Annotated in this window: 42 protein-coding genes, 3 tRNA genes and 1 pseudogene; 23 read left to right on the top strand and 23 right to left on the bottom strand. The window is 52.8% G+C overall.

Annotation, left to right across the window (positions count from 1 at the left end; all coding sequences use genetic code 11):
* The coding region (locus FD737_RS22310) for an ImcF-related family protein (RefSeq protein WP_237448853.1) at window positions 1-1465 on the bottom strand (1465 nt) is incomplete at its 3' end.
* Entirely contained in the window at window positions 1462-2580 is a 1119-nt protein-coding gene (locus tag FD737_RS22305; protein ID WP_160834610.1) for a hypothetical protein, read from the bottom strand. The genes FD737_RS22310 and FD737_RS22305, both read right to left, overlap by 4 nt.
* Window positions 2581-2974: 394 nt before the next feature.
* Between FD737_RS22305 and FD737_RS22300 the strand changes: the two genes are divergently transcribed.
* Complete coding sequence (locus FD737_RS22300; protein WP_176505797.1) at window positions 2975-3934, top strand: zinc-dependent alcohol dehydrogenase family protein; 960 nt, start codon at window positions 2975-2977, stop codon at window positions 3932-3934.
* Between the two features lie 32 nt (window positions 3935-3966).
* On the opposite strand, the gene FD737_RS22295 is transcribed toward FD737_RS22300, so the two are convergent.
* Window positions 3967-4656, bottom strand: a complete 690-nt coding sequence (locus FD737_RS22295; protein WP_097119289.1) for a CTP synthase — start codon at window positions 4654-4656, stop codon at window positions 3967-3969.
* 652 nt (window positions 4657-5308) lie between these two features.
* On the opposite strand from FD737_RS22295, the gene dtpA reads away from it, so the two are divergent.
* The 3 genes from dtpA to gstA all read left to right on the top strand — a co-directional run bounded on the left by dtpA (window position 5309) and on the right by gstA (window position 8562).
* Window positions 5309-6817 (top strand): dipeptide/tripeptide permease DtpA, encoded by a 1509-nt coding sequence (gene dtpA, locus FD737_RS22290; protein WP_160834609.1) that lies wholly within the window; start codon window positions 5309-5311, stop codon window positions 6815-6817.
* Between the two features lie 156 nt (window positions 6818-6973).
* Complete coding sequence (locus FD737_RS22285) at window positions 6974-7882, top strand: LysR family transcriptional regulator (protein WP_160834608.1); 909 nt, start codon at window positions 6974-6976, stop codon at window positions 7880-7882.
* Window positions 7883-7956: 74 nt separating this feature from the next.
* The gene (gene gstA, locus FD737_RS22280; protein WP_202403713.1) at window positions 7957-8562 is read left to right on the top strand and encodes a glutathione transferase GstA; all 606 of its coding nucleotides are present in this window, start codon (window positions 7957-7959) and stop codon (window positions 8560-8562) included.
* Between the two features lie 81 nt (window positions 8563-8643).
* On the opposite strand, the gene pdxY is transcribed toward gstA, so the two are convergent.
* The 5 genes from pdxY to anmK form a co-directional block, all read right to left on the bottom strand.
* Window positions 8644-9504 (bottom strand): pyridoxal kinase PdxY, encoded by an 861-nt coding sequence (pdxY, locus tag FD737_RS22275; RefSeq protein ID WP_097119285.1) that lies wholly within the window; start codon window positions 9502-9504, stop codon window positions 8644-8646.
* A gap of 54 nt (window positions 9505-9558) precedes the next feature.
* On the bottom strand, window positions 9559-10833 hold the full coding sequence (gene tyrS, locus FD737_RS22270; RefSeq protein WP_160834606.1) for a tyrosine--tRNA ligase: 1275 nt from the start codon (window positions 10831-10833) through the stop codon (window positions 9559-9561).
* A 139-nt stretch (window positions 10834-10972) separates the two neighbouring features.
* Complete coding sequence (gene pdxH / locus FD737_RS22265; protein ID WP_045834198.1) at window positions 10973-11629, bottom strand: pyridoxamine 5'-phosphate oxidase; 657 nt, start codon at window positions 11627-11629, stop codon at window positions 10973-10975.
* 14 nt (window positions 11630-11643) lie between these two features.
* Window positions 11644-11973 (bottom strand): MliC family protein, encoded by a 330-nt coding sequence (locus FD737_RS22260; protein WP_058959764.1) that lies wholly within the window; start codon window positions 11971-11973, stop codon window positions 11644-11646.
* Between the two features lie 10 nt (window positions 11974-11983).
* Complete coding sequence (gene anmK / locus FD737_RS22255) at window positions 11984-13105, bottom strand: anhydro-N-acetylmuramic acid kinase (protein ID WP_160834605.1); 1122 nt, start codon at window positions 13103-13105, stop codon at window positions 11984-11986.
* 285 nt (window positions 13106-13390) lie between these two features.
* On the opposite strand from anmK, the gene slyB reads away from it, so the two are divergent.
* Window positions 13391-13858, top strand: coding sequence for an outer membrane lipoprotein SlyB (gene slyB / locus FD737_RS22250; protein WP_034821586.1), 468 nt, complete (start codon window positions 13391-13393; stop codon window positions 13856-13858).
* Window positions 13859-13899: 41 nt separating this feature from the next.
* Here slyB and slyA read toward each other — a convergent pair whose 3' ends face one another.
* The gene (gene slyA, locus FD737_RS22245) at window positions 13900-14337 is read right to left on the bottom strand and encodes a transcriptional regulator SlyA (RefSeq protein WP_034821588.1); all 438 of its coding nucleotides are present in this window, start codon (window positions 14335-14337) and stop codon (window positions 13900-13902) included.
* A gap of 152 nt (window positions 14338-14489) precedes the next feature.
* On the opposite strand from slyA, the gene FD737_RS22240 reads away from it, so the two are divergent.
* From FD737_RS22240 to FD737_RS22230, 3 genes are read left to right on the top strand one after another with little or no spacing between them, the layout of a single operon-like run.
* Window positions 14490-14726 carry a DUF1656 domain-containing protein gene (locus FD737_RS22240; RefSeq protein WP_038647264.1) on the top strand — a complete coding sequence of 79 codons (237 nt, stop codon included), beginning with the start codon at window positions 14490-14492 and terminating at the stop codon, window positions 14724-14726.
* A 6-nt stretch (window positions 14727-14732) separates the two neighbouring features.
* Window positions 14733-15590 (top strand): HlyD family secretion protein, encoded by an 858-nt coding sequence (locus tag FD737_RS22235; RefSeq protein ID WP_058959762.1) that lies wholly within the window; start codon window positions 14733-14735, stop codon window positions 15588-15590.
* Between the two features lie 7 nt (window positions 15591-15597).
* Window positions 15598-17598: an FUSC family protein gene (locus FD737_RS22230; RefSeq protein WP_160834604.1), complete on the top strand. Its 2001-nt coding sequence runs from the start codon at window positions 15598-15600 to the stop codon at window positions 17596-17598.
* Here FD737_RS22230 and FD737_RS22225 read toward each other — a convergent pair whose 3' ends face one another.
* The 4 genes from FD737_RS22225 to FD737_RS22210 form a co-directional block, all read right to left on the bottom strand.
* Window positions 17599-18066 carry a hypothetical protein gene (locus tag FD737_RS22225; RefSeq protein ID WP_034821596.1) on the bottom strand — a complete coding sequence of 156 codons (468 nt, stop codon included), beginning with the start codon at window positions 18064-18066 and terminating at the stop codon, window positions 17599-17601.
* 134 nt (window positions 18067-18200) lie between these two features.
* On the bottom strand, window positions 18201-18719 hold the full coding sequence (sodC, locus tag FD737_RS22220) for a superoxide dismutase family protein (RefSeq protein ID WP_058959760.1): 519 nt from the start codon (window positions 18717-18719) through the stop codon (window positions 18201-18203).
* 81 nt (window positions 18720-18800) lie between these two features.
* On the bottom strand, window positions 18801-19697 hold the full coding sequence (locus FD737_RS22215) for an aldo/keto reductase family oxidoreductase (protein WP_160834603.1): 897 nt from the start codon (window positions 19695-19697) through the stop codon (window positions 18801-18803).
* A gap of 72 nt (window positions 19698-19769) precedes the next feature.
* Entirely contained in the window at window positions 19770-20009 is a 240-nt protein-coding gene (locus FD737_RS22210) for a DUF1289 domain-containing protein (RefSeq protein WP_034821614.1), read from the bottom strand.
* A gap of 227 nt (window positions 20010-20236) precedes the next feature.
* Between FD737_RS22210 and eptA the strand changes: the two genes are divergently transcribed.
* From eptA to rnt, 5 genes are all read left to right on the top strand, one after another.
* Entirely contained in the window at window positions 20237-21874 is a 1638-nt protein-coding gene (gene eptA / locus FD737_RS22205) for a phosphoethanolamine transferase EptA (RefSeq protein WP_097119281.1), read from the top strand.
* 39 nt (window positions 21875-21913) lie between these two features.
* Window positions 21914-22510, top strand: coding sequence for a TetR/AcrR family transcriptional regulator (locus FD737_RS22200; protein WP_160834602.1), 597 nt, complete (start codon window positions 21914-21916; stop codon window positions 22508-22510).
* A gap of 50 nt (window positions 22511-22560) precedes the next feature.
* Window positions 22561-23658 carry an alkene reductase gene (locus FD737_RS22195; RefSeq protein ID WP_058959756.1) on the top strand — a complete coding sequence of 366 codons (1098 nt, stop codon included), beginning with the start codon at window positions 22561-22563 and terminating at the stop codon, window positions 23656-23658.
* 109 nt (window positions 23659-23767) lie between these two features.
* Window positions 23768-24175 carry a lactoylglutathione lyase gene (gloA, locus tag FD737_RS22190; protein WP_034821634.1) on the top strand — a complete coding sequence of 136 codons (408 nt, stop codon included), beginning with the start codon at window positions 23768-23770 and terminating at the stop codon, window positions 24173-24175.
* A 108-nt stretch (window positions 24176-24283) separates the two neighbouring features.
* Window positions 24284-24952: a ribonuclease T gene (rnt, locus tag FD737_RS22185; protein ID WP_160834601.1), complete on the top strand. Its 669-nt coding sequence runs from the start codon at window positions 24284-24286 to the stop codon at window positions 24950-24952.
* 74 nt (window positions 24953-25026) lie between these two features.
* Here rnt and FD737_RS22180 read toward each other — a convergent pair whose 3' ends face one another.
* Window positions 25027-25362, bottom strand: a complete 336-nt coding sequence (locus FD737_RS22180; RefSeq protein WP_176505800.1) for a Grx4 family monothiol glutaredoxin — start codon at window positions 25360-25362, stop codon at window positions 25027-25029.
* 364 nt (window positions 25363-25726) lie between these two features.
* Here FD737_RS22180 and FD737_RS22175 point away from each other — a divergent pair, with 364 nt between their 5' ends.
* Entirely contained in the window at window positions 25727-26512 is a 786-nt protein-coding gene (locus FD737_RS22175) for a C40 family peptidase (protein WP_045834204.1), read from the top strand.
* A gap of 85 nt (window positions 26513-26597) precedes the next feature.
* Here FD737_RS22175 and FD737_RS22170 read toward each other — a convergent pair whose 3' ends face one another.
* Window positions 26598-26687, bottom strand: coding sequence for a YnhF family membrane protein (locus tag FD737_RS22170; RefSeq protein ID WP_097119278.1), 90 nt, complete (start codon window positions 26685-26687; stop codon window positions 26598-26600).
* 274 nt (window positions 26688-26961) lie between these two features.
* Between FD737_RS22170 and purR the strand changes: the two genes are divergently transcribed.
* Window positions 26962-27987 (top strand): HTH-type transcriptional repressor PurR, encoded by a 1026-nt coding sequence (purR, locus tag FD737_RS22165; protein ID WP_034821643.1) that lies wholly within the window; start codon window positions 26962-26964, stop codon window positions 27985-27987.
* Here the strand turns inward: purR and punR are convergent.
* Window positions 27984-28895, bottom strand: coding sequence for a DNA-binding transcriptional activator PunR (gene punR / locus FD737_RS22160; RefSeq protein WP_160834600.1), 912 nt, complete (start codon window positions 28893-28895; stop codon window positions 27984-27986). The genes purR and punR overlap by 4 nt on opposite strands.
* A gap of 107 nt (window positions 28896-29002) precedes the next feature.
* On the opposite strand from punR, the gene punC reads away from it, so the two are divergent.
* Together punC and cfa are read left to right on the top strand one after the other, a co-directional pair.
* Window positions 29003-30205, top strand: coding sequence for a purine nucleoside transporter PunC (punC, locus tag FD737_RS22155; protein ID WP_160834599.1), 1203 nt, complete (start codon window positions 29003-29005; stop codon window positions 30203-30205).
* A gap of 309 nt (window positions 30206-30514) precedes the next feature.
* Window positions 30515-31663: pseudogene (gene cfa / locus FD737_RS22150) on the top strand (cyclopropane fatty acyl phospholipid synthase).
* Between the two features lie 48 nt (window positions 31664-31711).
* On the opposite strand, the gene FD737_RS22145 reads toward cfa, so the two are convergent.
* A complete protein-coding gene (locus tag FD737_RS22145; RefSeq protein WP_034821656.1) occupies window positions 31712-32362 on the bottom strand; it encodes a riboflavin synthase in 651 nt (216 codons plus the stop codon).
* Between the two features lie 198 nt (window positions 32363-32560).
* On the opposite strand from FD737_RS22145, the gene FD737_RS22140 reads away from it, so the two are divergent.
* The 6 genes from FD737_RS22140 (at window position 32561) to FD737_RS22115 (ending at window position 36633) form a co-directional block, all read left to right on the top strand.
* Entirely contained in the window at window positions 32561-33934 is a 1374-nt protein-coding gene (locus tag FD737_RS22140) for an MATE family efflux transporter (RefSeq protein WP_058959751.1), read from the top strand.
* A gap of 154 nt (window positions 33935-34088) precedes the next feature.
* Window positions 34089-34165: transfer RNA gene (locus FD737_RS22135), tRNA-Val, on the top strand.
* A 3-nt stretch (window positions 34166-34168) separates the two neighbouring features.
* A tRNA-Val gene (locus FD737_RS22130) sits at window positions 34169-34245 on the top strand.
* 12 nt (window positions 34246-34257) lie between these two features.
* Window positions 34258-34334: transfer RNA gene (locus FD737_RS22125), tRNA-Val, on the top strand.
* 344 nt (window positions 34335-34678) lie between these two features.
* Window positions 34679-36091, top strand: a complete 1413-nt coding sequence (gene pykF / locus FD737_RS22120; RefSeq protein WP_160834598.1) for a pyruvate kinase PykF — start codon at window positions 34679-34681, stop codon at window positions 36089-36091.
* 305 nt (window positions 36092-36396) lie between these two features.
* Window positions 36397-36633 carry a major outer membrane lipoprotein gene (locus FD737_RS22115; RefSeq protein WP_007374746.1) on the top strand — a complete coding sequence of 79 codons (237 nt, stop codon included), beginning with the start codon at window positions 36397-36399 and terminating at the stop codon, window positions 36631-36633.
* Window positions 36634-36702: 69 nt separating this feature from the next.
* Here FD737_RS22115 and FD737_RS22110 read toward each other — a convergent pair whose 3' ends face one another.
* The 6 genes from FD737_RS22110 to FD737_RS22085 all read right to left on the bottom strand — a co-directional run.
* A complete protein-coding gene (locus tag FD737_RS22110) occupies window positions 36703-37734 on the bottom strand; it encodes a L,D-transpeptidase family protein (protein WP_097119273.1) in 1032 nt (343 codons plus the stop codon).
* Window positions 37735-37795: 61 nt separating this feature from the next.
* Window positions 37796-38212 carry a cysteine desulfuration protein SufE gene (gene sufE / locus FD737_RS22105; RefSeq protein WP_038647304.1) on the bottom strand — a complete coding sequence of 139 codons (417 nt, stop codon included), beginning with the start codon at window positions 38210-38212 and terminating at the stop codon, window positions 37796-37798.
* A gap of 20 nt (window positions 38213-38232) precedes the next feature.
* Window positions 38233-39456, bottom strand: coding sequence for a cysteine desulfurase SufS (gene sufS / locus FD737_RS22100; RefSeq protein ID WP_160834597.1), 1224 nt, complete (start codon window positions 39454-39456; stop codon window positions 38233-38235).
* The gene (gene sufD, locus FD737_RS22095; protein WP_038647308.1) at window positions 39453-40730 is read right to left on the bottom strand and encodes a Fe-S cluster assembly protein SufD; all 1278 of its coding nucleotides are present in this window, start codon (window positions 40728-40730) and stop codon (window positions 39453-39455) included. Before sufD ends, sufS begins: the two co-directional genes overlap by 4 nt.
* Window positions 40705-41451 carry a Fe-S cluster assembly ATPase SufC gene (sufC, locus tag FD737_RS22090; protein WP_034821684.1) on the bottom strand — a complete coding sequence of 249 codons (747 nt, stop codon included), beginning with the start codon at window positions 41449-41451 and terminating at the stop codon, window positions 40705-40707. Before sufC ends, sufD begins: the two co-directional genes overlap by 26 nt.
* 39 nt (window positions 41452-41490) lie before the next feature.
* Window positions 41491-41986, bottom strand: a 496-nt coding sequence (locus FD737_RS22085) for a SufD family Fe-S cluster assembly protein (protein WP_202404634.1), incomplete at its 5' end; no start/stop codon positions are given.

The following is a 41986-nucleotide window of genomic DNA, read 5'->3' as shown; positions in this document are numbered from 1 at the left end:
CTTTCAGCGCGTCAGTAAGCTGCAAGGCTGCGGCGTCGCGTAGCAGGGGCAGCGCCGCCTGACGGTAACGAGGCCACAGGGCAGACAGCAGTTCTTCGTTCTGATTCAGTCCGAGGCGGCTGTACCAGGGCGTACCATGCTCCTGGCGATACTGTAATTGCCCGATCGTATCCTGAAGCACGCCCATCGCAGCAAGCCGTTGTTTTAAAGACTGACTGCTGTCAGAAGCGTTTTCAGTCACCTGTACGGCATCACCGATAATGCTGCGATTGGCGGCGAAAGAGACCAGCATTCCTGCTCCCCACAGTACCACCAACACACAGGCGGCTGCGGCGAGAATGCGATTCCACTGCATGCCATAGCGAGACGGGCGAAGATGAGCAGGGAGTTCATTTGAAGACGCAGGCAGCGCATCCCAGCGGTTATCGCGTATCCAATGGTGTGGCACCGTAAGTGCCGTACCTTCCGATTGCGGGCTGAACACCATCCCCGCCAGCGGCAGAGAGCGTTGAACACTCTGCAGCGGAGAAAGCAGCGTAGTTATCGATTCAGGCACACGCGCCAGCTGGTCCGCGAGGCTCAGCAAAAAGTGATGCTGCGGCGAGCCCGCCACCTGCTGGGTCCCCTGCGCGATGAGATCCGCCGCCAGTGCCGCGAGCAATGCATCGTGATTATTGGTTGTGGAAGTCGGGAACCCAACGGCCTGAGTTATACGGCCAGATTGCTTTCCAGCCCGTGTATGCAATGACCAGACGAACAGCGGCAGTCGCCAGCCGAGCATATTGCAACGAGCCGATAAGGCATGTGCGGTGGCATCCATCGCGGCACTGGAAGGTTGCGCAGTAGTGGGCAACCCGCCAATGTCGTTAAGCTGGTCAGCAGCAGAAGTCACCCAAATTATCGCGTCTGCAGGACGGCGACGCAGACGCTTTAAAGCAATCAGCCAGTTTTCATCAGTTTGAGAGGCGGGATCGCCGCCCCACAACAACAGCGTACCACTGACCTCTTGCCAGAGTTGATTGGTCAGGCCAGGTGCCAAGCGTTCAACGTCTGACACGCTGCCCGTGATGAGAAGGATGTGAACTTTGAAATTCCAAAGACGGCCGTGTTGTTGGCGGAGAGCATAATGGAGATGCTGAAGAATAATCCGGTGATTTTCAGTTGAAGTGGTTTTTTTCTTATCTAATTGCTTGTCGTGCCCAATTATTTTTTGAGGTAAATATTGCTCTTGCTTTTCGCCAATTGACTTTCTCTGAGAAAAATGAAGAGTAAAGATAGCTATTATTAAAGCTATTACACACACCCCCCAGATTAACCAAAAATATTCAACATTTACGCCTAAGATATCCATACCACTTCTGAAAGTAGTGATCAGGAATGCACTTACGCATGCAAGCGCCACGACTAATATTGAATATCCTGTTACACTAAAACGCCGAATGACCGGCGAAGCTGTTGATGTCATAAAAACAACTTCCTTGTAATCAGACAAAATGAATAGGCTTTATCCTTGCCACCTGATATTAATAATTGAGTTTCTCCCGTTCTAATTGCAGCATCAACTAATAATGAAATAGAAACAGGAAAGGATAGTGGTCCTGGCGGGCCAAATGAATGATTAACAACCAAAAATGGATATCGAGAAGGAAGTGCCCATTTTTTTTCTTCAGCATAGCGTACGATTGTAATCTTATCAGCCTCCTCAACTCCCGAAAGCCATACATGCTTCATTTCTGAAGCCTCCAACCTGTTATACTCTGTGAGAATATCAAGTGATTTCGTCAGAGAGTTTGAATGCAAAAATCTCCCTACACCTGCTTTGACAAGAAATGAATCACTCTTGATCATTTCTGATGAACATATAAGACTTGCGTTAATGAATTCACTATATCCACATTCAACAGAGTTAGGCCAATCCTGCAAGGTAATAATCAGTGCCATTTCTTTAATCGAACAGAATTCAGAACCTGAAAAGTATTGGTCAGTCACAGACACAATATTAGGGACAATATCCCATTGTTTAAATACAGCCTCAGAAATGTGAGATGCATCATGCTTTTCTGTTTTGAGTAAAATGATGTCATAAAGACTATTTCGATAACCAGGGCATTGTCTTTCCAGATTTTCATCTAAAAAAATAAACTTAGAGCTTAAATTTAAAAAATCGTGGTGTAGATGCCTGCATTTAACCGGATATGCTGGAATATTAGAAGGATCTCCAATTAAAGCTTCGCTTCCATTTTTTTCAGGACACAAGATTATATTTGCTATAATCGGCCTTTGCCACATAGCCCAACGCTGCCAATGAGATTTGGTAAGTTGAGTCTGAATACCCCATAATATAGCGGCATTGGAAGATTGATCATAGCGAAACCAAATAATTCCCACGAGACATAGCCATATCAACCCTGAAGGTAGCAAACCATTGATTATTATATCTCTGTAATCATGAACTTTCAGCAGAAAAATTAAAGTTAATGCACCTAAGCAAATCAAAAGAATAAAAACAATCGTCAAGAATTTAATGGATGGTTTCTTTAAGCTTTTCTTATGTGGGATGTCTGGAATCGGCCAATTCATTTTTATTCAACCATCTCATTTCGAAAGCTGATAACTTTGCAACCACATTCACATTTCTCCGAGGGATTATTTTGGAGGGGCGATTGCCGTGATCGTTGCGCCCGGTACACATTGCCGAGGTTGAGGGGGGGAAAAGCGCCACCGCTATCTCTGTTTCACAAATAGCACTCAGTTTGGGACACATTTTCCTCTCTATCAGAGATGCCGGCAGATCTGGGCTTTAACCGAAAGGATATAATCCATTGCATTAGCGGGTTGCTATTAATGGAAAAAAGCAAAAGTGGTCATGTAGAATTATAAGAAATCGTCCTTAAGCTAAAACCTCATGACATTAAATAATGGTTATTTAGGACTTTACCATCCTAATTCGACGCCAAAACCGAAGTCTGAGTCCATGCCGATAACGGATCGCAATCTCGCGCTCTGGTATCGGCAGTTTGGCGATCCTGTTGATGTACTGACGCTGGAATCCTCCTCTTTAGCCCCTTGTTCCGCTGGCCTGCTGCGCGTGCAAATGCACTATGCGCCAGTGAACGCGTCTGATCTGATCCCGATTACCGGTGCTTATCGTCACCGTGTCGCGCCGCCACAGGTCGCTGGTTACGAAGGCGTGGGCACCGTGATCTCCGCGCCCTCTGCTTACTCACATTTAGTGGGGCAACGCGTGTTACCACTGCGTGGCGTGGGCTGCTGGCAACATTATGTGGATATCGATCCACAGCTCGCTATTCCGGTACCAGAGGATATTAAGAGTACGCTGGCTGCGCGCGCCTATATCAATCCGCTAGCCGCTTTGCTGATGCTGCAGCAATGGCCGGTCAGCGGTAAAAATGTCCTGATCACTGCCGGTGGTTCCGCCTGCGCACTGTTGCTGGCCCAGTGGGCTAAGCTGCGCGGTGCACGACGCGTGGTGATGGTGTATCGCTCGTCAGCACATGCAGAAAAGTTGCACGCCCTCGGCCTGAGTGCGTTGCAGGAGACTGCGCGGGACGCGATTGAAGCAGTGAGTGCGCAAACCGATATCGTGTTTGATGCGGTCGGCGGCGATGTGGGGCAGTTGATCTGGCGAACGCTACCTGAGCACGCGCACTTTGTGGCTTACGGGGTATTAAGCGGCGCGCCGGTAAAAGTGAATGCCGCCCGTCCAGCACTGCACTGGTTTCATGTGCGGCACACCTTGGGCGATATTGGCGCGGCACCGTGGCAACAGCTTTTCTCAAAGATCTGGCCGTTGCTGCGCGACAGCGAGTGTGGTGAGGTGGAAATTTTCCCATTGAAAGAGTGGCGCGCGGCAATCGAAAGTTATCACCAGTCGGGTCGTGCGCGTAAACCCCTGCTGTGTCTGGACGAGTAAAGAGAGGCGAAGCAGCCTCTCTGTTCAATCAATTATTTAGCCGCAGCCTGCAGCCAGGCGACCACCAGCGGGGATAGCCGATTTTGCAGCGCCGCCCGTTCTGACTGGAACAGCGTCGCGACAAAGAACGGATGATCGGTCAGTTCAACACCGCGTACGTCACGATCCAAATCCCATGAAGTAATCTTCAGATTATTGGTTGCCAGCGCGTCACTGAATTCCGGGTTCACGCCGAAATTACAATGATACCCTTCATCACTTTCCAGCGCGCCGTAAGCTTGTGCAATCTTTGAACCCGCTTCGAAAGTCACCGTGCCACGCTGTTCCACCAGCGAACAGGTCAGCGGCGCAATCACCCAGCGCCCACTTTCATCGGTTTCCGCATGCCCGGCATCTTCCCAACCCAGCACATTGCGGGCGTACTCTACCACCGCATACTGGAAACCGCCACACGAACCGAGGAACGGTTTGTGGTTTTCACGCGCCCAGCGGATCGTTGCAAACACAGCTTCGTCGTTGAGATACGGGCTGCCTGGCACGACCCAAATGGCATCGTAATCGTTCCAGTTGTGTTGATGGATGTCGGGAGTGGCGATCCAGTCGGCGGTAACGTCGAGCGAGAGGGATTTTGCGGCAAACTGTACAGCAGGAGGAATGGCTTGATGTGCAACAGCATTGGCACGGAAATCGCCAACAAGGGCGACACGAACTGACTGCGTCATGGCTACGTCCTTTTAGGGAAAAAACGAGGTTACAGCAAACATCTCGACCTGTCTAAGCGCATTTCAGCGCGATATCACTCACTTTCGTTTGCGCGCATTTTGGTTATAGCCTGCTGTTTATACGGCTAAACATTCCTCTTTGTGGTGATTAACTCGACGGATGTTGACCACGCAATCGTTTACTTCTTTTACGGTTTTAATTAATTCGTAATTTTGTGCGCAGGATCAACAAATTAGCCATTTGGAAACTTTAGTCAGCCTATTACGCTCAACTATCAAGCAATTGTGCTTGGTAAATGTACATTCACGGTCTTTATATTGGTATAAATTATCATCTATAGCGTTATGTTCTGTGAAATACACCTTAAGCGGTTTATATCAGGAAAATGATCCTAAGGATCTCCAGTTAGCACGATTATTCTGATATAATGCCACACAGCAATATTTAACACTGATTTACAACTTCTTATAACGGCATTAACCCTACCTGTTACAAGTATTTCAGCGTGCAAAAAATGCTTGCCCTGTTGGCCTGATTCAGCCAAATTAGGCGCCGTTTTTCCTTTCTAATAACAATGTTGCGCGGGATTACTCAGCCCGACGCAGACTTAATTCCTGTCGTAAAACAGGCTATGTATAAACTGAGGTACACGTGTCAACTGCAAACAAACACACTGACGAGGCAGTAAGCCTCAACGCGTTCAAGCAACCGAAAGCGTTTTATCTGATCTTCTCCATCGAACTGTGGGAGCGTTTCGGCTACTACGGTCTGCAAGCCATCATGGCCGTTTACCTGGTGAAACAGCTGGGCATGTCCGAAGCGGACTCCATTACCCTGTTCACCTCGTTCAGCGCCCTGGTTTACGGCATGGTCGCGATTGGCGGCTGGCTGGGCGATAAAGTATTGGGTACCAAACGCGTGATTGTGCTCGGCGTGATCGTGCTGGCGCTCGGCTATGCGCTGATCGCCTTCTCAGGCCATGACACTGCGATGGTGTACGTCGGCATGGCAACTATCGCCGTGGGTAGTGGCTTATTTAAAGCCAACCCCTCTTCTCTGCTGTCTACCTGCTACGAGAAAGATGATCCGCGCATCGACGGTGCGTTCACCATGTTCTATATGTCGATCAACATCGGTTCTCTGTTCTCGATGATGCTGACACCGTGGTTGGCTGCACATTACGGCTGGGGCGCAGCGTTCTCGCTCTCCGTGGTGGGTCTGGTGATTACCTTACTGAACTTCCTGTTCTGCCAGCGCCTGGTGAAAAACTACGGTTCTAAACCGGACTTTGCGCCACTGAATGTCAGCAAATTGCTGATGACGCTGGTAGGTGTGGTGGCGCTGGTTGCCATTGCCGCCTGGTTGTTGCATCACCAAAGCATTGCGCGTATGGCACTGGGCGTGATTGCCGTCGGCATCGTGCTGGTGTTCGCGAAAGAAGCCTTTGCCCTGCAGGGTGCAGCACGCCGTAAAATGTTTGTCGCCTTCCTGCTGATGCTCGAAGCGATTGTGTTCTTCGTGCTCTACATGCAGATGCCAACCTCACTGAACTTCTTTGCTATTCGTAACGTTGAGCATGCCATTCTGGGCATTACCTTCGAACCAGAACAGTTCCAGGCACTGAACCCTTTCTGGATCATGCTGGCCAGCCCGATTCTGGCAGCGGTTTACAACAAGCTGGGCGACAAACTGCCTATGCCACACAAGTTCGCGATTGGTATGGTGCTGTGCTCTGCTGCATTCCTGGTGCTGCCATTTGGTGCCAGGTTCGCTAATGATGCCGGTATTGTGTCTGTGAACTGGTTGATCATCAGCTATGCACTGCAGAGTGTGGGCGAACTGATGATTTCCGGTCTTGGCCTGGCAATGGTGGCACAGTTAGTCCCACAGCGTCTGATGGGCTTCATCATGGGTTCCTGGTTCCTGACCACGGCGGGTGCTGCAATGATTGCCGGTAAAGTGGCGAATTTGATGGCCGTACCGAATGATGTGACCGATCCGCATGCTTCACTGGAAGTTTACAGCCATGTGTTCCAGCAGATTGGTATTGCAACCGGTGTGATCGCTATCCTGATGTTGATCACCGCGCCACTGCTGAACCGTATGACGCAGAGTGATGCTTCACAGCCTGAACTGAAAAGCGCTAACGCCAATCAGTAATGCAGGTGATGTGAATAAGCCGGGCAAACGCCCGGCATTTTTATTTCCTATTACTCATTTCTTTCCACCGCTTTAACGTTTCCTGCTGCCAAAGCTTCGCTTTTTATCCACTTCCCCGCATGATGACGGCTTCCTGTTAAACGTGCTGGAATCATCATGGATAGATTTGAAGAACTTCAGGTATTTGTCGCGGTGATTCAGCAAGGCAGCCTGGCCAGTGCTGCACGTTTTTTACAGCGCTCCCCTCCCGTTATTACCCGCACATTGAATGCCCTCGAGTCCCGGTTGGGCACGACCCTGATTGAACGCACCACTCGTCAACTGGCGCCCACAGAAGCGGGCTGGCAGCTGTTCGAACGGGCTCAGCAAATATTAGGTGATTATCAGCACGCGCTCGATAGCGCGCATCACAGTGGCCTGCAGGGGCTGCTGCGCATCACCGCACCCGTGCCTTTCGGCCGCCGCCATATCATGCCGCTGGTGAATGCATTCTTACAGCAACATCCCGAGATGCAAATCGAAGTGGTGCTGAGTGACAGCTATCAGGATTTAATTGAGAACGGGTTGGATATCGCGCTGCGCATTGGCGAATTACAGGATTCTTCAATGGTGGCACGCAAAGTAGGCAGCGTGCGTTCGACGTTGGTGGCGAGCCCGGAATATCTTCGGCTTGCAGGTGCTCCCGCCCATCCGGCAGAGCTGCAGCAACATACGGTGATCACCAGTTTGCGTCACACACGTGAATGGCGCTTTGCCCAGGATTTACGCGTGCGCATTTTGCCTCGTCTGCGCGTAAACGATATTGAAAGCCAGCTGGAAACGCTGCGTGGCGGTCAGGGGATTGGACGTTTGCTGTCGTACCAGGTGCTGGATGATATTCGTGATGGCAAACTGATCCGTTTATTACCCGAGTGGGAGCCTGTCCCCTTGCCGGTACAACTGGTCACACAGCGGGTTAAAAACATGACGCCTAAGGTGCGGCAGTTCTGGGACTATGCGCTGGAACAATTGCCTGCGCTACCTTGTTTTACGCAGGAAAAGTTTAAAGCGGACCGTAATTCCTGATCGCGGTCACTGGTAAAAAATTTTCGCAGATTTATGCTAATTCGATCACAACCACACTTCCAGGAGAAGCCATGATGAAACTCTATTGCAAGCCCGGTGCCTGTTCGTTGTCACCGCATATTGTTGCGCGTGAATGCGGGCTGGACTTTACCCAGGTCAATGTCGATCTGCAGAAAAAGGTCACCGAGCAGGGAGAAGATTACTGGCAGATTAACCCCAAAGGACAGGTTCCGGCGCTGCAGTTTGATGACGGCAGCTTGTTAACCGAAGGCGTTGCCATTGTGCAGTATCTGGCGGATCTGAAGCCGGATCGCAATTTACTGGCACCGACCGGCAGCCTGACGCGCTACCACACCCTTGAATGGTTGAGCTTTGTCAGCAGTGAACTGCATAAAACCTTCTCGCCGCTGTTCCGTCCGGACACGCCGGAAGAGTACAAAGCGATTGTGCGGGCGCAGCTAGAGAAAAAATATCAGGCGGTGAATGAAGCGCTGCAGGATAAGCAGTGGCTGATGGGACTGCGTTTCACCGTGGCCGATGTCTACCTGTTTGTGGTCACGCGTTGGGCAAAAGCCATCAAGCTAGATTTGAGCGGGTTAACGGCGCTTGAAGCCTGGTTTGATCGCGTGGCGGAGCGCCCTGCGGTGCAGGCAGCATTGAAAGCGGAAGGTTTGGTTTAAGCCGATTCAGGCGCACCCTGTGCGCCTGTTTTGCATCGTGTCTGCAGGCCACCGGGTGGTCGCCTGCAGATTTCGCAGCCGTTACAGCTTCTCAGCAGCAAAGTGCTGAGTCGGTTGCGCAATCGCGTCCTGCGCTGCCACCAGTTGCAACTCGTACTCGCCCATCTCGTGAGTTTTCAGCATCACTTCATACACTGCAGCAGTAACGTGTTCCAGTGCATCCTGTAACGATTTGCCGTGCAGCAGATCGACCAGCAGCAAACCACTGGTGAGATCGCCCACGCCCACCGGCTGACGAACCCCGAAATCCACCAGCGGACGGCTGATATGCCAGCACTCGTCAGCGGTGACCAGCAGCATCTCAAAGCGATCGCTGCGACGTCCGGCACGCGCCAGATGTTTCACCAGCACCACTTTCGGTCCCTGCGCCACTAACGCGCGTGCCGCCACTACCGCCTGCTCAATATTCGCCACTTCGTGGCCGCTGAGCATTTCCAGCTCCAGCAGGTTCGGCGCGATGATATCGCTGGCTGGCATCGCCATCTTGCAATGAAACTCCGCGACGCCAGGCGCCACAATGCAGCCCTTTTCAGGGTGGCCCATCACCGGATCGCAGAAGAACCAGGCGTTGGGGTTAGCGGCTTTCACCTGACGCACGATCTCCAGAATCTGCTCGCCCTGCTCAGCAGACCCTAAATAGCCGCTCAGCACCGCATCACAGGTCTTCAGACGGTCAATCGCCGCAATGCCTTTGACGATGTCGGTCAAATGGGTCGCTGGCATCACGGTGCCGGTCCAGTGACCGTATTGCGTGTGATTAGAGAACTGTACGGTGTTTAACGGCCAAACGTTTGCGCCCATACGGCGCATGGGGAATTCGGCGGCGCTGTTACCGGCGTGGCCGTAAACCACATGAGACTGGATTGCGAGGATATTTTTCATTATTGCCCTGTACTGCCTTGCCATAAAAAAGGGCCGGAAACCGGCCCTCGAACCTTACTGCCAGTTAATCAGGCAGTAGTGTTTTTTACCGCGACGCAACAGCGTGAAGCGACCAAACAGTTTGTCGCTGTCGCTGAAACGATACTCGGCGTCAGATTGTTTTTCACCGTTGAGAGAAACGGCGTTGGAACCGATCATGGTACGCGCCTGACCGCGCGAAGGTACCAGTTCAGCCGCCACCAGCGCCTGCTGCAGATCGTCTTCCGCTTTCAGGTTAATCACTGGCATACCGTCCTGCGCTAACTGCTCGAAGTCCGCTTCGGTCATCTCGGTCAGGCTGCCTGAGAACAGGCTGTCGGTAATACGTTTTGCCGCCGTCAGACCCGCTTCGCCGTGCACCAGATGTGTTACCTGCTCTGCCAGCACGTATTGGGCGCGTGGCGCTTTACCGCTGTTCTTGTCTTCTTCTTCCAGCGCATTAATCTCTTCAATGCTCATAAAGGTGAAGAACTTCAGGAAGCGATACACGTCTGAGTCAGCAGTGTTAATCCAGAACTGGTAGAACTTGTATGGGCTGGTTTTCTTCGCATCGAGCCACACTGCGCCACCTTCGGTTTTACCGAATTTGGTGCCATCAGATTTGGTGATCAGCGGAACGGTCAAGCCCCACGCCTGCTGCTGATGCAGACGGCGCGTCAGATCGATACCTGACGTGATGTTGCCCCACTGGTCAGAACCGCCAATCTGCAGCACCACATCGTGACGCTTGTTCAGTTCCGCAAAGTCGTAACCCTGCAGCAGGTTGTAGGAGAACTCGGTGTAAGAAATCCCCTGATCTTCACGGTTCAGACGCTGCTTCACCGCTTCGCGGTTGATCATCTGGTTCACCGAGAAGTGCTTACCGATGTCACGCAGGAAAGTCAGCACGTTCATGCCGCCAAACCAGTCGTAATTGTTCGCTGCGATAGCACTGTTATCGCCGCAGTCGAAGCTGAGGAATGGCGCCACCTGTTTGCGGATCTTTTCAACCCATTCGCCCACGGTATCCGCGGTGTTAAGTTTACGTTCTGCTGCTTTAAAGCTGGGATCGCCAATCAGACCGGTGGCACCACCCACCAGCGCGACCGGCTTGTGTCCGGCGTCCTGAAAACGTTTCAGGCAGAGCAGCGGCACCAGATGGCCCAAATGCAAGCTATCAGCGGTCGGATCGAAGCCGCAATAGAGTGCAATTGGCCCTTGCGCCAGTCGCTCTGCTAACGCTTCCTCGTCCGTTACCTGGGCGACTAAGCCCCTTTCTTGCAATTGTTGTATCAGGTTACTGCTGGTCATCACTGACTCCAAATTGATCAGACTGCACCTAGGCTGGTACACAGCTTTCCGCTGAGATGCGGATACGAAAAAAATGAGGGCTATAGCATAAAGCGCTGACGCCAACTGCGCCAGCGTTGAAAGGGGGTAAAACGCAGTTTTACGGCGCTAAACGGTCAATCGTCCAGCCGTTGCCTTCACGTTGGTAGAGGAAGCGGTCGTGCAGGCGATGTTCGCCGCCCTGCCAGAACTCCACGGTATGGAATTTGACGCGATATCCGCCCCAGAAACTGGGTAAAGGCACTTCGCCTTGCTGGAATTTTTGCTTAAGTTCAAGGAACTTGCCTTCCAGCACACCACGCGCCGAAATACGGCTTGATTGCTTTGACACCCAGGCACCGATCTGGCTATCCCGTGGGCGGCTGCTAAAGTATTTCAGCACTTCCAGTGGCGACAGTTTTTCCACTTCTCCTAATACCATCACCTGGCGTTCAAGGAAGTGCCATGGGAAATGCAGCGAGATGCGCGGATTGTCCGCCAGCTGCAGCGCTTTGCGGCTGCCCAGATTGGTGTAAAACACCATGCCTTGTTCATCGTAATGCTTCAGCAACACAATACGCTGATAAGGCTGGCCGCTGCTGTCAACGGTGGCGACGGTCATTGCTGTAGGATCGGGCAGTTGGGCATCGCACGCCTGCTTGAGCCAGTGTTCAAACAACGCCAGCGGATTGTCTGGCAGATCGTTACGTCTAAGCCCGCCGCGAGTGTACTCACGACGTAAATGGGCAATGTTTTGCAAGCTGTCACTGTCGCTCATGCTGATTCTCTTCGTTACTGGGCGGACGTATCCGCATTTTGCAATTCACAGTCATTAATCACGATTTTGTCATTACGCTCAACAAAAGCGCCATTGCCTTTCGACCAGAAGACATAAGTGCCGTCGCTGTAGCGCGCGCCGGAAGCTGATACGGTTTGGGTTAAGGTGAGCGGTTTACCATCCAGAATAAAGCTCACCTGCTGCTTCGGATTGTCCAGTGTCACCGTTAACGGTAATGTGCCGCACTGATAGCGCAATGTCTGTGGTGTAGGCTGCTCTTTGTGCATCATGCCGCAGCCACTCATCGTGACGACACAGCTCAACAGAATAACGATTTTTTTCATCTTTCACTCCTTAATGTGTCAATCGGGCATTCGCCGGATAAATGGCGCCCAATACACTCATTTCCCGTGCACCGGTGACGGCAGGCAAATTGCCTGGCAAACCGGACAAGGTGCGAAACGCCAGCCAGGCGAAGGCCAACGCTTCCATATCATCACCACTGATCCCGGCGTCATCCGTCGTCCCCACTTCAGTACCCGGCAAATGGGCCGCCAGCCGCGCCATCAGCAACGGATTACGACTGCCGCCACCACACACCAGCAGGCGATCGCAACCATCGTTGAGCTGAACTTGCTGAGCAATGGTCAATGCGGTGAGTTCGCTGAGTGTGGCCTGCACATCCTGCGGTGCCAGTGCCGGGAAACGCTGTAGTTGCCGCTCAACCCAGCCGAGATTGAAGTATTCACGACCGGTACTTTTCGGTGGTGGCAGCGCGAACCAGGGGTCGTTGAGCATTTCCTCCAGCAGTGCAGGCACCACCTGACCACTGCGCGCCCAGCTAGCAGCCTTATCATAGGGCACGCCCTTATGACGCCAAATCCAGGCATCAATCAACATATTGCCAGGCCCGGTATCAAAGCCACGCACAGGCTGACCGGGGATTAATAATGACAGATTGGCAATACCGCCAATGTTGAGCACCATGCGCCGTTCAACGCTGTCCATCAGCAGCGCCTGATGGAACGCGGGAACCAGTGGCGCGCCTTGTCCGCCTAAGGCCATGTCGCGACGACGAAAATCGGCCACCACGGTAATTCCCGTGGCGGCGGCGATTTGATTGCTGTCCCCAATCTGTAGCGTATTCGGGGTGTCGCTCTGCGGCTCATGCCACACGGTCTGACCATGACAACCTATTGCCATGATGTCGCTGGCTTCCAGCGATTGCTGCTGCATTAGCGTTAACACCGCTTCGGCAAATAGCTTGCCCAGCCGTGTATCCAGTTGGCCGAGTTGCGACAGCGTCAGCGATTGCCCCTGACAGATTGCCAGCACCTGTTGCCGAATCTCCTGCGGCATCGGGTGACAATAGCTGGCCTGCTGCGCGACCATATGATTATCAATCACCGCCAGTACCACATCGACACCGTCGAGGCTGGTGCCGGACATCACACCAATATAGCGTCCTGATTTCATAGCGGTTCCTTACTCACGCGCGAGTCTTCAATTCGTTTCTGTTTAGCCTGGCAAATATCAGCGGCTAATTCTATGATAAAATTCCGCTTCTCAACCGCACCGCACACGGCATTTCAGCGATAAAATATTTTCAGCACGAAATTGAATTTTTGTTGAGGGGCAATGGTCTATCCTTCGCCTCAGCCGCGTATTATTTGGACATAGAGTCAATTGCCAGCTTTCTGTCTTATACTCTTGCTGTAGAGGACGAGAACATGGCGTTTTTTTGCATTAAGGAGCTTTCTGATGATTAAGCGTTTTGTAGCCGTGGCACTGACCGGCCTGACGCTGGCAGGTTGTGTCAGCAATGACACCCTTTCCGGTGATGTGTATAGCGCCAATGAAGCCAAACAAGTACAAAGTGTCTCATACGGTACTCTGGTGTCGGTTCGCCCGGTTAAAATCCAGGGTGGCGATGAAAATAACGTGATTGGCGCGATTGGTGGTGCGGTGCTGGGTGGTTTCCTCGGTAACACCATTGGTGGTGGCACCGGTCGCAGCCTGGCCACAGCAGGCGGTGCGGTACTTGGCGGCGTAGCAGGCCAGGGCGTGCAGGGTGCGGTCAACAAGTCTGACGGTGTTGAGCTGGAAATCCGTAAAGACGACGGCAACACCATTATGGTGGTGCAGAAGCAGGCCGCAACCCGTTACTCAGTGGGTCAGCGCGTCGTCATGGCGTCGAATGGCAGCCAGGTGACCGTTTCACCACGCTAAGCGAGCAGATAAAAAAAACCGACGCCAGCGCGTCGGTTTTTTTATTTCTCGCGGTTTTGGAACTCGAGAATGTTTTTTTCCAGTCGAGCAATCAGCGTGACCATTTGATTAATCTCTTCGAGGCTGATGCCCGAAAGGATGTCATCGCGGGTCGCATCAATCACATTTTCAACCTGCTCGATAATCGGCTCGGCCTGCTTCGTCAACTTAATGCGTTTGGCACGACGGTCGTTAGCACAGGTGGCACGCGTGATGAGTCCCTTCTCTTCCAACTGATCCAGCGTACGCACCAGCGAAGGTTGTTCAATACCAATGGCTTTGGCCAGCTGGATCTGCGACTGCTCTGGCGGAAGTTGATGAATATTGTGTAACGTCACCCAATGCGTTTGTGTCAACTCAAGCGGCTTCAAACGCTGGTCAATCAAGGCACGCCAGATGCGTACCAGCCGAGACAGGTCTGTACCGAGGGGCGTATCCATTTCATCTCCTTATAATTAGCTTGCTAGCTATCAAGCCAGATTTTACACTATTCTGCGAGTTTACAGGACAAATTACAAATTCCAGGCCAGACGGCACGCTCTCTTCTACGCTAGTTTGAGAGAGAACCTGGGACAATGAAGGATGAAGACACGTGTCCATTACCGCACTTTCCGCCACCGCTCCGCTTACCGACCTGGTATTTGGTGCCTCGCTGTTCTTTCCGCCGCTGTTTAAAGCTGTGCTGCTGGGTTTCTTTTTCTGGTTACTGATTCACCCGTTGCTGCGCGGCTGGATGTACTCCGGCGACATCTGGCATCCCACCTTAATGGATCTTTCCCTGTTTGTCCTGTGCGTCACTGGCGCACTGTGGATACTGAGCCTCGGATAAATCACCATGAAATTCAACCCTTTTAAATACTTTTCAACACTGGTGGTGTTTGCCCTGGCCCTGATTGCCGGCTGGTGGATGTGGAACTACTACATGCAGTCACCGTGGACACGTGATGGCAAAGTGCGCGCTGAGCTGGTGGATATCACACCGGAAGTGTCTGGCCGCATCATTGATCTCAAGGTGCATGACAACCAGTTTGTGCATAAAGGGGACATCCTTTTAAAGATCGATCCCGTGCCCTGGCAAATTGCGCTGGATAATGCGGATGCTCAACTGGCGAAGGCGCAATCCGATTTGGCCAAAGCCCAACACGAAGCCAATCGTCGTGCCAGCCTGCCACGTAATGTGATCTCAGCAGAAGATATGGATGCCGCACGACTGACAGCAAACGCCGCCGCAGCAACGGCTAAAGCGGCACAGGCGAGTCTGGATCAGGCGCGCTGGAATCTGCAACAAACCACGCTTACCGCGCCCACCGACGGTTGGATCAGCAACCTGACGCTGCGTCCCGGCAACTACGCCACCGCCGGAACACCGTTGTTCGCCCTGGTGGATAGCCACTCCTATTATGTGATGGGCTATTTCGAAGAGACCAAACTGCGTCACATTCAGCCCGGCGCCGACGCGCAAATCGTACTCTACAGTAATGGCACTCGCTTGCAGGGAAAAGTGGAGAGCATCGGGCGCGCTATTTACGATCAGAGCGTTTCAACCGATGGCGGTTTAGTGCCAGACATCAAACCCAACGTGCCTTGGGTGCGCTTGGCACAGCGTGTGCCGGTACGCATTCGTTTGGATGCGATTCCGGATGATGTTCCGCTGGTGGCGGGCACCACCTGTACGATTTCCATCGCACATTGAGGCCGCCATGAATCTGCAGTGGCTGGCCTGGCAAAATCTGCCGTGGATTAAAGCAACCGGCGGCGAATGGCGCTATGCCTTACGAAATGCGATTGCGATGTGTCTGGCGCTGACCATCGCCTATGCGCTGCAACTGGATGAACCCTATTGGGCGATGACCTCCGCCGCCGTGGTGAGTTTTCCCACCGTGGGCGGTGCGATCAGTAAAAGTCTGGGGCGTATTGTCGGCAGCCTGCTCGGTGCCACCGCCGCGCTTTTGATTGCCGGGCATACGCTCAACGAACCCTGGCTATTTGCCTTTTTTATGGCCGGCTGGCTGGCGTTTTGTACCTGGATCGCCAACCACTATCAAAACAATGTCGCCTACGCATTCTCTCTGGCTGGCTACACCGCAGCGATCATTGCCTTTAGCAGCGTCAATATTACCGATGTGACCCAATTGTGGGATATCACTCAGGCGCGCGTTTGCGAGGTGATTTCAGGCATTTTGTGTGCCGGACTGATGATGATGGTTTTGCCCAGCACGTCGGACGGTAACACCTTGATGAATTCGTTGCGGCAGATGCACGCCCGTCTGCTCGACCATGCAGTTTTACTGCTGCAACAAAGCAGTACTGATAACGTGCGCACCGCGCATGAGAATGTCATCAGCCAGATTCTCACTATGAACTTGCTGCGTATTCAGGCCTTCTGGAGCCATTACCGCTATCGCCGTCAGAACAACGTGCTTAACTATGTTTTGCACCAGCAGTTGCGCCTGACCAGCGTTCTCTCCAGCCTGCGCCGCATGCTGCTGAATTGGCCGGATGCACCACCGGAACTCTACACCGCCATTCAACAGTTGTTACACGAACTCGCATTGCCGCAGTGTGATAAGTATCGTCTGGCGCGCATACTGCGCAGTGTGACACCGGACGCCACCGGCGATTATCGTCAGCGCGCGTTTGTTCAACGTTTACGTTATTTCTGCTGGGTTTACCTCAACGTTAATCGCTGGATACGTTTGATTGAGCGCGCAGACGCCGATACGCGCTTTCAACCGCCAAAAGTGCCCTCTCTGGCACGTGAAAGTGACAGCGCTGAAGCCGGCTGGAGTGCGTTGCGCACCTTTAGCGTGATCATGCTGGGCTGTGCTTTCTGGATTGGCACACAATGGGATGCAGGTGCAGCAGCCCTGACGCTGACCGCGATTGCCTGCGTGCTCTACTCTTCCGCTCCCTCCCCCAGTGGCAGCGTGTCACTGTTGCTGAAAACCCTGCTATGGCTGTCGGTGTTTAGTTTTCTGCTGCAATACGGTTTGATGGTACAAATCAGCGCCCTGTGGCAATTTCTGCTGGTGCTGTTTCCGCTGCTGATCACCTTGCAACTGTTTAAGCTGCAGCAGAAAAAACGCGCGGGGATGTGGGGACAATTTATTGTGTTTATGGGTTCATTTATTGCCGTCACCAACCCGCAAGACTGGGATTACCAAAGCTTTCTCAACGATAATCTGGCCAAAGTGTGTGGCGTGCTGCTGGCATGGATGGCTTTTCAGGTACTGCGCCCCAGCTCCGATGCGCGCCGTAGCCGCAGGCATATTCGCGCGTTACGCCATGCATTTCTTGACCAACTGCGACGCCATCCACGTCTCAGCGAAAGCCACTTTGAATCGCAGATCTACCATCACATCAGCCAGCTGAGTAGTAGCCGCGATGAACAAGCGCGTGTCTGGTTGCTGCGCTGGGGCGTGGTGCTGCTCAACTGTTCCCATATTGTCTGGCAATTACGCGAATGGCGGCCAGCCTCAGCCACTTTGGCGCAAATGCGCGATAGCAGTTTGCAGGATCTGCAACGGATTATGAGCCTGCGCGGCGTGCGTCATACTTCGTTGCAGGCCACGCTGGATGAGCTGGAAGGGATGATTGCGCAACTGCAGCAGCAGCCTGATAGCGAAGCCAATACGCTGGCGGGCATTTTATGGCGCCTGCGCTGTTCGTTAGCACAGTTAAGTCAGGCGGTGCCGGATTAATTACTGGCAATATTGTGTGGTCTGGCGGTTAAAATCGTCCTGCAACTGCTGCAAGGTTTTATGCCCTTCAAAACGGGTTTTGTCTTGCTCGGTCATCGGTTCAATCACCAGGTATCGCTCCTCATACGAATAGATAAAGCGACGATCGAGAAACGTGCCGGTGAAACTTTTCCCCCGGATTGAGCCGCAAACCGTGGTTAACGTGCGGTGAAAAAACTCGGTGTGCAGGAAATTGGTTTCGGTGGCGCTGCGCAGCACATTCTGACAGCCCTGTGCCTGTAACTGTTCGAGCGTGTGCGGGGTAAGCCACTCCCGTCCGCGAGCGATATCTTCACAACTTGCACGCAGCGGGTTGGTATCAATGGTGCGCTGTAACTGGCGGCTGGTGTCTAACCTCAACTGCGTTTCGTTAGGTTGATCACATCCCGCGAGTAATACACATAACAGCAAAATCCCACGCGTTTTCATTCCTGCCCCTGAGAGGTTTTATTCCTGAATCAACATCATAGGACGGATAGCGTGCGGAGTGTAGCGGGAAAGTGGGTCAGAATTTTTCCGGCAGTGAAAAGATGCAGACGGCAGATTGCCTGCCGCCTAAGAGTTTAAATCACACCGCAGGCAAATCGCGCACCGCCTCCCCCTAACGGCTGCGGATGATCTGCATGATTATCGCCACCCACATGAACCATTAACGCCTTCCCTTTCACTTCGCTCAGCGATTTTATACGCGGCGCCACCACCGGGTAATCGGCCTTGCCATCGTCAGTGACATACAGAGCAGGCAGATCGCCCAAGTGACCCTCTGCGTAAGGCCCGAGATGTTTGCCGGTGTTTTGTGGATCCAGATGTCCACCCGCTGCGCCGGCCGCAACAGTTTTGCCATCCGATTGACCAGGCTCACAACTGCCTTTGGCATGCACGTGGAAGCCGTGAACACCCGGTTTCAGGCCGGTTAGCGCGGGGGCGAACTGCAAACCATATGGCGTTTCACTGATGGTGACTTTGCCAATGGCGGCGCCGATACCCTGTGCGGTGACCTCATGCAATGTCACCTCTTCAGAGGCGGCCTGAGCGCCAGCAGCACAGACCAGCGCCAGTGTGGCGATGAGAATTTTTTTCATAACGTCTCCTTACGGTTGAAATGCCCTGTAAGCCTGGACCGGAATAGGCCAGGCTGCCGTAATTTGACGTAGTTTTACGCTTCAGGGCACATCAAAACCGAGTGCCGCTTTGCGAATGCGGAACCACTGCTGACGATCGAGCGTCAGTTGGCAAGCGCCTGCCGCTTCGCTGACGCGCGTGGCTTTACCGGATCCGATGATTGGCAGTGGGCGGCTTGGCAATTTCATCACCCACGCATACACCACCTGTTCAATGCTGCTCGCGCCGATTTCCTGTTTTACCTGCTCAAGCTCATCACGCAGCGGCTGATAATGCGCATCGTTAAACAGACGTCCACCGCCTAAACAGGACCATGCCATCGGCCGGATGCGCACCTGCTGACACTGATCAAGCGTGCCATCGAGCAGCGTTGACTGTTCCAGCGGTGAGATTTCCAGTTGGTTGGTCACCAGGCTAAACGGCAGGCGAGATTGCAGCAGCGTGAACTGGGAAGCGGTAAAGTTTGACACGCCGAAGTGACACACTTTGCCGCTCTGATGCAGTGCCATAAAGGCTTCGGCCATTTCATCTGCATCCATTAACGGATCCGGGCGATGAATCAGCAGCAGATCGAGATAATCGGTGTTGAAGTAGCGCAGGGAATTTTCCGCACTGTGCAGGATGTGGCTGGCCTCGGTAATGTAATGGCCAATTTTATGTTCCGGTTTGGCGCGTGTTGCAATGCCGCATTTGGTGACAATCTGCAGTTTATCACGCAGCCCCGGTGCAAGACGCAACGCCTCGCCAAAAGCGGCTTCACAACCGTAGTTACCATAAATATCGGCGTGATCGACCGTGGTGATGCCCAATGACAGATGATGCTCGATAAAAGCCACTAACTGCTGCGGCGTCATGCCCCACTCCAGCAGGCGCCAGTAGCCAACGATCAGCGGTGAGAATTGAGGTCCCTGCGGGGCGATAGTTTGCGGTTGTAACATCGGTAAACTCCCTTGAACGCGAAAGCGGAAAGCGAAGCTGGGAGTATAACGGAAAGGCAAATCATCGTTTTCTTAAAACAGTGAGGGTTGTTCCGGATCATGATTCTCATCGACTTTTTGTTGTCGATGCAGGCGCAGCCAGCGTTGGCGACATAACCGCAACACATCACGTTTTTGCGCATCGGTAAACTTCATCCAGTTAAAGCGTTCCTCACGGCTACGCAGACAGCCGCGACAATAGCCGCGCGCATCACTCTGACAGATGCCGCGACACGGGCTGGGAACAGGAAAGAACTCTAATTGCTCGGCCACATCCACTCCGGTTTAACAATAAGCTTTATATTGATAACAGCTTAGTGACATTGTGCAAAGCGTATACGTAGTTCGCCCAGATTTCATCCAGCCATCACCACGGAAATGGATATTTACCATTGTTCTCAGCGCAAGAACCTTTGGTTAGGTACTGTTTAATAAGCGTTAAGGTTTTCCTCATATTGAATTCATACGATTGTCACATTCCATCCTGCTACTGAGTTTTCATGAAATTCACGAACAAGTTACAGTGCCATGCCAGCAGTTTTAATCTGATTGCCGCCCTGTTTTTTACCCTCGTGCTCAACGCCCTGTTTCTACTGCGGGCGTGGGAAATTATCCCTTACGATCGCCTTCACGATTACCTGTTTGCTGCCAGCATTCCGGTGGTGCTGGCCTCTGCGTTCTATCTGATTTTCTCGTTGCTGGCATGGCCCTATGTTCGCAAGCCGCTGCTTATTCTGTTGGTGATGGCCAGCGCCGCCGCTAACTACTTTATGCACAGCTTCGGTACGGTGATCGACACCAACATGATCGAAAACGTGTTTGAGTCGGATGCTCAGGAAGCTGGAGCATTGATCAGCAGTGGTTATGTGGTGTGGATGATCTTGATGGGGTTGGTGCCCGTCGCCGCCATTTGCATGGTGCGCATTAAAACGGGCCAACGCTGGTGGTGGAGCCTGCTGCAACGTCTGGCCGGGGCGCTGGGTGCGATTTTGCTGATTCTGCTGATGGCGGTGCTGTTCTACAAAGATTACGCTTCGCTGATTCGCAACAATAAAGGGCTGGTGAAGATGATCACCCCGGCCAATATTGTCAGCGGCACCGGTCATTACGTTGATCAGCGTTATCTGCAAGGCAGCCAGGCGCTGGTCAAAATTGGCCTGGATGCCAAAAAAGGCCCGCTGATCACCGCGGAACCGAAGAAAACGCTGGTGGTATTAGTGGTCGGCGAAACCGGACGTGCTGAGAACTTCTCTCTTGGCGGCTATGCGCGTGAAACCAATCCTGAACTGAAAAAACAGCAGGTTATCTACTATCCCGACGCCAGTTCCTGTGGCACGGAGACCGCCATTTCAGTGCCCTGCATGTTCTCCAACATGCCGCGAGAGCATTACGACGCCAACCTGGCGCATCATCAGGAAGGCGTGCTAGATATTCTCGCCCACGCCGGGGTCAGTGTGTTGTGGCGCGAAAACGATGGCGGCTGTAAAGGCGCCTGCGATCGCGTGCCACACACCGATATGACGCAGTGGAATTTATCGCAATATTGCCACGATGGTTTCTGTCTCGATGATGTTCTGCTGCATCGTTTTGATAACTATGTGGACAGTCTGCACAATGACGGGATTATCGTGTTACATCAAATGGGCAGCCACGGTCCGGCCTATTATCAGCGTTATCCGGCGGAATTCCGTCGCTTCACGCCAACCTGCGATAGCAACCAGATTCAGGATTGCGATCATCAGGCGTTGGTGAATACCTATGATAACTCTCTGTTGTACACCGACGATATGGTGAGCCGCACCATTGATAAACTTAAAGCTTTGAGCGATCGCTTCAACGTAGCGCTGGTCTATCTCTCAGACCACGGTGAATCACTGGGTGAACACGGTATGTATCTGCACGGTGCGCCTTATATGTTTGCGCCCTCACAGCAGACACATATCCCACTGTTGATGTGGATGTCACCAGGCTATGCGTCGGCGTTCCACATTAACGAGACCTGTTTACGCCAGCAGGCCGCGAGTGAGAAAGTGTCGCAAGACAATCTTTTCCATACGGTTTTGGGCATGTTCAACATCCAAACGCAAGAGTACCAACCGCAACTGGACATGATCAGATCGTGCCAAAATGCCGGATAAGGTTTGCATTAGACCGACTGGTCTAATACTGTGTGGCTCATGAACAAGACTGTGCAACGCAACGAAACCCGTGAACATCTGCTCGCTACTGGCGAGCAGGTTTGTCTGCAACGCGGTTTTACCGGCATGGGCCTGAGCGAAATGCTGGCGCTGGCGGAAGTGCCCAAAGGATCGTTTTACCACTACTTCCGCTCCAAAGAAGCTTTTGGCGTGGCGTTGCTGGAACGCTATTTCGTTAACTACCTGCAGCAGGTCGATCAACAGTTAAATCAGCCGGGCTTGTCAGCACGGGAACGTTTGCTGGCCCACTTCCGCTATGGCGCCACGCTATTTATCGAGCAAGGCCATATCGTGGGCTGTTTGGGTGTGAAGTTATCGGCGGAAGTCTGCGATTTATCAGAACCGATGCGTGATGCCTTGCAGCATGGTGCCAGCGCTATGATCGCGACTTATGCCCGCTGTTTGAGCGAAGTCGCCGCTGAACAGCCGCTGCCGTATGGACAAACGCCCGAGCAACTGGCACAGCGCTGTTACCTGTTGTGGTTAGGCGCCAGTTTGCAAAGCAAAATTTCGCGAGAGTCAGGCCCGATTACCCTGGCACTTGAAACCATTGAACAGTGGCTGAATGGCCACTGATTTTTAAAAACCGCAGTTTCTAGACGACCGGTCTACTTATAGGAGTCATCATGGCGAGTAAACAGCTGTTCTCCCCACTCAAAGTGGGCGCGATTACCGTACCTAACCGTGTATTTATGGCACCGCTGACGCGTCTGCGCAGCATTGAGCCGGGCGACATCCCAACCCCGCTGATGGCGGAATATTATCAGCAGCGCGCCAGCGCCGGTCTGATCATTACTGAAGCAACGCAGATCTCTTTCCAGGCGAAAGGTTATGCTGGTGCACCGGGTTTGCATACTCAGCAGCAAATTGCCGCGTGGAAAGTGATCAACGAAAGCATTCATGCGGCGAAAGGTCACAGCGCGGTGCAACTGTGGCACACCGGCCGTATCTCGCATAACAGCGTTCAGCCGGAAGGCAAAGCGCCTGTTGCACCCTCAGCTCTGGCTGCGGGCACGCGTACCTCATTGCGTGCTGAAGATGGCACTGTTTACCGTGAAGATACCTCCCTGCCGCGTGAATTGAGCGTGGCGGAAATTCAGCAGATCGTAAAAGATTTCGGTCAGGCGGCGGCAAACGCGCGTGAAGCCGATTTCGACCTGCTGGAGCTGCATTCTGCCCACGGCTACCTGATGCACCAGTTCCTGGCACCGGGTTCCAACCAGCGTACCGATGAATACGGTGGTTCGATTGAGAAACGCGGTCGATTCGCGCTGGAAGTGGTGGATGCGGCGATTGCTAACTGGTCTGCCGATCGTATCGGCATTCGCATCTCGCCAATCGGAGCCTTCCAGAATCTGGAAAATGGTGCCGATGAAGAAGCTGCCGCGTTGTGGTACATCTCCGAGCTGGGCCAGCGTGGTCTCGCGTATCTGCACCTGTCTGAACCAGACTGGGCCGGTGGCCAGCCTTATAGCGATGCTTTCCGTGCAAAAGTTCGTGCGCTGTTCCCAGGCGTAATCATCGGTGCGGGTGCTTACAGCGTTGAGAAAGCTGACGACCTGATTGCACGTGGCTTGATTGATGCCGTGGCCTTTGGTCGCGACTTTATTGCTAACCCGGATCTGGTTGAGCGTCTGCAGCAAGACGCACCGCTGAATCCACAGCGTCCGGAAAGCTTCTACGGCGGCGGCGCTGAAGGCTATACGGATTATCCAAGCCTGTAAGAATCAAGCTGCCGCACCGGATGTGCGGCAGTGCTGTTTCTTCAGGGCATTAACTGGCTATACTTGCTAGTCTTTGTCATTCCCTGATGACTTTTCAAAAGAGGATGTTATGCGTTTACTTCACACCATGTTACGCGTTGGCGATCTGCAACGTTCTATCGATTTTTATACCCGTGTGCTGGGCATGCGCGTACTGCGTCAGAGCGAAAACACCGAATACAAATACACCCTGGCTTTCGTGGGTTACACCGAAGAGAGTGAAGGCGCGGTGATCGAACTGACCTACAACTGGGGCGTGGACAAGTACGACCTCGGTAATGCTTATGGTCATATCGCGCTGGGCGTCGATAACGTCGCTGAGACCTGCGAGCGCATCCGCAGTGTCGGTGGCAACGTGACGCGTGAAGCCGGTCCGGTAAAAGGCGGCACCACCATTATTGCCTTTGTTGAAGATCCCGATGGCTACAAAATCGAGCTGATCGAAAACAAACACGCTGGTCACGGCCTCGGTCACTGATGCCGTTAGTCAGTCTGCTAATTTGTAGGCTGACTTCCCTCTCCTGCTGCACCCTCCTGTAATTTTTGCCATAATGCGCGCTGCCCCATTTCTTGCTATGAGATCCTGATGTCTGAATCGAACGCCTTAAACGCTCTTCATCAACGCTTCCGTGGTTTTTATCCTGTGGTTATTGACGTCGAAACCGCCGGCTTTAACGCGCAAACCGATGCACTGCTGGAAATTGCGGCCACCACGCTCAAGATGGATGAGGACGGTTGGTTACACCGTGATGAAACCCTGCACTTTCACGTTGAGCCGTTCGAAGGCGCGATCCTGAATCCTGCGGCGCTGGCGTTTACCGGTATCGATCCCTCCAACCCTTTACGCGGCGCGGTGAGCGAATACGAAGCGCTGCATGCTATCTTCAAGATGGTGCGCAAAGGCACCAAAGATCATGGCTGTAATCGCGCCATTATCGTGGCGCACAATGCGACTTTCGATTTGAACTTTGTGATGGCCGCCGCCGAACGCGCCAGCCTGAAGCGTAATCCCTTCCATCCGTTTGCGACCTTTGATACCGCGGCACTGAGCGGTTTGGTGTTGGGACAGACGGTATTGGCAAAAGCCTGCAAAGCGGCGGGGATGGAGTTTGATAGCACGCAGGCGCACTCCGCGCTGTACGACACCGAGCAAACGGCCACGCTGTTCTGTGAGTTGGTGAATCGCTGGAAACGTTTGGGGGGTTGGCCACTGGCTTTCAGTGAAGAACAGGCTGAAGACGATGCCTCTGCCTGATTGGCTGATTGGCTGATTGGCTGATTTCCGGAGGAGTACGCAAAGAAAAGGCCGACATGTGTCGGCCTTCGCAATTATTCCGCTTCTTTATACTTCTCAGCGGTTTCTTTCACCAGCGGCTGCAATTCGCCACGCTGGAACATCTCAACGATAATGTCGCAACCGCCGACCAGCTCGCCATCCACCCACAATTGCGGGAAAGTCGGCCAGTTGGCGTATTTTGGCAATTCTGCACGGATATCCGGGTTTTGCAGAATATCCACATACGCGAAGCGCTCACCACAGGCAGAAAGCGCCTGCACAGCCTGTGCAGAGAAACCGCAGCTTGGCAGTTTCGGAGAACCTTTCATGTATAACAGAATCGGGTTTTCTGCGATCTGGCGCTGAATTTTTTCAACAGTACTCATTATTGCCTTCCTTAATCCTTCACTTCGTGTTTGTTTATTGTAGCGACTTCAGCCCCGCACTGAAAACGGGATTTTGCGTTACCGACCGGCTGATCGCCATGTTTGTTAAGTGCTGAGTGTACAGATAACATTTTCCTATCATTAATAAGCATGAACAAATTAATAATTAGCAATAATTTCGCTGCGTTAAACAGCTGAAATCGCTCAATTTAGCGACATTATCTGCCTGGTAACAGATTAATAGAAAAAGGCCTTACCTTTTCGAAAAAAAGTGGATTAGAATTGCTTCGGCGCTGATCGTTGATCAGATTTCTCTTACTCTGCCGCAGCCTGCTTTTTGCCAGACTGCTTAACCTGTAACCGGACTATGCGTTTACTGATTACGCTTTTCATACTGGCTTTTGCCCAACTGTTCTTTAACGTGGCTTCTGCTTCTCAGCATGCCCCGATTAATGCCAGTTTGCATAATGCTGAGAAAAAAAGTGCGCGTGAAGATGAGCGCCGCAAGCGACGCCCGGTTAAAACAACGGCTAAAAAGTCTCGCCTGACCACCGTGCAGAAGCTCAAGCTGAAAAAGCAGAGTAAAACTGAAACCGCCTTAAACAAATCCAGCCGCAAAAAATCCCTGCTGAAGTCGCCATTGAAAAAGTATGGCCATCAACGCCTCGCGAAAAAGTCCCCAGATGTGGACGATGAAGTTCAGGGGCTGACCGGCATCAAGATGAGCAAATCCCACCGCCTGCGCTACCAAAAGGCACGCGAAACCGCGATGACGAAGTTGATGGGGCAACTGGGCAAGCCTTACCAGTGGGGTGGCACCTCACCCCATACCGGTTTCGATTGCAGTGGTTTGGTCTGGTATGCCTATAAAGATCTCGTCAAATACAAATTCCCACGCACGGCGAATGAGATGTATCACCTGCACGATGCCGCGCCCATTAAGCGTGAGATGCTGGAGAAAGGGGATTTGGTATTCTTCCGCATCAATAATCGCGGGACTGCCGATCATGTGGGTGTTTACCTCGGCAACGGTAAATTCATTCAGTCACCCCGCACCGGTAAAGACATTCAGATTAGCGCATTGGGCGAAGACTACTGGCAGAAACACTATGTCGGTGCGCGCCGTATGATGACTCCAAAAACTATTCGCTAATTGTTGCGCAACATCCTGTGGCTCTCGCCACAAAAAAAGCCGGACGCTTAATCAGTGCCGGCTTTTTTTATTGATGCGCTTTGAATTAATGAAGAATGGCGGTGAAGCTAAACGCAATAATCATCAACAGTGCGCCAACCGTGGTCATTAGCGCCAGCTTTAAATCTGTACTCATCACTACTCCTTAGTCACACATTTATTAGGGTTAAAACAATTTTCGCACAGCAGTGGGCAAAAATCTCGTCTTATCCGCGCTGGCTTGCTAGAATCGCCGCCTTTCGTTGCGCAACTGATTTTGCGCATGCTGTATTTACAGCCTGCTGAAGTGATTTTCCCTGCCTGAAACGGCAGATTTGCCCCCCCTTTTAAGGCATAAAACCCTTCGCAGACGCAAACGTTTAACAATATACTTATCAGTAAGTTGCGATAAGCCGGGGAGTACCTTTTTCATGGCAACAATTAAAGATGTAGCGAAACGCGCGGGTGTATCTACCACCACCGTTTCGCATGTCATCAACAAAACGCGTTTTGTTGCAGAGGAAACGCGTAACGCCGTATGGGAAGCGATTAAAGAGCTGCACTATTCGCCGAGCGCCGTTGCGCGTAGTTTGAAGGTGAATCACACCAAAACGCTGGGACTGTTAGCCACTTCCAGCGAAGCGCCCTACTTTGCCGAAATTATCGAAGCGGTTGAGAACCACTGTTTCGAACGCGGCTATACCTTGATTCTGGGCAACGCACATAACGATTTGCAAAAGCAGCGCGCTTACCTGTCGATGATGGCGCAAAAGCGTGTGGATGGTCTGTTAGTCATGTGCTCCGAGTATCCTGACGATTTGCTGCAGATGCTGGAAGACAACCGCAACATTCCGATGGTCGTGATGGACTGGGGCGCATCTCGCGGCGACTTCACCGATACCGTACAGGATAACGCCTTCCAGGGGGGTTACCTGGCTGGACGCTACCTTATCGAGCGCGGTCACCGAGATATCGGTGCGATTCCGGGTCAAATGGAGCGCAACACCGGCGGCGGGCGCCATGCGGGCTTCCTGCAGGCGATGAGCGAAGGCGGTGTGACCGTGCGGCCTGAATGGGTTGTTCAGGGCGACTTCGAGCCAGAATCGGGTTATCAGGCGATGCAGCAGATCCTTAATCAGAAACAGCGTCCGACCGCCGTGTTCTGCGGGGGCGATATCATGGCGATGGGCGCGATCTGTGCCGCCGATGAGATGGGACTGCGCGTGCCGCAGGACATCTCCGTGATTGGCTATGATAACGTGCGCAACGCGCGCTACTTCACCCCTGCGCTCACCACAGTTCACCAGCCGAAAGCGGAGTTGGGCAAAAAAGCGCTGGAAATGCTGCTGGATCGCATCACCAGCAAACGCGAAGAGCCGCAAACCATTGAGGTCCAGCCTACACTGATTGAGCGGCGCTCCGTGGCGGACGGCCCGTTCCGTGATTACCGCCGTTAAAGCTGATTTTCGCTGAGCCACTCGTGGTTCAGCGTTTCAGCATCGCCAAGATAGACGAGTAACCACTCCAGCGCGGGTGACGCACGCTGTTCTGACCAACTGACGCAGCAGGGACTTTCCGGAAACGGCTGCGGCAGTGATAGCTCGACCAACGCACCCTTATCCAATAATGGCCGCGCCAGGTGGCCTGGCACCATGCCCACGCACAATCCCGCCTGCAAACAATCCATCCCTGTTTCCCACTCTGGCACCACCAGACGTCGCTGATTATCCAGCGTCCAGGTCATGCGTCTCGGTAATGCGCGGGACGTATCTTCCAGCACCAGCGATGGCCAGGCACGCAACACTTCTTCATTGAGGTCGGTACTCGCGGCCAGAGGATGGTCGGGACTGACCACACAACGCCAGTTGAGGGCACCCATATCCTGAAAGGCAAAACGTCCACCCACCGGAATCGCCTGGGTGGCGCCAATTGCCACATCGACCCGCCCGTCCGCTAAGGCATCCCATACACCGTTAAATACCTCGTAGCTGATGATCAATTCCATATCCGGGAAATGACGGTAAAAATCCTTTACCAGTTGTCGGGTACGCTGGGGTTTTACAATGCAATCCACGGCAATACTTAGCTGTCCGCGCCAGCCATTCGCCAGTTGCTGGCATTGCCTGCGGGTTGCCAGCATTTTTTTGATAACAGATCGCCCTTCACGCACAAAATGCTCGCCTGCAGGGGTTAACACCACCTCACGGTGCTGACGCTCAAATAACGGCACGGCCAGCCAGGTTTCCAGCTGACGCACCGTATAGCTGACGGCAGAGGGCACGCGATGTAATTCCTGCGCCGCTGCGCTGAAACTGCCATTGCGCGCGACGGCGTCCACTACTTCCAGCGCATACTCAGACCACATACTTTGCCTTCAAAAATTTTAACAGCACTGCGCAAATATTAGCGTTTCACAAAGAATGACGCACTCTTTTACACTCCCCGACGTTCAATCTGCCAATGAGAATTACTATGTTGTCGTCAAAAGGATTTATGCCCTATCTTGCCGTGCTCAGCATGCTCGGCTTCCTCGCTACGGATATGTATCTGCCTGCTTTTGGCGATATGCAGCGTGACTTCGCCACCGCGCCGGGCACCATCAGCGCCAGCCTCAGTCTATTTCTCGGTGGTTTTGCCTGCGCCCAGGTATTCTGGGGACCGTTGTCAGATCGCTTTGGACGTAAACCCATTTTATTGGCAGGTTTGACGATTTTTGCCCTGGGTTGCCTGGGGATGTTATGGGTGACGGACGTCAATATGATGCTGGCACTGCGCTTTGTGCAGGCGGTTGGCGTGTGCGCCGCCGCGGTCAGCTGGCAGGCACTGGTGGTCGATCGCTACCCCAAAGCCCAGGCCAATAAAGTTTTTGCTACCATAATGCCACTGGTTGCCCTTTCTCCTGCGCTGGCACCTTTGTTAGGTGCATGGCTGATGGGCCATTTCCACTGGCGCAGTATCTTTGTCGTGCTGACGATCATTGCCGTGCTGCTGGTCATCGGCACGCTGCAGCTTACTGCGCCTAAAAAAGCCAAAGCAGATAATGCTCCGCAACCCGGCTGGCTGAATCTGCTCTCCACACGTGTCTACAGCGGCAACGTGCTGATCTACTCTGCCTGTTCTGCCAGTTTCTTTGCCTGGCTAACCGGTTCGCCGTTTATCCTGGCGTCTGCGGGTTTAACTCCCGCCGATATTGGTCTGAGCTATATTCCGCAAACCATCGCGTTTTTGATTGGTGGCTTTGGTTGCCGCGCGATGCTGAGCCGATATCAAGGATCGCAACTGCTGCCGTGGCTGTTGGTGCTTTACAGCCTGAGCATATTAAGTCTGTTTGTCGTCGCGATGCTGCCTGCGCCTTCGTTGATTGCTCTGCTGCTGCCTTTCTGTGGCATGGCACTGGCCAATGGCGCCATTTACCCGATTGTGGTTTCCAGCGCATTAGCGCCTTTTCCGCACGCCACGGGCAAAGCCGCAGGTTTGCAAAATCTGCTGCAACTGGGTTTGTGCTTTATCGCCAGCCTGTTGGTCTCTGCCGGATTACAACAGGCGCTCTATAACACCACACTGGTGATGGTCGCCACTGTGGTGCTGGCCTGGGCTGGCTTCATCTGGCAACGCAGCTTAAACGCACAAAGTGATATTGCTCACACCTCCCGTCCCTGCGAAGATAATCACTGATGCAACGATTATCGTTAGCAAACTAACGATAACCCGTTGAATATTGACCCACGTGAGCATATACTCAGTGGGTCAGCATTTCTGCAACAAATCAATAACATAATTGCATTAATTTTAAGCGACCCTGTCGCTGGGATGGCGTCTGCACGATCTTCCTCTCCTGATTGGTGCCAGACATTTCTATTCAGATTCATGCCTCTGTAAAACGTCGGATATCTGGCGCACGGATTTTCCGTGAGTTCTCTCACAGGCCTTAGGAAATTGACTATTATTTCCACAGGTTCAAATCGGAAGGGTGATGGAGAAGCTATGAGTTCATCGTGTATAGAAGAAGTGAGCCTTGAAGAAAACCACTGGTTTCGCATCGTCAACGAATTACTGGAACGCGCTGATGTTGCAGTCAATGGCACACGCCCCTGGGATATTCAGGTCAAGCATCCGGATTTTTTTAAACGTGTTTTGTAGGAAGGATCGCTAGGTCTGGGTGAAAGTTATATGGATGGCTGGTGGGATTGCGAACAATTGGATGTCTTTTTCCATCGCGTTCTGCAACAACATCTGGATAAACAACTCCCACGTCATTTTAAAGATACCTTGCGTATTGCGGCCGCGCGTTTAACCAATTTACAGTCTAAGAAACGCGCCTGGATTGTCGGGAAAGAACATTACGATCTCGGTAACGATCTTTTTTCACTGATGCTCGATCCCTTTATGCAGTACTCCTGCGGTTACTGGAAAGACGCTGAAACACTGGAACAGGCTCAGTATGCCAAGCTGGATATGATCTGCCGCAAATTGCAGCTTGAACCCGGCATGACGTTGCTGGATATCGGCTGCGGCTGGGGCGGACTGGCTGAATTTGCCGCGCGCAATTATGGCGTCAAAGTGCATGGCGTCACCATCTCGGCTGAGCAGCAGAAGTTAGCTCAGCAGCGCTGTGAAGGGCTGGACGTGACCATTTTGCTGCAGGATTACCGTGATTTGAATTTGCAGTTCGATCGCATTGTATCCGTCGGCATGTTCGAACACGTGGGGCCGAAAAACTATGCCACTTATTTTGACGTTGCCGATCGCAATCTCAAACCAGACGGCATATTTTTACTGCACACCATTGGTGCCATCACCACCGATATGAATGTGGATCCCTGGATTGATAAATATATCTTCCCCAACGGGTGTTTACCGTCTGTGCGTCAAATTGCTGATGCCAGCGAGAAGCATTTTATTATGGAAGACTGGCATAATTTTGGTGCGGATTATGACACCACCCTGATGGCATGGCATGAACGATTCCAGAAGACCTGGCCGCAACTGGAAGAAAAATACGGCGATCGCTTTAAACGGATGTTTAGTTATTATCTCAATGCTTGCGCCGGCGCTTTCCGCGCGCGTGACATCCAATTGTGGCAGGTGGTATTCAGTCGCGGTAAAGAAGGTGGTTTACGCGTTGCACGGTAATCAAAGATGAGAATTTAAAAAGGCGCCGCGGCGCCTTTTTTTATTGGATTACTCAGCGTCTGCGGCTTGCGCCAGCGCGATAGCCGCGGCTTCACGTTGGGCCAAAACGCGTTCCACCGTCTCGACAATCGCCTGAGTATGGGGATCGATCTCAATGTTCACTTTGTGCCCCAGTTTTTTCGCACCCAGCGTGGTGCGCTCCAGCGTTTCCGGAATCAGGTGCACACAGAATTTGCTTTTAGTGACGTCACCCACGGTCAGGCTGATGCCATCGATACCGACGAAACCTTTATGCAGGATATATTTGATCTGAGAAGCATCCTGTAATTTAAACCACACTTCACGGTTATTTTCAGACTGGATGATTTTGCAGATTTCTGCTGTGGTCATAATATGGCCAGACATTAAATGTCCGCCAATTTCGTCACTGAACTTCGCCGCGCGCTCAATATTCACCACATCGCCCACCGCTAATTCACCCAGGTTGGTAATGCGCAGGGTTTCTTTGATAAGGTCGAAGCTCACGCGATCGCCCTCAATCGCCGTCACCGTCAGGCAGCAGCCGTTGTGCGCCACCGAGGCGCCCAACGCTAATCCCGGTAAAAGTTCTTCCGGCAGACGTACGATATGGGTACGAAACAACTCTTTTTCTTCTACGGCGATAATTTCGGCCGTGCCCTGCACAATTCCAGTAAACATACTCTCAGCCTCTGCGAAGTTTGCGCCAGTTTATCACAGCTTGAGCAGCGCGGTTTAATTTGCCGGAGTTCAAACTTTACACAATTAACTTAACAAAATGCGATCAAAGTTTGGTGGAACGCAGCGCTACCGCTACACTAGCCGCGCATTCTTTGGGGATATCTCCCCTCTTCTCTTCTTAATTTAAGCAGGTGTTACGTGCAGAAGTATTTAACAGAAGCGCGTCAATTGCTGGCCCTCGCGATCCCGGTCATCCTTGCTCAGGTGGCTCAGACGGCGATGGGTTTTGTGGATACCATTATGGCCGGTGCGGTGAGCGCCACGGATATGGCCGCCGTTGCTGTCGGCACCTCTATCTGGCTTCCCGCCATTCTGTTTGGTCATGGTCTTCTGCTGGCGTTGACGCCCACCGTTGCGCAATTCAACGGTTCAGGACGCCGCGAACGCATCGCGGAACAAGTGCGTCAGGGTTACTGGCTGGCACTGGCAGTCGCATTGCTGATCATGGTGGTGTTGTGGAATGCCGGCTATTTGATTCATGCCATGCACGATATCGATCCGCAACTGGCGGCTAAAGCCGAAGGCTATCTCCATGCATTACTGTGGGGTGCACCCGGCTACCTGTTCTTCCAGGTGGCGCGTAATCAGTGCGATGGTTTATCAAAAACCAAGCCAGCCATGCTGCTGGGCTTTTTAGGTTTGCTGGTTAACATTCCCCTGAACTACGTCTTTATTTACGGTCATTTCGGTATGCCCGCACTCGGGGGCGTAGGCTGTGGTGTTGCCACCGCTTCGGTTTACTGGGTGATGTTTATGGTGATGCGTTTCTGGCTGAAACGCATGGCAAGCATGCGCGATATTCGCATGAACAGCCGCTGGTCACCACCCTCACGCGTCATCTTGTCTCGGCTGTTTACCCTCGGGTTACCGGTGGCGCTGGCACTGTTCTTTGAGGTCACCTTGTTTGCGGTGGTGGCACTGCTGGTCTCTCCGCTGGGGATCGTCAAAGTCGCGGGTCATCAGATTGCGCTGAACTTCAGTTCGCTGATGTTCGTTCTGCCACTGTCACTCGGTGTCGCGACCACCATCCGCGTGGGCTATCGTCTTGGGCAGGGGTCAACTGAACAGGCGCGCGTGGCGGCATGGACGGGACAAGGTGTCGGTATCAGCATGGCCGCTATCACAGCGATCTTCACCATCACCTTCCGTGAACATATCGCCGCACTGTATACCGCCAATCCAGAAGTGATTACGCTGGCCGCCCAGCTGATGCTGCTCGCTGCCATCTATCAGTTCTCAGATTCCATTCAGGTCATTGGTAGCGGGATTCTGCGCGGCTACAAAGATACGCGTTCCATCTTCTTTATCACCCTGATTGCCTATTGGGTACTGGGTTTACCGGTGGGTTATATTCTGGCGCTGACCGACTGGGTGGTACCGCAACTCGGTCCGGCGGGATTCTGGTGCGGATTTATTGTCGGCCTGACGTCTGCTGCCGTGATGATGATTTGGCGTATTCTTCGGTTGCAACGTTTGCCGGCGCAGATAATTTTGGCGCGCGCGGCCCGCTAAGTCGCTGAACAGGCCGTTATTTGCCCCCGCAATGCCTAAAAAAACAGCGGGTCGCACAGATGCTGGTCAGTCGTCATGGAAAATCATTTTTTCCCTTGCCAGCATCGCGGCCTGCCGTTAATATTCGTCCCCGCTGTCGCCCTGATAGCATGTTGCGCTCTTAGCTCAGTTGGTTAGAGCACCACCTTGACATGGTGGGGGTCGATGGTTCGAGTCCATTAGAGCGCACCAAGTGCGTCCGTAGCTCAGTTGGTTAGAGCACCACCTTGACATGGTGGGGGTCGGTGGTTCGAGTCCACTCGGACGCACCAAATTTCTAAAATGCGCTCTTAGCTCAGTTGGTTAGAGCACCACCTTGACATGGTGGGGGTCGATGGTTCGAGTCCATTAGAGCGCACCACTTTTTGTTTTCTCTCTCTTTGCGCAACACCCCTTTCCTTGATCTGCATCGTTTTCTCTCTCAGCTTTTATATTGGTTTTCGCATACTTAGCGTCTATACTATGCCGCGTTGTCCACCTGAAAGGTTTCAGCGCTAACGTGCCTATGCCAACAACTCAAATGATTTGCGCAACACTGCTCTGCCAGTTCCCTCGCGTACTGCATAACTTCTCTGCACGCTTAGCCTCTGTCACCTATTCTTACTCCTGTACGATCCAAACCAACACCATACACATTTTCACTTCGCTGCCAAACGCCGCGAATCCCGACCTCTATCATCCATCACAACTTACAGAAAACCTGACATGAAAAAGACCAAGATTGTTTGTACTATCGGTCCGAAAACCGAATCTGAAGAGATGCTGACTCAACTGCTGGAAGCGGGCATGAACGTCATGCGCCTGAACTTCTCACACGGGGATTATGCCGAACATGGTCAGCGCATCACTAACATGCGTGCCGTCATGGAAAAAACCGGTCGTCAGGCCGCGATTCTGCTGGACACCAAAGGTCCTGAAATTCGTACCATGAAACTGGAAGGCGGCAACGATGTTTCATTAAAAGCCGGCCAGACTTTCACTTTCACCACCGATCAGTCAGTGATTGGTAACAGCGAACGTGTTGCTGTGACCTATGCAGGCTTCACCGAAGACCTGAAAATCGGCAACACTGTGTTGGTCGATGATGGCCTGATTGGCATGCAGGTTACTGAAGTCACAGAAAACACGGTCGTTTGTAACGTGCTGAACAACGGCGACCTGGGCGAAAACAAAGGCGTTAACCTGCCTGGCGTTTCCATCCAGCTGCCAGCGCTGGCTGAAAAAGACAAACGTGACCTGATCTTCGGTTGCGAGCAAGGCGTTGATTTCGTCGCGGCTTCCTTTATCCGTAAACGTTCAGATGTGCTGGAAATCCGTGAGCATCTGAAAGCCCACGGTGGCGAGCATATCCAGATCATCTCTAAAATCGAAAACCAGGAAGGCCTGAACAACTTCGACGAGATTCTGGAAGCGTCTGACGGCATCATGGTTGCACGTGGTGACCTGGGCGTTGAGATCCCGGTTGAAGAAGTGATCTTCGCGCAGAAGATGATGATCAAGAAATGTAATAAAGCACGCAAAGTGGTCATCACCGCGACGCAGATGCTGGATTCGATGATCAAGAACCCACGCCCTACCCGCGCGGAAGCAGGCGACGTGGCGAACGCCATCCTTGATGGTACTGATGCGGTTATGCTGTCGGGTGAAAGTGCTAAGGGTCGTTACCCGCTGGAATCTGTGACCATCATGGCCACTATCTGCGAGCGTACCGACCGCGTGATGAAATCTCGCATTGGCGAGCTGCAGGATTCACGCAAACTGCGCATCACCGAAGCGGTGTGCCGTGGCGCAGTGGAAACAGCAGAAAAGCTGGAAGCCCCAGTAATTGTGGTGGCGACCGAAGGCGGTAAGTCTGCCAAAGCGATTCGTAAATACTTCCCGGATGCCACCATTCTGGCGCTGACCACCAATGCGACTACCGCACGCCAGCTGATTCTGAGCAAAGGCGTTGAGACGCGTCTGATGACTGAAATTGCCTCAACGGATGATTTCTACCGTATTGGCAAGGAAATGGCGCTGGAAAGTGGCTATGCACAGAAAGGCGACGTTGTGGTGATGGTGTCAGGTGCACTGGTTCCAAGTGGCACGACCAACACCGCTTCAGTCCACGTACTCTGATTTTTGCCTGAAGTTTTATTTAAAAGCGCCTTTACGGGGCGCTTTTTTTATTCTTGCGCTAATACAAAATCCAGATTTTTCCAATCGATAATAACTATTCAATATCCCGCACAATTAAGGTTAGTCCGATTAAATCCCTCTGTTTTAGCTAAATATTTTCATCATCTTCTGCGAAACGCTGCTTCTTTGAGCGAACGATCAAATTTAAGCATGTTCTCATCAAAAATTTATTCTCAACTCAAAAAGCTTTGTGTAATACTTGTAACGCTACATGGAGATTAACTCAATTCTAGAGGGTATTAATAATGAATCGTACTAAACTGGTACTGGGCGCGGTAATTCTGGGTTCAACTCTGCTGGCTGGTTGCTCAAGCAACGCTAAAATCGACCAGCTGTCTTCAGACGTTCAGACTCTGAACGCTAAAGTTGACCAGCTGAGCAACGACGTGAACGCAATCCGTTCTGACGTTCAGGCTGCTAAAGATGACGCAGCTCGCGCTAACCAGCGTCTGGACAACCAGGCTCACTCTTACCGTAAGTAAGAGTTCTGGTTTGAAAAATGGTGCCCATGTGGCACCATTTTTTTTGTCCTGATTTTGCCCCTCCCTGAATCAGGGTTTTGCGCCGCTCTCACCCATCGCCTGACTGATGGTCGCTTGTCCTGCGCCATCCTGCTGCGTTTGAAGCACCGCGGGTAATGCTGTTTCCTGCGTGATGGGCTCACCGCTGCTCACCAGCACTGGCATTCCTGAACGACGCACCATCGCCTCTTTGATCAGTGCGGTATCACTCTTCTGACTATTGATAAACGCCTTAGATTTCGCAGTCAACGCAATTGGCATGGTTTGCGGATCGTCCTTCTCATTGCGCGACAACGGCTGATGCACCTCAACGTAACGCTTACCATCCGGTTCCACCGCATACTTGATCGGCTCGTTAACGATCTGCACCCTCGTTCCCTTTGGCACGCTGTTGAACAGCGCTTCGATATCATCCGGACGCAAACGAATACAGCCTGAGCTCACGCGCATCCCAATACCGAAATCGGCGTTGGTGCCATGGATCAGATACTGGCCGGTACCACGCGCCAGACGCATCGCAAACAGGCCCATCGGGTTATCTGGCCCGGCCGGAACGACACCCGGTAAGGTGATGCCCTCTTTCGCGTAGCGTTTGCGGATATTGACGGTAGGCGTCCAGGTGGGATTGGGGATTTTCTGGCTGATGCTGGTGACCATGCTCGGTGTTGCAGCGCCCAACTGGCCAATACCGATTGGATACACCACCACGCGATTCTCCCCTTTCGGATAGTAATACAGACGCAGTTCAGCAAGGTTGATGACGATACCTTCACGGGGTGCATCAGGCAGCAGCATTTGTAATGGAACCGTCAGTTGCGTCCCCGCTTTGGGCAGCCAGGGATCGACGCCAGGATTGGCCTCCAGCATGCCGAGCATCCCAATCTTATAATGCGCTGCGATGCTCTCTAAGGGCCGTTTGTCGTCAGGGACAGTGGTCAGGGTATTCTCGCCAATTAAACGGCTGTTATCGGCTGGCAGGGGATATTCCGTTGCAAATGCAGGTGCAGAAAGTCCGAAGCAGGACAACAGCAATGCACCGGCTAAACGTAACGCTGGTTTCATGCAATTTTCTCTTTGTCGGATGGAACAGACCCCGGTCATGCCGGGGTCTGGAGAGTGTAACTTAGCTGAGGCTTTGAGCGTTATGACGGATCGCGCGAATCATCGCTTCCAATCCTTGAGAACGTGTAGGAGTGAGGTGTTGAGTCAACTCTAATTCTGCGAACCAATGACCGACATCCAGCGCGAGAATCTCCTGCGCTTGCAAGCCCTGATAGAGGCTAAATACTACCGCAATCAAACCTTTAACAATGGCGGCATCACTGTCGCCTTCAAAGGCGATGGTGCCATCAGCTTGTGGGGTCATGCGGATCCACACCTGACTCTGACAACCCGAAATCACATACTCTGGCTGCTGTAAGCTTTCAGAGGATTCTGGTAATTTCGCACCGAGTTCAATGATGTAGAGATACTTCTCTTCCCAGTTTGCGCAACGGTTAAAGTTGCGCACCAGCTTCTCTTTTTCTGGCAAATTCGCCATGGATAACTCCTGATATCTGCTCAACCGCCCAGCAGACTATGAATACGCGTCAAACCTGCTGCCAGGCGATCGGCTTCTTCTTCACTGTTATACAGCGCAAATGAGGCACGACACATTGCGGGCACCGCATAGTGGCGCATCAGAGGCATAGCGCAATGATGTCCGGTGCGGATGGCAATGCCGTATTGATCGAGGAAACTCCCGACGTCAAAGGCATGATGCTTACCAAGGTTGAATGCCACCACGCCACTGCGTTGTGCCGGACCGTAGATAATCAGGTCGGGTACCGACGCGAGCTTATCTAATGCGTAACGCATCAGAGAGGTCTCACGTTCGTTGATGACATCCAATCCCAGCTCACTGATCCAGTTCAGCGCCGCGCCTAAGCCGATGATGCCACCGGTATTCGGTGTGCCGGCTTCAAAACGCCACGGGGCAGTGTTCCAGGTGGTGCCGGTTGGCAGCATCACCTGATCGATCATTGAACCGCCGCCTTCCCAGGGAGGCATGATCTCCTGTAGCGCTTTACGCGCATACAACACGCCGATACCGGTCGGGCCATAAATTTTATGGCCAGAGAAGACGTAGAAATCGCAATCGATATCCTGCACATCCACTTTGTGATGCATCACCGCCTGCGCACCGTCCACCAGCGTGACAACACCCGCGGCTTTCGCCTGCGCCACGATGGCTTTCACCGGATTGACTGTACCGAGGACGTTAGAAACGTGCGTCACTGCCAGCAGGCGCGTGCGGCTATCAATCAGCCCGCTCAGCTGCTCAACAGCCAGTTCGCCCTGCTCGTTAAGCGGCAGAACGCGAATTTCAGCCCCGGTGCGCTGCGCCACCATCTGCCACGGCACGATATTAGCGTGGTGCTCCATCTCCGTGGTGATGATGTTATCGCCCGATTGCAGCTGACTGCCGCCCCAGCTGTTGGCTACCAGATTGATGCCTTCAGTGGTGCCTTTAACGAAGATAATCTCTTCTGGCGATGCCGCATTGAGAAAACGCGAGGCTTGGGTGCGCACGTTTTCCATATCGGTGGTGGCTTGCGCACTGAGCGAGTGAATGCCACGGTGCACGGCTGCATAGCCGTGCTGGTAAAAATAACTTTCCGCATTGATGACCGCGAGCGGGCGCTGAGCGCTGGCCGCGCTATCAAGGTAGGCCAGCGGATGTCCGTTGACCTCACGTTTCAGAATCGGAAATTCCGCTCTGATTCGTTCGAGATCGAAAGTCATAACTCAACTCCAGGGAAACGCGCACTAATGCGTTCCAGCACCAGCTGGCGCAGCGGTTCTTCTTCCAGCAGTTCGGTCAATTCAGCCGCGAACGCATGGATAATCATCTGCTGTGCGGCATCTTCAGGGATACCACGCGAGCGCAGATAGAACATCTGCTCATCGTCGATACGGCCGATGGTCGCACCATGGCTACACTTCACGTCATCCGCATAGATTTCCAGCTGCGGCTTGGTATCCACTTCCGCCAGGCGACCGAGCAACAGGTTGTTGTTGGTCATCTGTCCGTCGGTTTTCAGTGCATGCTTCGCCACTTTAATGTGACCGTTGAAAATCGAACGGCCTTTATCGCGCGAGATGGTTTTGTGCAGTTGACGACTCAGGCAGTAGCCTTTGTTGTGTTCAAGATAGCTGCGGGTATCCGCCACTTCTGCGTTGATCGGCAGCACCAGACTGTTCAGTGACAGCTGGGTGTTTTCACCGTTGAGCTGCACGCTGGTGTTGTGACGAGACAAGCCAGCACCCAGCAGGAAGCTGGTGCTGCTGACCTGTGCATCACGACCAATGACGATGTCATTGTGTGCAAAGTGATAGCTACTGCTCTCTTCGAACGCCAGCTTGATGTGTTTCAGCTGGGCATTGTCGGCGACAGCAAAGGTAAAGCGTGCACCGGTAAAGTGGGCCGCACCGTTCAGCGTCACGTAATGCTCAATCACTTCAGCTTCGGCGCTCTGCTCCAGCTCAAGATGATGGCGGTGATGAACGGTGTTCAGCGCATCGGCTTTGCCGCTGGTGATGTGCAGTAAATACAGCGGACGTGCCGCCGATTTGCCGCGCGCCAGACGAATGGAAGTCACTTCTTCCGCCAGGCTTTCGGTGAGATGCAGGAACACTTCTGGCTGCACCGCAGCCGGCAACGGGCGGCGTTCAGCCGCACGGCTGTGCTGCACGTCAAACAGATCGGTGTCGCGCGCGCTCAGCTCAGGCTGGAAGCGGCCATCAACAAACACCAGACGCACCGCATCCACCGGTAGCGCCAGCTCAGCAACCTGTTCCGCCGTCACGGTCTGCGCTTCTGGCAACACAAACTGGTTGGCGAACAGGCCATCCAGCGCGGTGTATTTCCAGTTTTCATGCTTACGGGTCGGCAAGCCGACACGCATTAATTGCTGCCAGTGCTGCTGTGCCTGCAGAGAACGCACCTCACCGCGCGATTCAAACAGGTGATGCCACTGTTGCAGGGCGTTATCACTCTTCGTCGGTAAGCCAGCCATAGCCTTGCTCCTCCAGCTGTTTAACCAGCGAGAAATCGCCAGACTTAACGATTTTGCCCTGATACAGCACGTGCACGTGATCTGGCTTGATGTAATCCAGGATACGCTGGTAGTGGGTCACGATAATGAATGAACGCTTACCGTCACGCAGGCTGTTAACGCCTTCAGCGACGATTTTCAGCGCATCGATATCCAGACCGGAGTCGGTTTCATCCAGGATGCACAGTTCTGGCTCAAGAGCAGCCATCTGCAGAATGTCGTTACGCTTCTTCTCACCACCGGAGAAGCCGACGTTCACTGAACGGGTCAGCAGATCTTCAGGCATCTTCAGCAGTTTAATTTTGTCTTCGATGAAGTCCTGGAAATCAAAACGATCCAGCTCTTCCTGCTCACGGTATTTGCGCACTGCATTCACAGAGGTCTGCAGGAAGAATTGGTTGCTGACGCCCGGGATTTCAACCGGATACTGGAACGCCATGAAGATGCCTTCGCCCGCGCGCTCTTCTGGCTCCAGCTCAAGCAGGTCTTTGCCATGGAAGCTGACAGAACCACCGGTCACTTCGTAATCTTCACGACCTGCCAGCGTTGCAGACAGGGTACTTTTACCTGAGCCGTTAGGGCCCATGATGGCGTGGACTTCGCCTGGTTTCACTTCAAGGTTCAGACCGCGCAAAATCTCTTTGTCTTCAACGCTAACCTGTAAATCTTTAATGCTTAACATACTCTTTCCTTCACATTGCTTCCGGCAACGCGTGTGGCATCAGCCCACACTGTGCTCAAGGCTGATAGCCAACAGTTTTTGCGCTTCCACGGCGAATTCCAGTGGCAGCTCGGAGAAAACGTCTTTGCAGAAGCCGTTGACGATCATTGAGATCGCATCTTCTTCGCTAATGCCGCGCTGCAGGCAGTAGAACATCTGGTCTTCACCAATACGCGAGGTCGTGGCTTCATGTTCCAGCTGTGCCGTGTTGTTGCGCGTTTCCACATATGGGAAGGTGTGCGCACCACATTCGGCACCAATCAGCATCGAGTCACACTGGGTGAAGTTACGCGCGTTGGTCGCGGTTGGCATGATTTTCACCAGACCACGATAGGTGTTCTCACTCTTACCGGCAGAGATCCCTTTCGAGATGATGGTCGACTTGGTGTTCTTACCAATGTGGATCATCTTGGTGCCGGTATCCGCCTGCTGACGGCCGCTGGTCAGCGCCACGGAGTAGAACTCACCCACGGAATAGTCACCGCGCAAAATGCAG

The organism is Pantoea sp. Seng (assembly GCF_009829935.1).
GTDB lineage: Bacteria > Pseudomonadota > Gammaproteobacteria > Enterobacterales > Enterobacteriaceae > Pantoea > Pantoea communis.
This window is presented reverse-complemented; position numbering and strand designations above follow the sequence as displayed.

Coding starts and splice junctions, on each gene's coding strand:
- FD737_RS22305 (WP_160834610.1), bottom strand. CDS start 2,580: ATGAATTGGCCGATTCCAGACATCCCACATAAGAAAAGCTTAAAGAAA.
- FD737_RS22300 (WP_176505797.1), top strand. CDS start 2,975: ATGCCGATAACGGATCGCAATCTCGCGCTCTGGTATCGGCAGTTTGGC.
- FD737_RS22295 (WP_097119289.1), bottom strand. CDS start 4,656: ATGACGCAGTCAGTTCGTGTCGCCCTTGTTGGCGATTTCCGTGCCAAT.
- FD737_RS22285 (WP_160834608.1), top strand. CDS start 6,974: ATGGATAGATTTGAAGAACTTCAGGTATTTGTCGCGGTGATTCAGCAA.
- gstA (WP_202403713.1), top strand. CDS start 7,957: ATGAAACTCTATTGCAAGCCCGGTGCCTGTTCGTTGTCACCGCATATT.
- pdxY (WP_097119285.1), bottom strand. CDS start 9,504: ATGAAAAATATCCTCGCAATCCAGTCTCATGTGGTTTACGGCCACGCC.
- tyrS (WP_160834606.1), bottom strand. CDS start 10,833: ATGACCAGCAGTAACCTGATACAACAATTGCAAGAAAGGGGCTTAGTC.
- pdxH (WP_045834198.1), bottom strand. CDS start 11,629: ATGAGCGACAGTGACAGCTTGCAAAACATTGCCCATTTACGTCGTGAG.
- FD737_RS22260 (WP_058959764.1), bottom strand. CDS start 11,973: ATGAAAAAAATCGTTATTCTGTTGAGCTGTGTCGTCACGATGAGTGGC.
- anmK (WP_160834605.1), bottom strand. CDS start 13,105: ATGAAATCAGGACGCTATATTGGTGTGATGTCCGGCACCAGCCTCGAC.
- slyB (WP_034821586.1), top strand. CDS start 13,391: ATGATTAAGCGTTTTGTAGCCGTGGCACTGACCGGCCTGACGCTGGCA.
- slyA (WP_034821588.1), bottom strand. CDS start 14,337: ATGGATACGCCCCTCGGTACAGACCTGTCTCGGCTGGTACGCATCTGG.
- FD737_RS22235 (WP_058959762.1), top strand. CDS start 14,733: ATGAAATTCAACCCTTTTAAATACTTTTCAACACTGGTGGTGTTTGCC.
- FD737_RS22230 (WP_160834604.1), top strand. CDS start 15,598: ATGAATCTGCAGTGGCTGGCCTGGCAAAATCTGCCGTGGATTAAAGCA.
- FD737_RS22225 (WP_034821596.1), bottom strand. CDS start 18,066: ATGAAAACGCGTGGGATTTTGCTGTTATGTGTATTACTCGCGGGATGT.
- sodC (WP_058959760.1), bottom strand. CDS start 18,719: ATGAAAAAAATTCTCATCGCCACACTGGCGCTGGTCTGTGCTGCTGGC.
- FD737_RS22215 (WP_160834603.1), bottom strand. CDS start 19,697: ATGTTACAACCGCAAACTATCGCCCCGCAGGGACCTCAATTCTCACCG.
- eptA (WP_097119281.1), top strand. CDS start 20,237: ATGAAATTCACGAACAAGTTACAGTGCCATGCCAGCAGTTTTAATCTG.
- FD737_RS22200 (WP_160834602.1), top strand. CDS start 21,914: ATGAACAAGACTGTGCAACGCAACGAAACCCGTGAACATCTGCTCGCT.
- FD737_RS22195 (WP_058959756.1), top strand. CDS start 22,561: ATGGCGAGTAAACAGCTGTTCTCCCCACTCAAAGTGGGCGCGATTACC.
- gloA (WP_034821634.1), top strand. CDS start 23,768: ATGCGTTTACTTCACACCATGTTACGCGTTGGCGATCTGCAACGTTCT.
- rnt (WP_160834601.1), top strand. CDS start 24,284: ATGTCTGAATCGAACGCCTTAAACGCTCTTCATCAACGCTTCCGTGGT.
- FD737_RS22175 (WP_045834204.1), top strand. CDS start 25,727: ATGCGTTTACTGATTACGCTTTTCATACTGGCTTTTGCCCAACTGTTC.
- FD737_RS22170 (WP_097119278.1), bottom strand. CDS start 26,687: ATGAGTACAGATTTAAAGCTGGCGCTAATGACCACGGTTGGCGCACTG.
- purR (WP_034821643.1), top strand. CDS start 26,962: ATGGCAACAATTAAAGATGTAGCGAAACGCGCGGGTGTATCTACCACC.
- punR (WP_160834600.1), bottom strand. CDS start 28,895: ATGTGGTCTGAGTATGCGCTGGAAGTAGTGGACGCCGTCGCGCGCAAT.
- punC (WP_160834599.1), top strand. CDS start 29,003: ATGTTGTCGTCAAAAGGATTTATGCCCTATCTTGCCGTGCTCAGCATG.
- FD737_RS22145 (WP_034821656.1), bottom strand. CDS start 32,362: ATGTTTACTGGAATTGTGCAGGGCACGGCCGAAATTATCGCCGTAGAA.
- pykF (WP_160834598.1), top strand. CDS start 34,679: ATGAAAAAGACCAAGATTGTTTGTACTATCGGTCCGAAAACCGAATCT.
- FD737_RS22115 (WP_007374746.1), top strand. CDS start 36,397: ATGAATCGTACTAAACTGGTACTGGGCGCGGTAATTCTGGGTTCAACT.
- FD737_RS22110 (WP_097119273.1), bottom strand. CDS start 37,734: ATGAAACCAGCGTTACGTTTAGCCGGTGCATTGCTGTTGTCCTGCTTC.
- sufE (WP_038647304.1), bottom strand. CDS start 38,212: ATGGCGAATTTGCCAGAAAAAGAGAAGCTGGTGCGCAACTTTAACCGT.
- sufS (WP_160834597.1), bottom strand. CDS start 39,456: ATGACTTTCGATCTCGAACGAATCAGAGCGGAATTTCCGATTCTGAAA.
- sufD (WP_038647308.1), bottom strand. CDS start 40,730: ATGGCTGGCTTACCGACGAAGAGTGATAACGCCCTGCAACAGTGGCAT.
- sufC (WP_034821684.1), bottom strand. CDS start 41,451: ATGTTAAGCATTAAAGATTTACAGGTTAGCGTTGAAGACAAAGAGATT.